This is a genomic window from Clostridia bacterium (assembly GCA_026414765.1).
In the GTDB taxonomy this organism is placed as follows: domain Bacteria; phylum Bacillota; class Clostridia; order Acetivibrionales; family DSM-27016; genus SKW86.
Genome location: JAOAIJ010000041.1, coordinates 57,672 through 115,342, shown reverse-complemented (window position 1 = coordinate 115,342; position 57,671 = coordinate 57,672). Strand labels below are relative to the sequence as shown.

The window sequence follows — 57,671 nt, the reverse complement described above, 5'->3', positions numbered from 1 at the left end:
CGTCGCCGTCCCGTCCAAAGCTTTCACATCTTCCCCTGCTTGACAAGAAATTCCCCTGGCCAAGCAGTAAGTATTTATTGGGATGGATGGAGACATTAACGCCGCCGGCAACAGCCAACTCGCACCCACCCTGTTGTAAGCTCTGACAGGCCAGATGTATTGCCGTCAGAGATGATGAACACATTGTATCTATTGCCATGCTGGGTCCGTGCAAATTGAAAAAATAGGATATCCTGTTTGCTATGGATGAAGGATTTCCAGGAAGGACAACCGGCTTTCCAAGAATTTGTTCCTGGGCTCCGTAAAGCTGGTATTCTTCATACATTACACCCACAAAAACTCCTACATTGCCTTCCATTCCAGACCCTTGACATTTATTGAGGGGTTCCCGGGTATAGCCTGCATCCTCCAATGTTTCATAAACACATTGTAAAAACAAGCGCTCCTGAGGATCCATTATTTCCGCTTCACGGGGGGAAATATTAAAGAAATACGGGTCAAACTTGTCTGCATCGTCCAAAAAACCTCCCCACTTGGAGTAAGTTTTATCCGTCTCATTTTTATTTTGGCCGGGATACAAGCTATAATCCCATCGCTCCCGTGGTATCTCAGTTATACAATCCCTGCCCCCGGACAGATTATTCCAAAATTCCTGCTGGTTTCTTGCCTGAGGATACCTTCCGGCAACACCGATTATGGCAATATCTAAAGCCCTGTCAGGTCTTTCCTCCTTACGGGTGTCGCTGAGGGATACAAAATTTGACCTTTGCCGTCTGCCGGCTACCGGCTTTAGCAGCCCCGTCAGGCTGTTTGGACCGTTCATTCCTGCCAGTAAATCCTTCTGTTTTATTCCCACCAGGCTAACCAGCTGCTGATGGTGATTTTCCAAAAAATAACCGGTTAGATCCCGGATATTTTGATATTCGAAAAATAGAGTTTTGGATAAAGAGCCGAAGCTCTCTTCGAGACGATTGGTCATGTGCATTACCATAACTGAATCTATCCCGTATTTTTCCATTGGGGCATCAGCCTCGATCTGGCTGGCTGGCAGCTTGATAATCGAGCTAAGGAGGCTCTTGAAATAATTTATAGCTTGTTCCTGAAGAAGGTCTTGGGCAATTTCTGTCCCCTCCTGCTCTTTTTTTGCATAAGGAGAAGTTACTGTAACTTCATCGCCGTACGATTGCCCCTTGAAAATCCTTCGTAGCCGCGATACATCCCCCTCTACCACCAGTACCTGGTCCGTGCCGGAATCAAAGCTCCGATAAAAGGCCTGAATGCCCGCTGAGGTTTTTATAGCGCTCATACCAAGGTTTTGCCACATCTTTTGGGTTGCTTCATCTACATACATTCCGCCGTCTTCCCAAAGAGGCCAATTTATAGTCAGAGTACGCCCGTGACGTTCATTTGCCCCTGCCAGTTCATTGCGGTATGCTGCATAAGCGTCCATAAAGCCGTTTGCACTGGCGTAGTCGGCCTGGCCAATATTACCCATAGCTCCGGCTCCTGATGAAAAGAGGATAAAGAAATCCAAAGACATGTCTTTGCTCCCCTTGTCCAGATTCACCAGTCCTTTAACCTTGGGAGCCAATACTTCTGAGAACTCTTTGCTGTTTTTCTTAATGATAAAATTGTCTTTAGTCACCCCAGCGCTGTGGATAATGCCATGAAGGCTGCCAAAGTCTTCACGGATATTTTGGAACAAAGCGTCTACAGCCTGTTTTTCAGCTATATCGACTTGCCTGTATATTACTCTGGCACCCTTAGCCTCCAGTTCTGCAAGTTTGTCCTGCTTTTCTTTGCTTAAAGGAGAACGCCCTGTGAGGATCAGAGTTGGGGTCCGGACCTGCCGCGCAATTTCTGCGGCAAAGATCATTCCCAGGTCACCGGAGCCTCCGGCGATCAAATATAAGCACCCATCTTTCCAGGGGATAGGCGGTAGATTTTGAGATGCTTCCGCTTCCCTCCAATCAAGTACCCACCGTTTACCCTCCTGATAGCGGATCCTGTGATCGTCGGGGCATAAGCTGCTATCCATTAATTTCCCTGCAATGACCTCAGAATTTTCCCAAGCTTCCACTTCAATTAACTGCCCGGTCAGCAGAGGATTCTCCAGTTGCGCGGTTCTTAAAAGTCCGGATAGACCTGATAAGAGTTGCTTATCCTTTTGTCCCGAAATAATAACCTGAATCAGTATTTTATCCTTGGGTTTGTTTTTAAGGATGCATTGAATTTCCTCAAACAACCGGACAGCATAAGTATTAAAGCGCTCTTCAATAGCTTCCTGCTCAGATTGGAGAATAATGCAATTCACTCCGCTCATTTGAGATTTAAAATTCTCCATATTAATTCCTTCGGGTTCACATAGCGCCACAAACCGCTGCATGCACTTGTTTACAGGGTTTTCTATAATATCTGCGCATTCTTTCCAATAAGGCTGGAACAACACTGTGCCCGTTTTAGCTGAAGAGTCTGAGGAATCAGTTCCATCATTCAGCAGCCTTGAAGTATATCCTTTCAGACGTAAACAAATCTCTCCGTCTTCATTGCATAAATCTATATCCAGCTTATGAAGATTCTCTCCTGCCTGCATATTTGTCTGATAACTTATCAGCGCCCACATTTCCGGTGTGCAGCTGCCAAAAATTTCGAGCTCCTCCAACGCAAAGGGCAGCGAAGGCCTTGAGGAACCAGAGCCCAGCACTAACCCGACTGATGCCTGCAGCGCTGAGTCAATTATGCTCGGATGCAGCACATACTGGTCTTTTGTGCCGCTGACAGAGGATGGGAGGAATATCTTCGCCAGTACCTGATTATTTCCCAGGTATATTTTATCGATCCCCCTATGCCCCGGACCATATTCAATCCCCATATTTTCCAATACCTGATAACAGCGGGAAGCATCGATACTCTCTGTAAACTGCCCCAGCAAAGCTTTGATATCCAAATTCGGTATTTCTACAGCTCCGCCAGGCATTCCGGTACCCTGACTGTGAACTATTGACTCCGCACCATTCTCTTCCGTAAAGGAATAGATATCAAATGCGATACCCCCGTCACTGTCAGGATAAAGTCCGATATGTAATTCAACCGGTTGTTCTTCCACAGTAACCGGCTGAACCCAAACCACATTTTTCATCCGAAGCCCTGCCCGGCCTTCCTTTCCTACCCCTGCACGTTCCAGTGCTTCTCGTGCCATTTCGAGATATGCTGCTCCTGGCAATACTTTCTTACCCCTTACTACGTGATCGGTCAGAAAGAATTCCTTTCCGGAAAAGCTTGAAGTAAACTTAAGCTCTGAGATGTCCGATGTGTTTTTATGAACCAGGGGATGAATTACAGATTCCTTGAGATTGTTTTCGGAGGATCGGGTCTGATGCACCCAATAGCGTTCTTTTGCAAAGGGATACGTCGGCAGGCTGAGCTTGTAAGGTTTAGTACTGCCATACAGCATGTCCCAATCAAAGGAAAGTCCCTTAACCCACAGGCTTAACAACTTTGTATACTTTCTTTTCTCAATCCATTTATTGACTGCTTCCTGTAAATCTTCATCTACAGTAAACAAGGAAACTGAATCATTATTTTTTTTGCTTTGGCCATGGTAAAGCATATCTATATTTCCCTTACCTTTTAAGAAATCAAGAAGTTTGTCTTCCAGTTCCTTAATGGAGGACACAATTAAAGCAAGGCGCTCTTCCATAGCCTCTCTGCCGGTCTGAAGGGTATATGCCAGGTCTGCAAGACTTGCATTGGTAAGCTTCTTCTCTTTGATAGCATGCAGCAAACGCTCTACCTGCTCCGTCAACCGTTCCCTGTTTCTGGCGGAAAGTACTATTGCCGCCGGGTTTTGTGCATTTATGGTAATATAGTCCTGAACACCCTCCGGTTGATATTCTTCAATAACCATGTGAGCATTTAGCCCACTTGCACCAAAGCTACTGATTCCTGCCCGGAGAGGTTGTTCCGTGCCTTCTACCGTTGGCCTTTTCCAATCCACCAATTTCTGGTTTACCATAAAAGGTGTAGCGTTAAAATCAATATTAGGGTTCAATATGCTGGAATGTAGCGAAGGAACGATTTTTCCGTGTTTCATTTGCAGCAGTACTTTTATAACACCCGCAACACCTGCTGCCGATTCGCAGTGTCCGATATTTGACTTTACTGACCCTATCATACAAAACTGCTTATCATCAGTAAAATTTCCGAAGGCCTCCGTTAAAGCCGATATTTCTATAGGATCACCCAATTTTGTTCCGGTCCCGTGGGCTTCGATATAGCTGATAGTCCTGGGATCAAACCCAGCTTCCTCTAACGCCTGAGTAATCACCATTCTCTGGGCTTTCGGATTAGGCACCGTATACCCGCTTGACTTTCCTCCATGATTGACGGCTATGCCTTTGATTACTCCATATATGTGATCCTTATCACGTTTGGCATCGCTCAATCTCTTTAGCATCAATACCCCGACGCCTTCACCCGGAATATACCCGTCTCCGCCGATACCAAAGCTCTCGCAGTGGCCTTTTGAGGATATAAACTGTCCCTGGCTGAGCATCAGATATTTATTTGGATGAATAGTAAGATTAACTCCGCCGGCTAAAGCAGCGTCGATTCTCTTATCCTTTAAAGCCTGGCAGGCTAAATAAATCGAGGTCAATGAACCGGAGCACATTGTGTCCAGTGCTATACTTGGACCATGAAAGTTACAGAAATAAGACACTCTGGTAGCTATAGACGATATTCCTGCTGCCAGACCCATGGGCTGCCCCTTCAGTGTAGCTTCTGCAGCGTATAACGGATACTCCTGGTACATGACTCCAGCATAAACGCCGACTGAACCCGGCATATCAGTTTCCTGCCCTTTTTGGAGCCCTTGTCTGGTATACCCCGCATCTTCCATTGCCATCCAGCAGTGTTCTAAGAACAACCTTTCCTGGGGATCCAAAAATTCTGCTTCCCTAGGTGAGATATTAAAAAATCCTGGGTCAAATTTATCCATATCATCAATAAACCCTCCCCATTTACTGTAAATATTTCCGGTACTCTTCCGGTCTTCAGAATAATATTCCTTCCAGTCCCAGCGGTCTTCCGGTATTTCTGTAATGCAGTCCTTTCCCTCCCTCAAATTATGCCAGAATTCATTGACATCATAAGCCTGAGGATAACGTCCTGATATGCCTACAATAGCTATATCCAGACCTTCTGCAATCCTTGGTCGGCCATCACTGCCACTTTCATCAGAACTAACTTTTTCAGCTAAAACATCACTGTCAAACACAGCATTATGCAACATTGAAGGATTCATTACTTCTCTTAAAGATGCATTTGATATCTCAGCAATGATTTCTCCCATATCTGTCAGCACCACAGCATCAATGGAAATGAAGCCGTCCCTTTTACTTCTGATTGTATTGATGACATAGGCATCTTCCGTCATCTCCCTGAAAACTGTCAATCTTTCTATCATCAGAGGAACCAGTATGTTATCTGTTTTTTTATTATCTTCATCAGCTATGCCGAGATAACAGCAGTTTAGTAGCAACGGGTCAAAAGTAAAGCGTGATATATCACCTTTTTTCAGCTTGTTGGCTAAGCCTATCTTTGAAATCAAGGTGTTTTCACCATATCTATAAGCTGCTTCAACATTTTGCAGCATTGGTCCTACTTTGAAATTTTTTACTATGTGATAGCTTTTATTTATGGTTTCGTCATCTACTGTCTTTGATTCTTTTATCATGGAATAAATATCTATGACTTTTCCGGGTACCTCTACAGGTTTGATACACTTACCGCTGCAACACGGTTTAGACTCTTTAGGGTGTGTGATATAGTATTCTGTGCTAAAAGTGGTTTGATTAGAGTCACCACAAAACCGTACCCTCACATGAACCTTTTCTTTTTTTTCCAGAGTTACAGGTCCCCCTATGAACTGAATGTTTTTCAGTCCTACAGGTAAAGCACCGGGATTTTGCCGCAAATAAGCTTCAAGTGCCAGACATGGATGGGTAACACCCATCAAGGCAGGTTTGCCGAATACTAAATGATCCCGCAGGTATGCCTCATCTTCATAAAATATGAATGTATCAGAAGCTAATGTACCATTATTATTAGCTGGTTTAAACACTTCCTTTTGATTTATTTCAGTTATTGGGGAACTAAACTCTTTCATGGCAATTTTTTGTTCAAGATACTTGATTAACTCCTGCAAATTGCTGTTCTCAAATAATAGAGTAGGATTTAGCGATAGCCCTAGTGCATTTTCGATGTCCTTTACTATAAATAATAGCTGGGCTGATTCCAGTCCCAATTCAAAAAAAACCGTATCCAAATCGATATCGGAGTCCTTTTTCTTAATATACCCGGCAAAGATTTTCCTTAAAATTTCTTCTATTGAATCAGATATGCGGGATTCCCCCATTCCCTTTCCTTGACTTGCTTGTCCCTTTGACCTGATTTGCTTTGTAGTGATTTCTTTTAATTCAGCCACCAATTCCCCCTCCAAATTAAAAAAATTAATATCCAGTTTCCTGATATCATTAGCTGTTTGTATGGATGATGTGTCCACCAATGCATAACAATGAGTCTGCAACAGTTCCCTTCCGGAAAACGACTCATAGTATAGCGGTATAAACAATTCACTATTATCCGAGCTGTTACTGTCTGCCAATACAGATGCCGCCATCGCCGCCCCATCAATCAGAGCAGGGTGGAAAAGGGTATCCATGGATTTATATTGATTCTCGTCTATACACAGCTCGACCAAACACCCTGAATCTATTACATAAATACAGCCCTTAGCCTTAATTACCCCTTGATGCTTCAATCCCCGTTTTCCGGCCTCACCATACACTGATTCAAGATCAATACACTCCTTGGCAGACCTCTTAAGACCTAGAATATCTATTTGCTGTTTTTTCAAAACAGCGTTTTCATGCAATTCTGCCGCCGCATATAACCTGCTTTCAGAAGGATCCTGCTGTGCCCCTGTTTCAGAGCCTTCTACGCTGATACTCCAAGCTTGTGATTTCTTTGTAAATGTAATCCTTATCTGAACCGGAGAGCCTTCTCTTACAATCAGCGGGCTATAAATCGTCATATGTTTTAGACATAACCCGGTAATCCCTGTCTCTAACCCCTGTTTAGCCAGTTGATAGAGCATGTCTATATAAGCCAGACCCGGTAATAAAGCTTCTCCATTTACCGTATGATTCTTAACAATAGGATTCTCTTTGGAAATGCTTAAACTAAATACTTTTTTCATGCGACCTCTCTCCAAACCGTTTTATTTTACTTCTCCCCAGAATGTCCCAACAGGTATATGGGATTCCTGTCCAGTTCCTTTAGCCGGCTCTATAACAAATTTTTGAATGATACTGTTAAGATCTGTTCCATTACAATACTCCGGCTCATGTTTCGGAGTAGGCAGAGCTTCCGGGGATGATGCCGCTGACAGTGGAAAACTTCTCTTTTGCAGTTCCGGACACTTTTGAGGATAATACCGCTGCATATAGTTTCCACCCGGCACAAACTCCTCTATAATGATATGGCAGTTTGTACCCCCATCTGGAAATGAACTTTGGGCAGCAATCCGCTTCTTGCCTGGTGCTGTCTCCCATTCTATCGTTTCCCGGTTAAAGCGGATCCGGGATGAAGTAAAATCATAATAATCAAAAGGCTCCAAAGCTGACAGAAATGGAGGAATCTGTTTATAATGAACACTGAGCAGACAGCGGATAAAACCTGCCATTCCGGATGCCAGCAGTAAATGTCCGACATTTGGTTTTATTGAACCTGCATAACATTCTGATAAAGAAAGATCATCCAAATGGTAAATATCTGATAGTGCTTTTATTTCTACTGAATCAACCACAGGTGAACCACCGCCGTTTACTTCAATATAACCAATATCCTCTGCATTCCTGCCACTGCACATCAGGGCATCCTGCAATACCTGCTTCTGAGCATTGATATTAGGTGAGCCGGGGCCAAGGGTGCGACCATCGTTATTAGTTGCAATTGCTTTTATTACGCCATATATATGATTTCCATCCTTAACGGCATCGCTGTACCGCTTCAGTATGACTACACCGCAGCCTTCACCTAAAACTTCTCCACCGGAGTTTTTATCAAAAATATTAACCTTCCCGTCCCTATTTAAAATGTTGCGGGCATCAAAAAGTTCATGGGAATAAGGGCTCAACAGTAGGCTTACCGCCCCCGCTACTGCAATGTCAATCCGGTGATTTTGCAGGGCATCCGAGGCAAACACCATGCTGGTGATTCCTGAAGAACAAGCAGTATCAACGATCAGACTGGGTCCCCTGAAATTAAAAAACCGTGAGATATTTGTTGCCATGTAGTTCTGACCTGTTCCCAAAATCGGATTGGGCGCATTCAAAACCGCATTAATTTTTGCATTGGACTGTGAACGTCCGCCGATATAAACTCCTACTTTTTCTCCTGACAGATCTTTATGCCGGTATCCTGCATCATAGATTGCTTTCAGACTCTCCTCGAGAATAATTCTTGCCTGTGGGTCCATTATTTCTGCATCTTTTTCGTTTATACTAAAAAAATCGGCGTCAAACAACTCAGCATCATCAAGCCATCCACCATAGTCAATCCGGTTATTCTTCGGCTGCCACCGTTTCTCCGGTACAGGCTTTATAGCCGATAATCCCCGGGTAAGGAGCTGCCAATAGTCTTCTTTTGCAGGTGCACCCGGAAACCTGCATGATAACCCTACAACAGCTATATCATCCGTAGTCCCGCCAAAACCTTTTTCTGCCAAACACCTCTTCTGTTCAGGTATTTTTACTGCCTGAACTTTTGTGTTAACTGCATACCTTTTCCTGAAACTTTCTCCGTGGTGTACAGTAAAGTAATCCACCAGCTCCGAGATTGTTCCGTATTCCAGAATTAATGATGGCTCCAGTTTCTTTTCTACTCCCGATTGCAGTGTTTGAACAAGTTGAGCAAGGATAATTGAATCAATACCGTATTCGCTAAACTGCTTGTTTTCATCTAATTGATCATCTGATAACTTTAGTTCCGACATGAACTGTTCCCTCAGCCACTGTCTGACATAGTACTGCAAATCTTTATGCAAACCGACATCTTTATTTGCGCCCGAGTCATTATGAGCAGTACCTTCGGTAATCTCTTTTATTCTTAGCAGACAGTCATCCCGGAATTTATCTCCATTCGTAACACAAGGCAGACACACATTATAGGATTCCTTCTTAATAAAACTCAAGAATGTTATCCCGTCTTCTGTGGAAAGAGGCTCCATACCGGTTTTAGTATATGAGGGAGTGACATTTTCTCCGGAGGCCATTCCTGTCTCACCCCATACAGGCCATTGAACAGCTTTGAAACAGCTGTTTCTCCGGCATGCTTGATTAGCTGCGTAAAAATCCATATAGGCATTTGCCATTGAGTAGTCGGCTTGGCCCACTGCCAGCCTGGGTATAGTACCCGATACAGAAGAGAATAGAATAAAAAAGGCTAACGGTTCATTTTCCATTGCCTTGTGCAATATACGAAGGCCTTTCATTTTAGGTTCACAAACCGACTCAATGTCTGACAGTTCCTTTTTAAAAAACGCCGGGCTTCTGCTCATCATTCCGGCACAATGATATACTCCGCTTATGGCACCCGCCTGCTGATGGATTTCATCTACCATAGTCCTTAAGCCATCCTCATCGGTAAGTGGCGTACTATAATATAAAACATTAACTCCTTGCTCTATATAGGACTGCATTTTTCCTATCTTTTCAGCAAAAACACTTTTGTTTTCATCCACCAGAATTTCTTTCCAGACCGATTTTTCCGGTAGTTTTTCACGTCCTATTATTACCAGATTCCGGCAGCCACAAGAAACAACATACTCGGCAATGGATGCTCCGATTCCCCGTGACCCGCCTGTAATCAGAATAACATCGCGGGAATTAAAGCTTTCTTTTTGAAGAGAATCTTTTAAAATGTCATTTTCTATTTGATTTTTTATTAGTTTCGGTTCATACCGCTTATCTATACGATAACAGCACTCTGCTGAATCAGCTGAGTAGCTGCCGTAAAATTCTGTTTCAATTTGCTTCTGCAGTTTTTCATAATCCTCAAGCGTACAGTCACTATCCACAGTTATGGAATATATTTGTTTATATTCCGCTCCCAGCACCCGGTATAATCCTGCCAGACGAGCCCCCTGCATTGTGGGGCTTGAAGTCTGGAAGTGCTGCAGTTTATGGGTGACTTGCAAAAAGACCAGATTTTCGTTCCTGTAGTGCTCGACTATCTTCTGCAACAATCCTATTTTCCCGGATTCGATAGTAACAGATTCTTCATATGCACTATCATAGGCTGTGATATCTATTACACCAAGAAGCTTATGAGCACTGCACCTGTCCTTTATTTCCTGATACATAACCTTGCCTGCTTCAGCGGAATAAAAATCGGCAATTATCCTTTCGTTCCTGCCTGGATCTGTATCAGCCTGCCCAGCACCATGAGTAACATGAATCACCTTTATTTCTTCCCGGTTCTCGAACAACCTGCAAGAAAGTTTTTGGGTTACTCCGGTTTCCAGTACTATAACAATCCCCGAAGCTATATCAAGACTAGTGGACTTGTTTTTTTCTTCCCAATCCTTTAACAGAATGTTTTTTTGCAAAACCTCTTTTTTCAACGTATTTTCCTTCTTAGACTTAATAAAGTCAGAGGTAGAATCCGCCAGTTTCGGAGCTTTTTCTGATATCCAATAGCGTTCTTTTGCAAACGGGTAGGTTGGCATACTCATTCTATGAGGCTTAATGCCGCTATACAGTTTATTCCAGTCAACCACCCTACCCTTTATCCATATTTGCGCTAACATTTCATAATTTCTCTGGGTTAACCAAATCTCAATAGATTTCTCAATATCCTCATCTTCTGAAATCACTCTGCCAGCTTCAACTCTGCCTGAATATACACCTTCAATGCCAGCCTTTCCTTCTATGACCTCCTTTAGCTTGACCTCAAATTCTTCGATTGACGAAACAACAAATGCCAGCCGCTCTTCCATAGCTTCCCGGCCAACCTGAAGTGTATATGCCAGATCTGTCAAAGCAATAGCAGTATTTGATTTTTTCTCTAAAGAATGCTCACGACACTTCTTAAGAAACTCATAAGTTTTTTGCACATAGGCCTTAAGCCTGTTTTTATTTCGCGCTGACAAGGTAATAATGGCCGGATTAATGTCACGAGAAGAATTCAGGCACTGTTCAGGCTTTGATGATAAATACTCTTCCACTATAATAAAAGCATTGCTGCCACTTGCCCCAAAGGAGCTTAATCCGGCACGTCTGGGATAACCGGCTTTTTCTCCTTGTGCTTCTTCAGGCAGTGTCCATTCTTTCAGACTATCCGCTAAATAAAACGGTGTTTCATGAAAAGGAATATAAGGGTTCACCTTTTCGGAGTGCAGAGATGGAAATAACTTTCGATACTTAAGTTGAAGCAGGACTTTAGTAAGTCCGGCAATTCCTGCTGCTGCTTCAAGATGTCCGATATTGGACTTCGATGATCCTATCGCACAATACTGCTTTCTTTTAGTCCATTTACTGAATGCCTTATTGAGTCCTTGGATTTCGATAGGATCCCCGAGGGATGTCCCTGTCCCATGGGCCTCGATATAGCTCAACGTAGCCGGGTCAACCCCGGCATTTTCCAGTGCATGGGCTATAACCTCAGACTGGGCAACAGGGTCTGGTACAGTCAATCCCGATGTCTTTCCCACATGGTTTAAAGCAGAACCTTTTATAACGCCGTAAATATGGTAACCCTGTTTTTCTGCTTCCTCAAGGCTGGTAAGCAATACAGCACCCACACCTTCCCCGGGCACATATCCGTCTCCGCCTTCGCCAAAGCTCCGGCACCTTCCGTCAGACGATAAAAAGTTTGCCTGTGATAGAAAGTTATATTTATGGGGATGGGTTACAACATTGACTCCTCCGGCTAAGGCATAGCCGCATTCGCCTCTGCGTATGCTTTCACAAGCTAGATGAATAGATGTCAGTGCTGAAGAACACATAGTGTCTACAGCCATTGATGGTCCATGAAAATTCAAACAATATGATACAATATTGGGGATGGCAGCCGGGCTTGAGCCTAGTGATACAGGCATTCCCCTCTGAGTTAGTTCGGCTGCAAACAACTCATAATGACTCCAGAAAACTCCGGCAAAAACACCTACACTTTTATTACCGGATGACGGGTAATTATGGGTAGCCCTGTCCTGATAAAATCCTGCGTCTTCACATGCCTCCCAGGCTACCTCCAAAAACAACCTGGCTTGTGGATCCATCCTTTCGGCCTGAACGGGGAGCATGTTGAAGAACAGCGGATCAAATTTATCTATATCATCAATAAACCCCCCATATTTATAGATCTCCTCAACATCATAGGAGAATTGATAATCCTTCCATCTGTCTTTTGGAAAACCCGTAATGCAATCCCTTCCCTGCTTCAGGTTTTCGTAATAACTTTCTATTGAATCAGCCATAGGATAACGGCCAGCCAGCCCTATAACAGCTATATCATCCACACTTCGGGATTTTCCCCGTTCTGTTTTGACAGTATCAGCCTTTGAAACCATAGCTGATTGCATTTGCTTGCCGATTTGGTTTTCATCCCCGTAAAGTATAACAATCTGAGACTTTTGGAGGCTTATTATGCTATCCAGCGCCTGCAAACCAAGCTCAGTCGGCAGCGGTTTTATTCCGGACGTTGTATATATCATATCTTCCAGTTCTTTGTCTATATGCATACCACCATCCTGCCATAACGGCCAGTTAAAAGTAATGGTTTTGCCATAACGCTTCTCATTGGCAGCTTTCTCTTGACGGGACATACCGAAGCAATCCATAAACCCGTTTGCACTTGCATAATCCCCCTGCCCTACATTTCCCAGAACAGCGGAAAGTGATGAAAAGATAACAAAGAAATCCAATCTGTCATTTTTAGTTACCTCATCCAGATGGTGTAGGCCACCCACTTTGGGAGCCAACACTTCACGGATCTCTGCGCTGTTTTTATGTATAATAAACTGATCTTTTAGTATGCCTGCACAATGGAAAACCCCGTTTATTGGCCCTAAGCTGCTCCTGATTTTATCAAAAGCTGCAGCCATCTCCGGGTAGCTGCTTACATCTGCTTTAAGATATATTACCTCTGCTCCATTCTGTGCCAGCTGCAGAATTTTTTGCTGATCCGGTTCAGAGCGGCCTAATAAAGCTAATTTGATTTTAGATTTTCTGGATATGTGGCAAGCCAGTAAAAATCCTAGGCCGCCCATTCCACCTGTAATTACGTAAACTCCGTTGTCCTTTATATACGACATTTCTTTCTTTACAGGCAGCAGTGTTTCCTGCAGTCCTTTTACAAACCTCTCCGGTGGATTTCCCCGGTACTGAATCTCTGCACACCCTGTATATTCAGAATCCGCTTCATTGATAAGGATTTGAGCGAGGGTGCTTACAGGGTATGCGTTTATTCCGGCAAAAGTGATTATCTGGCTCCTCATTCCGCTATTTTCCAAAAAGATAGTTTTAAACAACGCCCCTAATGCGTAAGCGTAACTCCCCGTACCATTTGAATCTGCAATAACCTGCACCAGCTGTTCGGAACCGGTGTTTTGATTTAATTGTTTTTGTATAAGCTCAAACAATTGCAGAAATTTGTCTTCAAAGCGGTCTGAAATACTTCCCTTGTCTGAATCCAGCCTGATAACATCTGCTGTAGTAAAACTGTTTTTGAGTGATGCGTAAAGTGAATCAGCAGTATCAAAAAGAACAATCAGGTGGTTATTTTTTCTGATTCCTGTTTTTTGCGGATAAATAACATCTTTTCTCTGCCACACAGGTTCATAAAAAAACAGTTTGTGCTTATTTGTCCTGCCGGAGCTATCAACGCATTGTGTACTCTCATCTTTTTGAAATTTAAAATCCAAAGCATCAGTATTGAAGTTTTCCAAAAGATACTCCGCCAAAACTTCAATAGTCGAATATTCAAACAAAAGTGTCGGATACAGCTCTTCCTTAAGTTCATTTTCCAGGGTTTTGACAAGCTTCAGCAGTTGGGTGGAATTCAGTCCTAAGTCGTAAAAACCTGCCTTTATACTGACATCACCCGGATTTATTTTTAGCATCTTTCCAATTTCTTTTTGCAGATAACCGATCAGAGCTTGCTTTGAACCTCTTTCACCTTCCTTGACACAGTTTACCGGGAAAGCGGGTGTGTATGCTCCCTGTTCTTCTTCCTGTATATCATTAGTTTTGTCCGTCAGATCAGTGATTGAATTTGCCTGTCTGACCCGTTTGTATACGAGCTTTTCAAACTCTACCATAACTTCACCGGACTCGTTGCATATAATGACATCAGTCGATAAAATATCCGGTTCCGCCGAGGAATCATTACTTTCCCGTCTACTTGAATAAACATATATTTTTTCCGGTAACTGCTGATAAATACAAAACCTTTTGATCATAAACGGAATAAAGGGTGTCTCTATTTTATGCGTTTCAAACTCCCTGCCATTTGCATAGAAGGCTAAGCCGGCAAAGGTTGATCCGTCCAGAAAAGCCGGATGAGCATAAAACCTGCTCCGATACTTTTCTGCCAATTCACTTAAGTGCAATTCCATTAATTCTTCATTATTACGCTGATATACAGTACCCAGTGTTTTCATAAATTCGTAATGACTTATGCCGTTTTGTCTTGCAGGGGCATATATACTGTCCATATCCAACTGATGATCTGCACTGTGTATCAGACCCGCTACATCTACTTTTTTTGAATAGTCAGAGTCCGGTTTTATATAAAGCATGCACTCCATGTTCTCATCCTGATCCGCTCCAACCGGGTTATCGTTTTTTTGCTTTTGACTGGTAATCTCCACCCTCCAGCAGGAATCCATCGCTTCAAATGAAACAAATACATCGGCATCAAATTCTTCTGATGTAACAACCGGTTTCTTGAATACAATATTCCTAAGCTCGATAGACTGGGTACCGACAGCAGCCTTTGACAATCTATAAACCATATCCAGCAGAGTAACACCGGGGAGAACACGAACGCCATGTACCCGATGGTCACGGACAATATAGTTGCTGTTTTTTATCTTTTGCAGAAACATCCTGCTTTGCTTCTCCTTATCGCTCATCTTCTCACCTCCACTATGTCAAAGATCTCATCAAATTCATCTATATTGCTGTCACCAGTTAAGTCTGGGTGCAACTTTTCAGGCCAATACCTTTTTCTGTTGAATACTGCTTTAGGACCTCTTGGGGTCAGGGATGCCTTGCATGAATCAGGTATTCCTTCATTGCTCAGAATGATATGTGCATTGTTTCCCCCTAACCCAAAAGCGCTGACCCCGGCCCGTAGTATATTATTATCACCCGTCCATCTGGTAACTTTCCCAGGCAGATAGAGAGGTGATTTATCAAAATTAAACCGGGGATTCGGCCTGTCACAGTATAACGTTGGAGGAATTTCTTCATGTGCTAAGGCCAACAGCACTTTAATAATACCGGCGGCTCCCGCAGCGCTTAGCAAATGACCTATATTGCCTTTGACGCTTCCTACACCGCAATACTGTTTTTTTGCAGAGTATTTGGACAAAACACTTGTTAAAGCTTTTAATTCAATTGGGTCTCCGATTAGTGTTCCCGTTCCGTGAGCCTCCACATAAGTGATGGTTTCCGGATTGATATTTGCATCGGCTATAGCTGCTTCAATAAGCTTTTGCTGAACTTCCGGGTTTGGTGTGGTGATGCCCATGGTATTTCCATCATTATTTATTGCTGTTCCTTCGATAACCCCATAGATTTTATTTTTATCTTCAAGAGCTCTTTTATAGGACTTCAAAACCAGCACGCCGCAGCCTTCACCGATACCGATTCCATTAGCTTCGTGATTAAAAGGTTTACAGCACCCGTCCGGAGACAGGATTTCTGCGGAGCTTAAAGCAAGAAACGGTGTTTCATCAAGTAAAATATCAACACCCCCGGCTAAAGCAATCTCCGATTCATTATTCCGGATGCTCTTTACCGCAAGGTGAATAGCGGTCAATGAACTCGAGCAGGCTGTATCGATAACCATATTCGGGCCTCTGAAATTGTAAATGTGGGATAAATGTGAGGCTATAAAATTTTGTCCGGTTCCCACAACTGCAATTTTCTCATCCTTGCCTATTTTACCTGCAAAAGATCCCACTCTGGAACCGGCAAAAACCCCTACCTGCTTACCCCATAAATCTTCCTTACTGTAGCCTGCATCAGCTAATGCCTCGCTGCTTACCTCCAGCCATTGTCTCTGAAGTGGGTCAATTTGAGGAGCTAAAGCTTCCGGTATTTTAAAGAATTTTGGGTCAAAATCTTCTATGCCGGATATAAAACCACCCCGGTTGGAAATACTTTTTCCTACTTTATAGCCTTGAGGCTCATAGTATTTTTCCCAATCCCAACGTGACTTTGGTACTTCGGTGATGCAATTCTTTGCTGATCTCAAATTTTCCCAATACTCACTGATATCCGCTGCCTGAGGAAAATGACAGGCTATTCCGATAACCGCAACCTTGCCATAGTCAGACTCCCTCGTTTCCCCCGGCATTTCTTCAGCTTTCATCCGGGTTAACGGTATCTGCATATCGAAAGTTTCCGGTGCCTTCCCCTCTTTTCTTAACGGAACATCAACTGAAGCTGTAAATGCTTCCGGGTAAGTTTTTGCAAAAAAACGGGCCAGTTCTCTGATAGTCGGAAATTCCAACAGGGCTGAGGGTTCTATCGCCTTATTATCCAGTTTTTGCTCCATTTTTCTGATAACCTGGGCTAACAGGATAGAATCCATACCGTATTCATGAAATGGCGTATCCAAATCCAAACTTGAAGGGTCAATGTGTAATTCCTGAGAAATCAGTAAAGCCAGCCATTTTTGCATTGCATTATCAGTAGATTCCTGATCGTTAAAGGAATCGGAGATACTGACCTGACAAGGTATATCAGCTCTTTTCGGGGAGATGTCAAAAGACTTTTCAAACTTGCCCTCTGTTATTCCCCGCCGTTCCCATAGCTCCTCAATTATCACAGCCGGTAAAACTGTAGGTCCAATCCTCCGGCTCAAGATATGGTCCAGCATGTGCAATCCCTCTGCATTGGTAAGACTCAGAAGTCCTGCCTGTTTATAAGGCTTGCTTTCAACGCCCTGCCCCATACCAGTCTCCTTCCATAGAGGCCACTGGATGCTTACAATATGGGGTTTACATTTTTTCTCCCCGGCAAAGTAATCCATATATGCGTTAGCCATTGCATAATCGCTCTGGCCCGCCGCCAGTGCCGGAATTACTGCTGATACGGACGAGAAGAGTGCAAAGAAATCAACAGGTTCCTCTTCCAGACAACTGTATAGTATATCCAGACCATCAACTTTTGGAGCCAGCACCTTTCTGATCCCATCAATGGGTTTGCGGATAAATGCCGGGTTCTCATTATCAATAATACCTGCACAGTGTATTACTCCACCGATTGGACCCATGGTCTTTTTTATGTCCTTTATGGATTGTTTTACAGCAGCTTCATCCGTTAAATCCAATGATAGTACCTGCACTTTGGCCCCAAGGGACTCAAGGGCTTTTATATCCCGGATTTTCCGGGCGGTTAATCCATGCTCGCAAATATATGAATCCCATTCCTGGCGGGGCGGAAGTTCTGTCTTCCCTGTCAGAACCAGTCGCCTGACTCCTTTGTGTTTTACAAAATATTCAGCACAGAGATAACCAACCCCACGGGTTCCGCCTGTTACAAGCAGCACATGGTTTTCAGGCATGGTATCAGTCCGGTTAATCCCTTGAACCTCTTCATTTTCGTGATATTCCTTAAGACACGCCTTATACCGTTTCCCCATACGGTAGCAAATTTCCGCTTCATCAGTATTTACCGACAGCTCATCTGTAATAAGTTTTGCCAGGTCCATATCGTCAATAGTGCTTTCCGCATCAATATGCCTTGATTGCAGCCTGGAATATTCCTTTGACAGCATGCGGTACAAACCTGTCCTTAACGCACCTGCCAAGTTGACATCTGTATTTTCAAAAGCTTCTAACCCCTTTGTTATGCATAAAAGCTTTAGACCGTTGCCATTTCTATGCTCTATCAGCTGCTGAAGCCATAAAATCCAGTCGTTGAATTCCAGTTCCTTATTTTTGCCGCAGCCTGTCAGGTCAATAACAGCGCCGCATTTGTCCCATTTTACATAAGTTTGGTTAAGCTGTAATCCAAGATCGCATACATCTAAAACACGGGCATCTGAAAAAAGCTTCGCAAGCCGGTCTGCCAAACCCCTGCTTTCCTGGGATGAAAGTATTATAATAGAACCGTCAAAATCATCCTTTTTTTCTGATATGCAGGGTTCCCACTGCTTTGTAAAATAACATATCTTCCGTTTTATGTCTGCAGCTGCAGATATGGCATTTGCAGCGGTTTTATTATCTCTTGACTGCAGCCAGTAGACTTTCCTTTCAAAAGGATAAGTAGGCAAACTGATCCGTTTTGGCTTAATCTCACCGTAGATACGGTTCCAGTCGAAGTTAATCCCCTTCACCCACAGTTCTGCCAGTTTGCTATACTTCCTGTCTGTAATCCAATAGTCTACAATTTTCACCAGTGCATCATCTCCTGCAAAAACCGACAGGGTCTCCTTGCTCTTTCTGGCATTATCATAGAATAAATCATCAATACAATCCCTATTTTCAATAAATCCTGCCAGTTTTCCGGCAAGTTCTGTTATTGAAACCGCTATTACAGCCAAACGTACCTCCATGGCTTCACGCCCCACCTGGAGGGTGTAGGCGATATCGGACAGTTGAGCATCTGAAAGCTGCTGCTCCCCTATAGCCGCCAGCAACCGCCGTACCTGTTCTTTTAGACGGTCCTCGTTCCTTGCCGACAGTACAATAACAGCTGGATTTTCCGGAGTAATCCTATGTAGAGACTGTCCGGAATCATGCGGGATATATTCTTCTATTACCAGGTGGGCATTTGCCCCTCCAGCGCCAAATGATGATATACCGGCAACTCTCGGATATTCCCTTTTTCCCTGGTTAGTATCAATTACCGGCCGCTTCCACTCGGTGAGTTCGTGTTGGAGTACAAACGGAGTTTTGGTGAAATTAATGTTAGGATTAAGCTCTCTTGCATGCAAGCTCGGCACCAGCTTCTGATGTTTCATTTGCAGTACGACTTTTATCAATCCGGCAATTCCTGCCGCAGCTTCAAGATGACCGATGTTTGATTTTACCGAACCGATGCTGCAATACCCCGTGTCATCTGTATCCTTGCGGAAAGCCTGGCTTAATCCGGTTATTTCTATGGGGTCTCCAAGTTCAGTACCTGTGCCGTGAGCTTCAATGTAACTGACTGTCCGGGCATTTACCCCTGATTTCTCCAATGCCCTTGATATCAGCTCAGCTTGTGCATTAGGATTGGGAACTGTATAGCCGTTGGTTTTACCCCCATGATTAATATTTGAACCTTTGATAACTGCATATATATGATCCCGGTCTTTTACTGCCTGAGACAGCCGCTTCAGTAATACGCAGCCTACCCCCTCACCCGGAACAAATCCGTCGCCGCCCTTTCCAAAACTCTTGCACGCTCCGCTGGCGGACAGCATCTGCGCCCCACAAAGTTTTATATAGCTTGAAGGATGAAGATACAGGTTTACACCCCCGGCAATGGCTAAATCGCATTCTCCCAGCAGAATATGCTCACAGGCTTCATGGATTGCAGTTAACGACGAGGAACACATGGTGTCAACCGGCATGCTTGGTCCCTTTAAATCCAGCAGGTAAGAAATACGGTTTGCCACAGAGCTGAATGAGGTATGAGGGAGCATATTTTCTCCCTGTTTGCATAAATCAGCGCCGTATAAATCAAAGCCCGTTTTGGTTATCCCTGCAAAGACTCCTACCCTGCCGTTATACTGTTTTGATAGTTGCTCCCTGGTATAGCCGGCATCCTCCAGCACTTCCCAGCAGGATTCAATGAATAACCGCTCTTGTGGGTCTATAATCTGTGTTTCACGAGGTGAAATATTGAAAAAGAGCGGGTCAAACTCCGCGAAACCTTCTACAAAGCCACCCCATTTGCTATAACTAAGGCCTTGAGCTACTGCTTCCTTAACATCAGGCTGGTAAAACCCTTCCATCGGCCAGCGTTTTGCCGGAATTTCCGTAATGCAGCTCCTGCCCCTTTGCAGGTTCTGCCAGTATTCCTGCATATTATTTGCCTGAGGGAAATGCCCGCTGACTCCCACTATAGCTATCGGTTCCCTGTCTGAACGACTATCGGATGTACCATATTTTTTCACTTGCTGCTTTCCGGTTCTTAGAGATTTCAGCACCGGAAGTCCGGTGTAAACCTGATTTTCTGCTGAAGCTGCTGCCTCAACTGCCGGAGCTTGTTTGTCCAGCCCGGTCCACTTCAGACAAGCTTCAGAAAACTCTGCTGAAAGATAAGCAGCCAGCTCGGCTAATGTCCGGTATTCATAAAACAAAGTCTTTGATAACTCTCCAAAGACACTCTCAAGCTTCTGATTGAGCCTGATGATCATAACGGAATCTATACCGTAGCTTTCCAATGGCTCATTGCTGTCTATCCTGCTGACGGGAAGCTTAATAATATCTCCCAGAATCACCTTCAGCTGCTGGACGGTCTTTTCGTTAACCCTGCCCAGTTCTGCAAAGGATAAGGATTTTTGAGCCTGGTACAGCTGCTCTTTAGCCTGGGCTCTGAAAAGCCGTTTTCTGATTTCTGACAAATAACCTTCCAGGATTATGACCTGAGACCTATCGGAAGACAATGCTTCATAGAAAGCCTGGATACCTGTTGCAGTCCGCATTGGAATTATTCCGCTCTGCAGCATTACCTTTTGGTTTTCCTTGTCAACCTTCATTCCCCCGGCTTTCCAAAGCGGCCAGTTAACGGACAATGTACGGCCATAACGCTGCTTCAGCGCCACCAGATTATTACGGTACCTTGCGTAACTATCCATAAAAGCGTTAGCTGTGGAATAGTCTGCCTGGCCGGGATTACCCATTGCTGCGGCTCCTGAGGAAAAGAGAACGAACAGATCCATATTATGATCCTTAGTGGCCTCATCCAGATTAACAAGACCGGCAACCTTGGGCATCAGGACTTCCAAAAACTCCTCCCTTGCCTTTTTGATAATGAAGTTATCCTTGATTATACCTGCACTATGTACGACGCCGTTAAGATACCCGAACTCTTCTCGTATGCTCCTGATTAAGCTATCAACTTCCTCACGGTCTGTAACATCCACTTGCTTGTAGATTACCCGGGCACCCCTGGCAGTCAATGCTTTTATACGGACCTGCTTTGCATCGCTAAGCTGCGAGCGGCCTGTAAGAACCAAAGTTACTTCCTTGGCCTTTTCAGCAATTTCTTCCGCAAATATCAGCCCCAAGCCACCTGCACCACCGGTTATCAGATATATACCCCCATCTTTCCAAGGTAAATATGCCTCTTCCCGGGAAGTTTCGATTTCACTCCACCCTGCAACCTTCCGTTTGCCCTGATGATACCGTATATGATCCTCCATCGGATACAAACTGTTCTCTTTAAGCTTGGCTATAGTTTCTCCGGCAGCTTCTCCCGGTTCAATTTCTATCAACTGTCCGACAATTTTGGGATTTTCAAGCTGTGCTGTTTTGAGCAAGCCTGATAGACCATAAAAGACTTGTGACTGTTCTGATGAAGAAATCACTATCTGTATTAGCACTTTACCTACAGGTTTTCCTTTAAGAATATTTTGTATCTCCTCAAACACTTTGACAGCACAGGCCTGGAATATTCGGTGCGGTTCGTGCTGCACAGTCTGTATTCGTATACACCTGCTTACTGCTGCCAAACCCTTGATTTCAATTTCACTGGCCTGGTCGCATAGAATAACCAGATGCTGTTCATATTCCTGAGGCGTCCCTACTTTTGCAGTACTTTCTTTCCAGTCAGGCTCCAGCATTAGTGTTCCAATTCCTGTAGAATCTTCTGAAGGAGCTTCCGCCAATATGGTTTCGCTTTCCAATGGTGTTAATGAGCATCCTTTTATCCGTATACAGGGGTTTCCAACTTCATCAAAAATATCAATATCCAACCGCTGCTTGGCTGTTTTGCCTGCTTCACCAGTCCTGAGCAATGCCCACATCGATGATGAGCATAGACCCATTACTTCAATTTCCTCCAATTCAAAGGAAAATGCCGGGTTAAGTCTGGAAGAGATTGGTTCTCCGGAACCTATGGCAAAACCAATAGACGCTTGTAGCGCTGCATCTATTATGCAGGGATGAATAACAAGCCGGTTTCCGGGCAGAGAAAGAGACTCAGACAGGGATAACTTAGCCAGGAGCTGGCTCCCGCCGACATGTATCTCTTTTATAGCCCTGTAACACTCGCCATACTCACTTCCCAGCCCCGACAAGACCTCATATATTTCTGCAGACCCTAGTGTTTTAGAGCTGTAATCTGCCCGGATAGCTTTAATGTCCAAAGGTAAAAAATCTTCAATCTGAGTCAGTAATGCATTGCCCTGGCTATATATTACTGGTTCACGGTTATCCGTCCCTTCAACGTATATTTCATAGGCTATCTCTCCATCATTTCCCGGATAAAGCCCAATATGTATATCTGCCGGTTGCTGCCCGAGTATGACAGGTTGTGAGCAAACCACGTTTTTCAAGGTAATACCCCTCTTTGCTTCTTCCAGCCTTCCTGTCAACTGTTCCAGTGCTGCCCTGGCCATTTCCAGATAAGCAACCGCAGACAAAACCTTCCGTCCTTTCAAGCTATAATCCTTTAAGAAAAACTCTTCTCCTGTAAAAGTTGAACTGAAACGGTATTCCAGCAGGTCAGAGGTATTTTTATGCAGCAAAGGGTGCAGTACTGTTATTGCAGAATCTTCTCTTAGAATACCGGAATTGTTTTTTAGCTCAGGTACCCAGTAACGTTCTCTGGCAAAGGGGTATGTCGGCATACTGATACGGTTGGGCTTTATGCTGCCGTAAATCTGGTTCCAGTCAAAAGACAACCCTTTGACCCATAAATCAAGGAGCTTTGCATATTTACGGTTCTGAATCCATTTTCTCAGGGCTTCCTGCAGCTCTTCATCCATAGCAAATACATTCAAAGCCTCTTTATTGCGCTTGACCTGCCCACGATACAGGTCATCTATACCATCCTGGCCCTCTGAAAACCTCTTGAGCTTTTCTTCAAGTTCATTAACCGATTCCACGACTAAACCCAGGCGTTCTTCCATAGCTTCCCGCCCTACCTGAAGAGTGTAAGCAAAATCTGCAAGTCTGTCATCAGGCAGTCTTTTCTTCCTGATCATTTCCAGCAACTGCTTCACCTGATCTTGAAGCCTCTCTTCATTTTTTGCCGATATCACAATAATAGCAGGGTTTTGGGCGCTGATGACAACATGGGAACGTTCTGAGTCCCATGAATCATATTCTTCGATTATTACGTGGGCATTTGCCCCTCCTGCACCAAAGGATGAAATACCGGCAATTCGCGGATATTCCTTTGTTTCACCGTTTATTTCAACAAGTGGGCGTTTCCATTCAGCCAATTTCTGTTGAACAACAAAAGGTGTGTTGATGAAATCTATGTTTGGATTTAGTACCTTGGAATGTAAGGAAGGTACTAATTGCTTGTGTTTGAACTGCAATAACACTTTGGTTATGCCGGCAATTCCGGCTGCACTCTCACAATGCCCGATATTGGATTTTGCTGATCCAATCGCACAAAACCCTTTGTCGCCAGTGTGTTCATTAAAGGCTTTAGCCAAACCGGCAATTTCTATTGGATCACCCAGTGAAGTTCCTGTCCCGTGAGCTTCAATATAGCTGACAGTTCTTGGATGAATCCCTGCTTCCCTTAAGGCACTGCCGATCACTTCACTTTGAGCTTTGGGATTGGGAACAGTATAACCATTGGTCTTTCCACCATGGTTTATAGCAGTCCCCTTGATAACACCATAAATCTGATCTCCGTCAGCAACAGCCTTTTTTAGCGGCTTGAGCAAAACTGCCCCGATACCTTCCCCTGGTACATAACCGTCGCCACCCTGACCAAAGCTTTGACACCGTCCCCTGCTTGACGCAAAATTCCCCTGTGACAGCATAAAGAATTTATTGGGATGAACCGAGACATTAACGCCACCTGCTACAACAAGCTCGCATTCCCCCCGTTGTAGACTCTTACAGGCTAGATGGATTGCAGTCAGAGAGGAGGAACACATAGTATCCACTGCCATACTGGGTCCATGGAAATTGAAAAAATACGATACACGGTTGGCAATGGATGCCGGACTTCCGGCTAAGGTTATGTGCCTGCCCCGAAGCTGCTCCTGGGCTCCATAAAGCTGGTATTCCTCATACCAGACCCCTACATAAACACCGACATTACCCTCTAATCCAAAACCATTTTGTGTGCTGTTGGATTCACGTACATATCCTGCGTCCTCCAGAGTCTCATAGACACATTGCATGAATAAGCGCTCCTGTGGGTCCATTATTTCTGCTTCCCTGGGAGATATGTTGAAAAACAGGGGATCAAACTCATCTACACCGTCTAAAAAGCCTCCCCACTTGCTGTAGATTTTGCCGGATTTGTTTCTGTCTTCGTCATAATACAAATCACAATCCCAGCGGTCTATAGGAATTTCTGTAATACAGTCTTTACCACCCTGCAAATTTTCCCAGAATTCGTGTATGTTTCTCGCTTTCGGATATCGTCCGGCAACCCCTATAATTGCGATTTCCGTATTATCAGTGCTATTTTCTTTAAGCGATTCCGTTTGTTTTGCAGCAAACCTGGAACGCCTGCGGCTTTTTATGGCAGAGATTTCATGTTCTTTCACCACTGCAAGTGCCTGAGGCTTCTCATCAGCTGCATTTGCTTTTTCTTCAAGCCCCAGCAGCTGTATAAGACGATCCTTATAAGAATCGACGAAATATAGAGTTAACTCATATATATTCTGATATTCAAAAAACAGTGTTTTAGGTAATGAGCCGAATATTTCTTCCAATTGATTAGTAATCTGCATAATCATAATAGAATCAATACCATAGTCCTCCATCGGATCATCTGCCTCAATCCGGTTGAGCGGTATTCCGGTAGTAGATGAAAGCATCTTTTTAAAATAATTGACTGCCTTTTCCTGAAGGAAATCCTGCTTAACAGCTGATTCCGTTTTTTCTTTAGCCTTTTCAGCAGGTTTCTTTACAGTTTCCATTCCCGTCAGTTGCCCCATGATTATCTGGCGAAGCCTTCCCAAATTTCCTTCTGCCACCATCACCTGGTTATTGCCTGAAGCTAAGGCTTGGTACAAAGCATTGATTCCTTTTTCCGCAGGCATGGGTACAATACCCATACTAAGCCAGTTTTTCTCGGTTTCTTCATCGACCCGCATACCTCCGTCTTTCCACAGGGGCCAATTAATGGATAAGGTTTGCCCTTGCCGCAGTTTTAGCCCAGTCAGGGTACTGCGGTATCTGGCATAGTTATCCATAAATGCATTTGCGGAAGCATAATCAGCTTGTCCAGGGTTACCCATAATTCCTGCCCCGGCAGAAAATATTATGAAAAAGTCAAGATCTATATCCTGGCTTGCCTGATCCAGATTCACAAGTCCTGCAACTTTGGGATTCATTACTTCCCTAAGTTCCTCCCTGGATTTTCTGATAATAAAATTATCACGTATTACGCCGGCGCTGTGAATAATTCCGTTCAGATTTCCGAATTCAGCCTTGATTCCCTGAATCAATCCGACTACGGCCTGCATATCGGCTACATCAACCGCCCTGTAAACAACCCTGGCCCCCTTGATCTCAAGCTCCTTAAGCTTAGCCTGCTTATTCCTGTCAAGCTCAGATCGTCCAACCAGAATTACGGTCAGATCCTTTATCTGTCTGACCATCTCTTCAGCAAAAATTAATCCAAGGCCGCCAGCGCCTCCGGTAATCAAATAGACTCCCTGCTCTTTCCACGGGAGCTTCCTTATTTCCTTATTATTTGCCAGCTCACTCCAGCCGGCGACATAGCGCACACTATCCTGATAGCGAATGTGGCTTTCGGTGGGAATACGGCTGTTTTCCCACAATATTCCGATAATTTTTTCTGAAGCCTCATCCGGGTTTATTTCAATCAGCTGTCCTATCAGCTTTGGATTCTCTAAATGGGCAGTTTTCAACAACCCGTTCAGGCCTGAAAAAATCTGCTGTTTATCTTCTGCAGAAACGACAATTTGAACCAGTATCTGCCCAACCGGCTTACTTTTCAGAATTGTTTTAATTTCATCAAATACCCGGGCAGCATATGTCTGAAACTGCACATCCATATCCTCCGATTCAGCTTCTAAGAGAATACAATGTACTCCTGTCATGCCGGCTTTGATATTATCCTGAGCCATAGCCAAGGCTTTGCAAATCATCACGATATGTTTTTCATAGTCAGGAGCATGTACTTCTCCGCTTATGGGTTGTACTTTCCAGCAAGGACTCATCATCAGGGTACCTGCGGACGTCTCCGCTGAACCGGCTCCTCCCTCAAGCACACGGGTTGAAAATCCTTTCATCCGTACACAAACTCTACCCTCATCATCGCATAAATCAATATCCAGCTTCCGCACCTTATCTCCTGCTGAACTGCTTTCGCTGGATTTAATCAGGGCCCACATACTGGCCGTGCTACCTCCGAATATTTCAACCTCCTGCAGTGCAAAGGGCAAATACGGTTTGGTAAAGGCAATATTTCCGGACAACAGATCCCCCGTATCCATCATCAAGCCCAGTGTTGCCTGTAAAGCTGAATCCATCAGACTGGGATGCAGGACAAATAATTCACTGGTCCCGGCCACTGAGGACGGCAGAGACAACTTTGCCAATAACTGTCCCTGTCCCATATAAAGCTGTTCAATACCCTGGTGCCCGGGACCATAATCAAAGCCCATAGCTTCAAATACCTTGTAGCATTGGCTGGCAGGTACAGTATTCAGATTGCAGCAAGCTTTTATGGCATTCAGATCAAGTCTTGCCTCTTCTGTATTGGGAGTAATAACCGCAGTACCCTGACTGTGTACTAAAGGCTCAGTGTTGTCTCCTCCCTGCTGGCTATAAATCTCATAACTGATGTCACCGTTATCATCAGGAAATAATCCGATATGTACATTTGCCGGCTGCTCACCTACTATGACAGGCCGTGCCCAAACTACATTTTTCAGCCTGACTGAAATTCTGTTGCCTGCTGAAGTCCCGGCAGCCTGACTTACAGCAGCCCGGGCCATCTCCAGATAAGCAACCCCCGGCAGTATCCTTTGACCGTTAACCCTATGGTTTGCCAGGAAAAACTCCTCACCGTTAAAGGTTGAGCTGAAACGCTGTTCTGAAAGATCAGACGTGTTTTGGTGCAGCAAAGGATGGATAGCTGCTGCCTTCCGGGTTTCTTCCATAACCCGGGCAGACCTGTTATCACTTGCAGACACCCAATAGCTCTCAACCGCAAACGGATATGTAGGTAAAGAAATTCTCGAATACTGATTTTCGGCAAATAACTGCCTGAATTCCAGATTATATCCTTGAGCATATAACTCGGCAACTGTAGACAACTGTTCCAAATATTCATTAGTGTTACTTGTTTCCCGGCATTTTTGAAGCAATTGATTGCCATATTGCTTCAGGGTAAGTTGCTCCCTATGCTCCTTCTCGTGAAATTCTGAAGAATAGACTTGAGATACTTTGCCCTTTTCCAGCCATTTTTTCAGGAATTTCACAAGTTCCTGCGTGTTACGCACAACACAAGCCAAACGGTGGTTCATGTGTTTCCTACCCTGCAGCAGTGTAAAGCTCATATTCCCGCAATCAACGGAAGGCCGCTGACTGCAATAACCGGCTAATTTCTCCGCCTGCTGCTGCAGTTGTTTTAAGGAATTAGCAGATAATGCAATCAAATAACCTGGTTTTTCCGGATGTGTCCGTTTTACTTCCGGAGCCTCTTCTATAGCCAAATGAGCATTAGTTCCGCTATATCCGAAAGAGCTGATTACAGCACAGCGCTTTGTTTGATTCGGACTTCCTTCGCTTTCAACCTCCCAGTCTCTGAGAGTTGTATTAACATAAAAAGGGCTATCGCTAAAATTGATATTAGAGTTCCCTGAGTGAAAATTAATTGAGGGCGGAATTTTTTTGTAGTAAAGAGACAGCAGAATTTTTATTAGTCCCCCAACCCCAGCCGCAGCTGATGAATGCCCGATATTTGTCTTGATTGATCCAAGGGCACAGTATTGTTTTTTATCTGTATAGTTCCGGAATGCACGAGTCAGGGCATCAAATTCAATTGGATCTCCTAACTTGGTACCTGTCCCGTGAGCTTCAACCATCTGGATTCCTGCCGGGTTTATGCCAAAGGTATCGTACACATAGCGCTCCAAACGTTCCTGTGAATTGGCACTGGGTGCTGTAATTCCATTGGTCTTTCCATCCTGGTTGATTCCAGAACCCCGGATCACTCCGTAAATATGATCGCCATCAGCAATGGCATCTTTAAGCCTCTTCAGTACAACGGCACCAACGCCTTCGCCGGGAACAAACCCGTCAGCCCTGTCATCAAAGGTATAGCATCTTCCTGACGGGGATAGCATTGAAGCCCGGTTAGCATATATGTAGAAACCTGGAGTACTTAGAATAAATACACCTCCGGCTAGAGCCATCTCTGTTTCGTTAGTCCACAGCCCCTGACAGGCAAGATGAATGGCAACTAATGAACTGGAACAAGCTGTATCGACTGCTACGGTAGGTCCGTGCAGATCCAGGTAATATGCGATACGCGCAGGAACTATGTTGCCTGAGTTACCCCACATAGCCTGAGGTGGCGGATTAGGATTATCAGCAAACAACTGCTGGTAATCTCCACCGTTGTACCCCACATAAACGCCGCACTGCTTTCCACCTAATTCTGACCCTGCATAGCCTGCATCTTCCAGAGCTTTCCATGATTCTTCCAGAAAAAATCTTTGCTGCGGATCCATATAAGTAGCTTCAATCCCTGAAATATTGAAAAAGAGCGGATCAAATTTATCGATATCATCCAGTAATCCGCCATGATTACAGTATGACTGTCCTTCCGGATGATATTTCCCAAGCTCCCACCTGGTAATTTCCCCTACCAGGTCAGTACCGTTTTCAAGGCAATCCCATAATTCCTCCAACGATTTGGCTTTGGCATACCGCCCACTCATTCCGATAATTGCTATTGGCTCTTTTGATATTTGTTGGCTTCCACTTCCTGTCTCTGCCTTGATACCTAGAATCTCAAGAGATTCTTCCTGACTATCGGTATCCTGTTCTTCATCCACTTCAGTCTGGTTGGTATTAAGTCCGTAGATCCCTGCAATTGCTTCTTTGTTCCCGGACAAAATATATGCTGCCAGCTGATTTACAGAGCTATAGTCAAACAGGGTCGTAACCTTCAAATCGATTTCCAGCGCCTGATTAATGATGAATACTAAATTGACACCGGTTATAGAATCCAGGCCATAATCCGCAAATGGTTCGTCCACGCCGATTTCGTCAATATCAATCTTTAAAGATTCCGAAATCTTTTCTTTTATCAATTCCTTAACAAAATCCTCCAGAACTAGATCGTTGGCGGCATTACCTTTATTAGGCGACACCGGCCGGCTCGTTTCAGGACCAGCTTTTTTTGAAGCATTGCCGGGTGAGCTTGACTGGTTTCCTTGCAGGCTCTTTTTCTCCTTAGCTGTACTCACATCCGTTTTTATTTTTTGCTGCTGTCTTATAACACCATCACTTTCGGCTATTATGATCTGCTGCCCGAATTCATGGGCTTCTCTGACCGGGAAGAGTACGGAATTAAACCCTTCTGTTTCCAAAACACTTTTCCAGGTCTCCGGATACAATCCGGGACAGCCCGGAATGCGGAGGGCTGAATCTTCATACATCCACCATCCTTCCAGCAGCCCGAATGTCAGGTGAAAAAACATAGTATTATGTGACATCTCATTTAGCATTATCAACCCGTTTTTCTGTAAAGCAGCTTTTGCATTACGCAAAGTTGTACGTATATTTTTGGTTGCATGCAATACATTGGTAGCAATTGCAATATCGTATCCCCCGGCATTGACACCTTGCCCGGCAACCGGAGCTTCAGCATTAAAAATCCGGTAGGTCAGATAGGGATTCTCAGGTCCGTATTCTTTTTCTGCAAAAAGCAAAAAAGCTTTTGATATGTCTGTATAGCAATATTCCTGAATATGTTGCTGATAAGGCTTTAGTTTTTGAAACACCATTTTGCTGCTTCCGCCTGTACCTGCTCCAATCTCTAAAATTCTGACTTTAGCGGATGTATCCTGCTTAAGGCGTTCGTGTATATATGCAACCACAGAGTCTGCCAGTACTTCATTGAAGTAATCAGCAAGCATATTGTTTTTGTAAACTCCTTCTATCAGTTCCATAGAGGAATTGGGAAACATTATCTCTGTCGCGAGGGTTTTTCCGGTGAGTATTTCCGGTAATGCTCTAAGTGTTGTATCAACTAAAACCACCAATGACTTCATGTTTGAATTTTCCATCCATATACTTTTTTTCTGATTCCACTCTTCCCATAAATCATTCATATCTGATGGAATTACATTGGTTACCGCAAATAAGCGTTCCTTATGCTGGAGATATTTATTCCGCTCCAAAGCAGCAATACTCTCTTCCATCCATCGGTCATACAGCCCGGATAGACCAGTTTTGTTCTTATAATCACCTATTATTGAATTATCTGGTGCAAACATTCCAATGGACTGCAATTGACCCAAAAGCAGTTTGCAGAGAAGCCCCTCCATCTCCTTAAGATGAAGGCTTACTTCCGATTTCAAGTGATTAATCCGTAAAAACTGCTCAGGCAAATAGCTCTCTATATTTTGAATACCTGAATGCAGGTTTTCAGAGTAGACAGCGACCACTTCCTGAGGATTTATTTCTTCCATTTCCAGAGGTTTAGTAGTTTTCATCAGAGCAAGCTGATCCATCGGCCCGGCAAGTAGTGTCTCCAGAGCCTCCATCGCTTCCGGGGGTTCAATAGAGCCAATACCAGCCAATGCCATCCGGTCCTGATAATCCTTCGACGCAACAATACCGACACTGCCCCAGTATCCCCAGTCCATAACCTTTACTTTACAAGGCCATTCCCTTGAAAGCTGCTGGGCATAAGCGTCTTTAAAGGTGCAGCCGGAAGCATAGTTGCTCTGTCCGGGAAATTTTGAAAAAGCAATCATGGAAGAGAAAAACATTACAAAATCCAGGGGTTCTTTCTGAAACACCTGTGCCATACGTACACTCACATCGATCTTTGCAGAAAGCCCCGTTTTGAAACGCTCCTCATCCATATTGGCCAGACTTTGGTCGAGCAGCACAATGGCTGAATGAATGACTCCATTAATATTTGTATATTTCTGCTTAATTTTTTCATAAGCTTTACGCAACATTTTTTCATCAGTTGCATCCGCTGAAATGTATTCGGGCACAGGCCCCATAGTTGCAAGCCTGTCCAATTTTGCCTGAATTGCTTCGCTTGTTTGGCGTCTGCCAATCCAGATGATTTGAGCTTTGAAGCTGCGGATCATGTATTCACTCCACACTTCCCCAATGCCTCCTGCGCCGCCAATAACTACATAAACTCCGCCGGTCCGGTATAGTTGCGGTTCCGGCAATGAAGGACGATTAAAAGGAACCAGCTGCTGCCGGTACCACTCTCCGTCTCTGTATGCTAAAATATTCCCTTGAGGATCCGGAGGTAAAGAAAAAACTTCTGTTGTAAGCCTGGAGGTATCAGCAAACGAATCTTCCTCCATATCAACCAACCGTACCTTCCAGTTGCGGTATTCCTTGGCCATAGAACCGATCAGCCCATGAAGTGAAGCATGAGTGGGGTTTGCTTTTTCATGCTTTCTGACAGTTTGAGTCTGAACAGTTATTATAGTCCACCCCAGGTTCCTGGTTCCATAACCCAACTGAAGCAAAGCTTTAATCATTCGGAAAATCTGAAGGACACCTTGATTCTGCCCTTCGATCAGCCCATCCTCCACCAGGGACGTCAAGGAGTTATCAGGGGCAATCCATATAATATGATCTATGTATTCATAAGTTTTCAGTTTTTCTGCTATCGCATCAATATTATCAACGGGCTGAATATCCGGCATATGGGCATTTGGATACTTCTTCCGGATACTGCTTCTTTTATCGTCGGCCCCTCCTATAATTAAAATCTGCTCAGCAGAGGATGGATACTCTTGTACCCTCTGTACATTAAAAGCATCCCAAACGGGAACCAGCATGACCGTTCCGACCATCGACTCACCGGAAGTTTCAGGAGATACCCTGCTGCTGAAAGTGTCCGGGGATTTTATCACAGCTGCGGAGGAGTTCGGTTCAATCTTCGGCACCCAATAAGATTTACCCGCAAACGGATAAGTCGGTAGACTCATTCGTCGCGGTTTGCTTTCATCATAGAGCAAATTCCAGTCAACAGGCTGTCCTTTAATCCATAAGTCCAAGAGTTCATTATATCTTTTATCATAAATCAATTTAGAAACCGTTGAATCTGCATCTGTCGTTAAGGGAAACAAGGCTTCCTGGCGATTTTGAGCCTGTCCATGATATAGACCGGCAAGATTTTTTTGACCTTTCAAAAATGCCTGCAACTTTTCAGCCAGTTCTCCCAAGGAGCTTACTACTACAGCCAGCCGTTCTCCAAGTGCCTCACGTCCTACCTGAAGTGTATAGGCCATTTGCTTTAACTCATCTTCAACAATTCTTTTATCAAGAATAGCGTCTAATAATTGTTTTACCTGTGCTACGAGTCCTTCCTGGTTCCGTGCCGACAGCAGGATAATCGCCGGATGTTCGGGGTTTTGGACTTTATGAGTAGATTCACGGTGCTCAGGAATATATTCTTCTATCACCAGATGGACATTTACTCCTCCTGCCCCGAAGGATGAAAGGCCTGCCCGTTTTGGATATTCTTTTGTTTGTCCGTTTATTTCTATTTTCGGCCTTTTCCATTCGGCAAGCTCCTGCTGAACGAAAAAGGGTGAATCATCAAAGTCTATCTCAGGGTTAAGAACCCTGGAATGCAAGGAAGGGACCAATTTTCTGTATTTGAGCTGCAGCAGTACTTTCGTCAGGCCAGCAATCCCCGCTGCGCTTTCACAGTGCCCGATATTGGATTTCACCGATCCTATGGAGCAAAAACCCTTATCCCGGGTATACTCCCGGAAAGCTTTATTCAAACCGGCAATTTCAATGGGATCACCCAGGGAAGTACCTGTCCCGTGAGCCTCGATATAGCTGATAGTTCTGGGATCTATACCGGCCTTCTCCAATGCCTCAGTTATTACTTCCGCCTGGGCATTGGGGTTGGGAACTGAAAACCCGTTGGTTTTCCCTCCATGGTTGGCAGCAGATGCTTTGATGACACCGTAAATATGATCTCCATCTGTAATAGCCCGGGACAGGGGCTTGAGAAGCACGGCCCCTACACCCTCACCTGGGACATAGCCGTTTCCTCCCTCGCCAAAGCTTACACACCTTCCATCACTGGAAGCAAACTGATGCTTTGACAGCAGTAAATATTTGTTGGGATGAAGAGTAAGATTTACGCCCCCGGCAATCGCTATGCTGTTTGTACCCTGTAGCAAACTGTCACAAGCCAGATGGATTGCCATAAGAGACGAAGAGCATGCTGTATCGACAGTGAGGCTGTAACCTTTGAAATCAAAGAAGTAGGAGACTCTGTTGGCAATACTGCAGGCGTTTGTGGATACAACAGTTTTGTAACAGTCATCGACACTGCTGGAATAAAGCTGGTATTCCTGCCATGTAGCACCAACAAAAACACCTATTTTGTTATTCTCTCCATTGTCCTTTTGAGTACTTAATGTGGATTTGTTATACCCGGCATCCTCCAATACTTCCCAAACCACCTTCAGAAATAAACGCTCCTGCGGGTCCATCAGTTCAGCTTCACTGGGAGCAACATTAAAAAATAACGGATCGAATTTATCTACATCCTCTATGAATCCACCCCATTTACTGTAGCTTTTCCCCAGTGCGGCTGCAGATTGCCTGTCCGGAAGGAAATAATCCTGCCACCGCCAGCGGTTGGATGGTATTTCTGAGATGCAGTCTTTGCCGCCGGTTAAGTTTTTCCAGAAATCATAGATATTTCTGGCTTGAGGATAACAGCCCGCCAAACCAATAATTGCAATATCAGCGGGACGATTTATCTGTGCTCCTGTACCTTCATTCATATTTTTGATCTCATAGCATAGGTCTACCCCGACTTCTTTTGACAGGGATCCCGTTTTTATTTTTTTCAATATAGAACTTATAATAGCTTCCTTCAACTTTATCACCCTCATCTATGGTAATTTATTAATAAGTATTTCCGCGGAAATGCCATCGGACAGTATTGCTTTGGTCAGTGACTCTATTGAATCATCCTCAGGAACAGTCTTAAGAGATTCGGCAGTATATCTTTGCCCGAGGTGATTAATGACATCATTAATAGTCTGGCATTCGAAAAATAGTGTTTTAGGCACAGTACCGTAATACTTTCCCAAGCCATCTGCAACTTTTGCAACCATTATCGAGTCAAAACCATATTCATCAAGTTGTGATGCCAAATTAACCTGGTGAACAGGAATACTTAAAGCCTTGGCGAATATTTCCCTGACAATTTGTCTTAAATCAGTCCCATTTTCCCTATTTTGCAGTTTCTCTACAACCGGCCCGGGATTCACACCGGTTTTGGGACTAGAAGTATACTTAACCGGTTTCGGAATTGAAGGAACAGGAAAGTGTTTTTTTTCAAAAGCCGATACAGGTAATGAAACCCTCTTTACGTCATATTGTTTAAAAAACCCGTCCCAGGAAATCTTTCCGCCACAAACCCAAACCCGGGCTAAATCATAAAGTGAATGATTCTTAAGGTAATTTGCTGCATCTATATTATCAGCTGCCGGAGCAGCGGTACTCCCACTGCCTTCTGTAATAATATTGGAGTTATGATTTCCGCCTAAAAACTGGCGGATCTGAGTTACCAAACTTTCCAACCTGTCGGCGACAAAAACTACGCGCTCCTGAAATGACACTCTTCCGGCACAGAGAGTAAACATCATGTTCAACAGAGTATAGTTCGATTGCCACTCTGCATCAATGACAAGATACTCTTCAAAAAAATCAAGGTAATTTTCCAGGTTCAGTCTGAGTAAATCCACAGATCTGGCAGACACTGGAATAATATAATAATCCAAGGTTTGCTTTTCTGATTCCTTGGTAGAATATTCTTCAAGGATAAGATGCCCGATATTGCCACCTGCACCAAAAGATGATATTGTAGCCCGCCTGGGCAGCGAAAACTGCTCTTCGTTAAGTCTTACTACCGGAGGCTCCCATCTTTGAGACTCTTTCAGCAAATAAAAGGGTGACTGCTCCATGTTTATGTTAGGATTGATTTCTGTAATGTTAACCAGAGGAAGAAGGGTTTTTGACTTAAACTGCAGTAAAACCTTTGTCAACTGCAGAAGTGTCGATACTGCTTCTCCATGGCCGGTATTGGACTTAACTGAACCAATGGGGCAATAATGGGTTTTATCGGTAAAGTTTTTAAATGCAGCATTCAAACCCTCTATTTCGATAGCATCGCCCAAATCCGAGCCGTTAGCCGCCGCTTCCACATAGCCGATGGTTTGCGGGTCTATACCTGATTTGATGAAATTTTCCTGAATAAGTTTAGCCTGCTGTTTAGGGTTGAATGCTGTAAACCAGGAGGTCTTCCCATCCTGTAAAATATGACTGGATTTAATAATTCCATAAATGTTATCTTTGTCTGCTACAGCTTTTTTTAGAGGTTTCAGCAAAACGGCAACAATCCCCTCGGCAGGAATCCAGCCATCATCGATACCAAAAGGGCTGGATAAGGGAATCTGTTTTGAGCTTAGCATCTGTGACGCTGTTGTATAATGTTCCGGATGCAATATCAGATTTGCCCCAACCACTATTGCCGTCCGGCATTCCCCTCTGATTAAGCTTTGACAAGCTAAATGAATTGCATTCAGAGAAGAACAGCAGCCGGCATCTGTTGTAACTGACATTGCTTTAAAATCAAAAAAATAAGCTATTCTGCTACCTAATACATAGGAATGAGTTGTCATGGGAATCAACTTCTGAAACTCGCTATAGGTCAGCCCTGTAAAAACCCCCGTTTCCCTGCTAAGCATGGAGGGTTCATAACCTGCATCTTCAATACAGGACCATGTAGTTTCCAGAGCCAGGCGCTCTTGCGGGTCCATTAGTGCCGCTTCCCTTGAATGTATATTAAAAAATTCAGCATCAAATTTATCATGCTCATTTATAAAAGCTCCATATTTGCAGCGGGTCTTATTTCGGGAGTCATCCCTGGAATCCGGCTCATAGTATTCGTTGTGATCCCAACGATTCCGGGGAACTTCTTCTATAAAATTAAAGCCCTGCTGAAGCTTATGCCAAAATTCAAGATGATTTCCGGCTTGGGGATATCGGCCGCTTAAGCCGATTATTGCAATGTCGTACTGTCGAGGCATATTTATATTTTGTGGCTCTCTACTATTGTCCACCCTGGCAACTCTATCATACAATAATTGCCTCTGGTCTTCAGAAAGCTGGTTTACCAGTTCTTTTAAATTCTTATCAGACATGACAAACAGCTACCTCCTTATCTGATTCAGGCACTTGCCTGGCCGCGAAAAAATGCTTTAGCTTATCAAATATAATCCTTCTATTTTCACTCGCTAAACCCAATGGCAGAGCCAGACGAATACATTGATCCAGAAGGGTATTCTTCTGTTTGCCAACCTGGTGGATACCTCCTCGAATCCCCGTTTCGATAAACAGTTCTTTAAGGAATGTTTCTTTTTTCTGAGTATTACTTTCTCCATAAACCAGCTGTGAAACATTTATTACTATTGCATGGCCACAAGCCGGCTGCAAAATCGGTGCTTTTGCCTGAATCAGCATATCTTGCAGGCTCCTGGCAAATGTAAGCTGCTCCTCAATAAGCCCCGTTATCTTTTCCTGATCCGATAATGCGTTGATAATCATGCGCTCCTCCTCAGGAGTAATCAAAAGGCTTTGACTCGCTTGAGCCCTCTTAATATCTTCAGCCAGCCGGTCATCATTGGTTGCAATGAGACCGCCAACCGGTACTGCAAAATCTTTGGTCAAGCTGGTTACAATATAGTCAGCTTGCTTTGAAGTCTGTCTTACAATATCCCAAATGTTGCTTTGCCGGCAATTCTCTTCATATTGCTTTATCAGGAACGCATTCCTGACTATCCTCGAAGCATCCAGAACCATCGGGATTTTAAATTGATTAAGGATCTGTTTCAACTCGCCGATGTGCGACAAGCTGACCGGATTCCCTCCGCTGGCATTACTAAGTACTTCCAGGCCAACCATAGCAATATTTCGGCTATCTTTCCGTAATTGTTCCATTAATGCCTCTATATCCAGCTCCCCTTTAAATAAATAAGCTGAATCAGGTTCCTGTACAGAAGGATGGGGCAGCTCAATCACTTCAAACCCGTTATTTAGTTGATGCATAAGGGTGGAAGCCCAGGGTATGGCGCTCAGTATTTTTTTCCCGGTCTTCTGGAATACCTTGTAAAAAAGCTCTTCTGCACTCCGTCCTCTGTCTGTTAAGATTATGTGCTTAAAAGGAAATATGGTTTTGATTATTTCGGAACCCCCTACTGGACTTTTAGCCTTCAAATGGACAGTGCGTTCCTTTACGGCATCGGATCGGACCATATACCATGAGTCCGTGGCTAAATCCAGTGGATTGTCATGGTAGTCAATTTGATCCAGTTTTGTCGTGCTTGATATCAGTAATTGGCGACCCTGCCTGTCAGTCAAGTCATACTTTGTCTGACTGCTTTCCCTGCCTGTATATCCGCTTTCCAGGTCTGACAACGGTATACGGCTGATTTGCTCACTGAGTTGATCGGCAGTAAGGGAATTTTGATAGAAAATCGGCCAGTATTTGAATAATAATGAAAAAGGCTCTTCTTTGGGCAAATACGCCAAAACAGGCTCTCCCGATATCCCAAACTTCTTTTTGAATTGATAGTTGGTTTCACCTTGGTGAAATATTCTGCTTAACAGAGTTTGTTTACTGTATTGCTCTTTTAGCCATGCCCATCCTTCCGGGTCCTTCTGTGGATAGTCTTCAAAGGCAAAGGGATACCATGTCAGTCCAAGGGAAAAAATATTCGCCTTTTCTTTTTTCAAAAATCCGATAATCTCAGTAATAGAATACTCCATATGACCCAGTGGAGCGTTCTTAGGATCATAGAACTCCTGATCCATAACGTACATTCCATTGGTGCCATGTTCGATTACTATAACCGTACATAATTTATCATTGTGATAGGTTAAGAATGCCCTGTATCCGGAAGGCAGAGTCCTTTTCAACAGTTCCTGCATACAGACAAAAGTATGCTTTATGATGTTTTTCTTTCCTTCACACCACTTCATCATTAAGCCGCGCATCTCATTCAGAGATAGCTTTAACCCGGGAGTAAACTCGATAATTTTTACATCGCCGGAGTTTCTGAATTTTTCTACCAGATACCGTAATTTTCTCATTTTGTTTCCGGCCAGGGTAAACTGATTTATATCTATATCCTGCCATACTCCTAACGGAATAAGCCTTGTTTGCTCTGAGCTGATCCAATCATGATAAGAATCTACTACAAGCAGTTTTTTATTATTCTTTTTGCAAAAGACCCGCAACTCCTTATAACTGACCGGATCTATTGGCATAAAGGGAACAATAAGTTGATCGGGCTCATCAACCATCAGCCTTAAGTATTTCTTTTGCTTAGCGGATATGAAAAAGTGCTGGTAGAGTAAACGTTCATATCCCACCGGCGGATTGTCCCTGTCGATTTCTTCAACCAGGCTGGTGAGCACAGGTTTATTCTGCAACTCCTTCTCATGAATTAACACATAATCCGATGAATCACCACAGGGTTCAGGTTCACCGGTTTTCCTGCAATCATCTTTTTTAATGGATTTATCTTTTGTAGTGATAATATCGCAGCATGGTAATGCAATAATATCATCAAGAGTTAAGTTATCATTTTCAATTTGTCTTATAAGGAAGTCAGTAATACTGGATTCTTGCGGTACCTGCAGTGTATTGCTGCCCGACTGGCCGGAATAATTTGCTTTTACGCAATTGTAATCATTGGCCTGCTTCGCAAGATATTCCACTCGTTTTGGCTTGGGGACAGCTTGTGGGAGCTTCCCGCTTGACGAAGGTATCAGTCCTGAACTATCTCCAGGTACAGTAGTTTCTTCTGCTGTAAAAAGCCTTAACAAAACTTCCTTATGAGTTTTCACAAAATAATCAGCTAATTCATCTATGGTACTATATTCGAAAAATAGTGTTTTTGATAGATTGCCAAAATCTTTTTCCAGCTTATTATTTATTTCAACGACAATAATTGAGTCTAATCCGTATTTATCAAAGCTTTCATTGTTATTTAGACTTCCGGGAGAGATTTTCAGCGTATCGGCAACCATCTCCCTCAAGTAACCGGCTATATTGTCTTTTAGACTTGCTTCATCAGGAAGCTCTGCAGAGGTTTTGGGCCTTGTGACGAGTTTCGGCTCCGGCTTCATTGATTGTGATGAAAGTGAAGACAATAGTTTCTGCCTCATTTGGCTGAGATTTCCCTCCGCCACCATTATGCAGTCATTTCCGGAGGATAAGCCTTTATATAGAGCCTGAATCCCGTTTGTTGTGGAAAGAGGTGTAATCCCCAAATTTTTAGCCATATTTTTTTCTGTTAGGTCATCTACCCGCATTCCGCCTTCTTTCCATAACGGCCAAAGGATTGACAAAGTTTTCCCACTACGCCTTTTCAATGACATCAGGCTGTTCCTGTAACCTGCATAAGCATTCATAAAGGCATTGGCTGCAGAGTAATCTGCCTGACCGATGTTCCCCATGTCTGCCGCTCCGGAAGAAAACAGAATAAAGTGATCTAGGGACATATCCCTGGTTGCCTGGTCGAGATTCCACAGCCCGGAAACCTTGGGTGCCATCACCTCAGAAATTTCGTCCATGGTTTTCTTAATAATAAAGTTGTCGCGGATTACGCCTGCACAATGGATTATGCCATTAAGTCCTCCAAAGTCCCTTATGATGCTTCCGACCAGTATTTCAACCTCTTCTTTTGAAGAAATATCCGCTTGTTTGTATTGAATCCGGTCACCATACCGTAGTAATTCCTCTAATTTGTTTTGCACGCCCTCCTTTAGCGGAGACCGTCCGGTAATTATTATTTTCGCATTTCTTGCTTTACCCGCTATTTCCTTTGCCATAAGCTGCCCAAGTCCTCCGGCACCACCGGTAATAAGGTAAACTCCCTTATCACGCCAGGGCATTTCAATTGCAGCTGAGGAGGTTTCGATTTCACTCCAGACAGGAATCATCCTTTTACCACCCTGATACCGTATTCTTTTTTCCATAAGTCTCAGACCGCTTTCTTTCAGCTTGGTTACAATTCCTGGCGCATCTTCAACTGAATCCACTTCTATAAGCTGGCCCATAATTTTCGGGTCTTCCAAGGAAGCTGTTTTCAATAAACCTGACAATCCTGTAAGGAGCTGCCCTTCATTCTGAACCGGGACTACAATCTGTATTAGGGTTTTACCTGGCGATTTACCACCAAGAATACTCTGTATCTCCCCAAACACTTGAGTTGTATAGTTCTTATATCGTTGATCAAGGTCCTGTTCATTGGAATGTAAAACATGGCATTGCAATCCTGCCATCTGTCCTGCAATACTTTTCTCCAGACCCTGTTTCATCTCACCGAGAAATACAATATGCCTTGTATATTCCTTTACCCTCTCCTCATAAGTATCTGAAAATACATTACCCATGGCTGCTTCTTGCCAGCAAGGCTTCAGTACAAGCATTCCTTTTCTGCCGTCTGCTTCTTCAATACCTTTTTCAACTTCCAGGGTTCTGAACGAAAGGCTTTTGAAGCTAACTAAAATTACCCCATTTTCATCAGCTATATCAATATCGAAGGTTTGAACTTTGTCCGTAGAGGCACTACCGTCACTAAAGCGGGCAATAGCCCACTTGGCATAAGCTGTTGTTCCGAATATTTCAAGCTCCCGGAGCGCAAAAGGCAGTCTGAGCTTACTGTTTTCCAGGTTATCTGTAAATTCTGCTGCACCTGCCATCAATCCCAGACATGTTTGTAAAGCAGCGTCCATTATGCCGGGATGTAAAACGAATCGTTCCCTGGTCTCTAAAACCCGGGAAGGCAAGACAAGTTCAGCCACTACCTGTTCCATACCCAGATACAGTCTTTCAATCCCCCGATGGGACGGACCATATTCTATCCCTCTGGTTTCAAAGACTTTGTAACACTGGCCGGATGAAAGAATGCTGATATTGCACTCGTCTCGCAATTTATGGATATCAACTGCCGGTCCTTTGGAAGCCTTTTCAATTACTGCAATACCCCGGCTGTTTACTATTTTTTCTGCATCAGGTATTTCAGGTTTGCTATAAATTTCATAAGAGAATTCGCCGTTACTCCCGGGATATAAACCGATGCTGACTTTTAGCGGCTGCTTTCCTACAATAACAGGACGGGCCCATACTACGTCCTTCAGCCGTATTCCCATCTCACTGTCTGTAAAATCTTCTACTGCCAGTTCTATCGCAGCCCGCGCCATTTCTAAATATGTTACACCGGGCAAAACCCTTTGACCCTTGACGACATGATCCGAGAGAAAAAATTCTTCACCGGTAAAAACAGAGCTGAATCTCTGCTCCGAGAAGTTAGAGGTATTTTGATGTACTAACGGATGAATATCGTTTATGTTTATGTGGCTTGCTGCACTTGTACCTATGCTGGTTTTCACCACAGGTATCCAGTATTTATCTTTTGCAAAGGGGTAAGTCGGCAAACTGATACGGTAAGGCCTGGCATCCTTATACAGGTTGTTCCAATCAAAGTTAAGACCTTTTACCCATAGGTCAAGTAATTTTAAATACTTCCTGTTTTCCAGCCATTTATTAACAACTTGCTGCAAATCCTCATCAGCTGCAAAAACAGCCAGCACTTCTCTATTTGGCTTTACCTGACCGTGATACAAATCTTCTATATCACTCCGGCCTTCCATAAACCCATTTAGTTTTTCTTTAAGTTCTTTTATAGAAATTGCAATAACCGCCAGACGTACTTCCATGTGCTCCCGCCCTACCTGAAGCGTATAAGCCAGGTTTGCCAGGCTGCTGTCAGTAAAATTCTGTTCCTCCATGACAGTAAGCAGCTGCTGCACCTGAACCTGAAGCTGTCCTTCAGTCTTTGCCGATAATACTATAATTGCCGGATTTTGAGCAGAAACTGTTATGCCACTCTCTTCCATATGTTGAGGAATATATTCTTCTATTACAATATGTGCATTGGACCCTCCCGCACCGAAACTTGAGATTCCAGCGATTCTTGGATATTCCCCGGCTTCACCGTTTATTTCAATAAAAGGCCTGTTCCATGGGGCAAGATCTTGCTGGACTACGAATGGTGTTTTAGAGAAATCTATATTTGGATTCAATTCTTTTGAATTAATGCTTGGGGCCAATTGCCCGTTTTTCATTTGCAGTATGATTTTTGTTACACCCGCTATTCCTGCCGCGGATTCCAAATGGCCAATGTTGGATTTTACTGACCCAATGGAACAAAATCCCGTATCTGCCGTATCCTTTTCAAAGGCCTGAGTAAGCCCTTTTATTTCTATTGGGTCACCAAGCTCTGTTCCTGTTCCGTGAGCTTCTATATAGGTGATGGCCCGTGAGTGTATGTCCGCCTTGCCTATAGCCTCTTTAATGAGTTCTGCCTGAGCAGTAGGGCTGGGTACAGTATAGCCGTTTGTTTTACCGCCGTGGTTTATTTTAGTACCCCGGATTACGGCATAAATATTGTCATGGTCTGCGACAGCTTTTGACAACGGCTTCAAGAGTATAGTCCCCACCCCTTCACCGGGTACAAAACCGTTTCCACCCCTACCGAAGCTTTTACATTGTCCGTCTTCCGAAAGCATTTGATGTGCGCAAAGCTCTACATAGCTTAAAGGGTGAAGATATAAATTGACACCCCCTGCGATTGCCAGATCACATTCTCCCCGGTGGATATTTTCACAGGCTTCATGAATAGCCGTAAGGGAGGAGGAGCACATTGTATCTATTGGCATACTGGGGCCTCTGAAATTAAACAAATATGAAACCCTGTTTGCCACTGAACTGAATGAAGAGCGAGGGTGAATCTTTTCTCCCTGTTTCCATAATTCAGAGCTATACAGGCTGACATCGGCCTTTGTTATTCCCGCAAAAACTCCTATACGATTATGATACTGTTTGCTAAGCTGTACTCTTGTATATCCCGCATCCTCCAGTACCTTCCAGCATTCTTCCAGGAACAGGCGCTCCTGAGGGTCCATATTTAAAGTCTCTCTAGGCGAAATATTGAAAAAGAGCGGATCAAATTCCGCAAATCCTTCGATGAAGCCACCCCATTTACTGTAGCTTTTGCCTTGAGCGACAGCTTCCTTAGGGTCCGGGTGATAAAAATCTTCCAGTGGCCACCGATCTTCCGGAATTTCGGTTATACAATTCCTTCCCGCACCTAAATTCCCCCAAAATTCTTTCAAATTATTTGCCAGCGGATACCGGCCGCTCATCCCAATTACAGCAATTGGCTCCTTAAATGGCTCCGGTGACAGTTTTACGGTTTCCGACGAGGGAGAGTATTTTAAGAATCTTGGCTTTTTTCCTGTTACTGCAGGGGTTACCGATGGTACAACAGACTGCATTTGGTTTTCCTTTTCAAGAGGCTGTTGTTCCTCCAGCCCTAACAGCTTTATCAACGAATCCCTTTGGGTTTTTACAAAATGCTCTGATAGAGCATCAATTGTCTGACACTCAAATAATAAGGTACTGCTTATATTATCAAAACTTTTTCTTAGAGCACTTGTTATCTGAACGACTAAAATGGAATCGATCCCATAACTCTCCAAAGGCTCCGATGAATCAATCTTTTGACGTGGAATTTTTAGTACTTCAGCTACCATTTTCACTAAATAGGCCTTACTTTTGTCCCGTAGCAAATTGTCTTTTACACCGCTGCCCTGCTCTATGTGGAGCCTGGGTTTCATTGACTGTTCTTTGAAAATCTGATCCTTTGCAGCCTGCTTTAGAGGTGTAATGCCAGGTTTTATTTGCTGCTTTTGCCGTACAACCCCATCACTCTCAGCAACAATAATCTGCTGACCAAGATCGTGAATCTTCCATGCTGGATGGAAGACAGATTGGAAACCCTCACCTTCCAGAACCCTTTGCCATGTTGCTTGAGACAACAGCGGGCTTCCAGGAATGCGTAATACCGGATCATCGTACAGCCACCATCCCTCCAAAAGCCCAAAGGTCAAGTGGGCAAACAGGGAATTGTCACTTAGCTCATTTATAAGCAACAACCCTTGTTTTCGCAAGGTTGCTTTGGCATTCCGTATGGTTTGCCGGATATTTTTAGTGGCATGCAAAACATTGGCAGCTATGACAATGTCATATTCACCTGCTTTTATTCCTTGCCCCGCAACGGGAGCTTCTACGTTAAACAATTTACAGCTAAGGAAAGGATTTTGTTCGCCATACTCTCTTTCGGCATGCAATAAAAATGCCCTGGAGATATCCGTATAGCAATATTCCTGGATCTGGTCCCGGAAAGGCTTTATTTTACGGAGAACCATAGCACTGGTTCCTCCCGTACCGGCACCCACTTCCAGAATTCGGATCCTGCCCGCCGGATTTTGCTTCAACTGTTCCTTAATATAGTAAACTACGGCATCGGCAAGCACCTCATTAAAACAATCTGCAACTTTATTGTTTTTATATACCCCTTCCACCAGTGCCATAGAGGAATCCGGAAAAATAATATCTGTCGCCGGAACTTTTCCTGTTAGTATATCAGGCAAAGCCCTTAGTGTTGACTCCAATAGTGTGACCCGGGCTGACATATCAGAGTTTTTCAGCCACGCCTCTTTTTTCTGCTTCCATTCCTGCCAGACGGCATCGATATCTACAGACTTACTGTTTAGTAAGGTGTATGACTCGCCATCGCAAGTGACATATTTTTTTTCAGTTAAGAAACTGATGCTTGCTTCCAACCACTTATCATATAAATTATCTAACCCTATCCGGGAACCCGGTTTATTAACCAATACTTTCCCTTGTCTAAACATTCCCATAGAGCATAATTGACCCCTGAGCAACCTGCAAAGCAGGTCATTTAATTGAGTCATGTGTGAGTTAAATTCAGATTTCATGCCTTCAATATAAGCTGGTATATCTATTGATACCTGTTCCATCTACCGAACACCCCCATAGTTGGCTATTCTCTCCAGTCCTTCTCGAATGTCCTTCTGCAATGATTGCTTATCAGCAGGAAGACTTTGCGGATAAACTGTAATCAATTCACCCATATCAGTCCCTTGTAAGGCCTGAGGCCCTGTAATTTTCATTAAGGCAATTTGATCAACAGGCCCGGCCAGGAGGTTTTCCAGGGCTTGCATAGCTGCCGGTGATTCAATAAAGCCGATCCCCGTATGATTCAAGCGGTTTTTAAATGCAGCAGGGACTGCACTGCCGATGCCGACGTTGCCCCAGTATCCCCAATTCATTACCTTCACCGCATAGGGCCATTCATATTTCAGTTGATGAGCAAATGCATCCTCAAAAGTACACCCTGCTGCATAACTGCTCTGTCCAAGAGCTTTTCCGAATGCACCTATGGAAGAAAAAAACAAGGCAAAGTCTAAAGGCTCCTCTTTAAACACTTGAGCTATCCGTACACTGATATCAATTTTTGCCTCAAGTCCCGCCCTGAACAGACCCTCTTCCATATTCGCCAGGCTTTGATCCAAAACGCCGACAGCAGAATGAATTACCCCGTTTATCCCGGAGTGTTTTTTCTTTATCTCCCGGTAAGCTTGTTCCATGGACGACAGGTCGGCAGCATCTGCCGAAATATAATGTGGAACAGGCCCCAGGGCTGCCAGTCTGTCCAGCTTACGCTGTATATCTTCATCCTTTGGCCGTCTGCCAATCCAAATAATGTAGGCCTGATAAGTGCTAATCATATATTCGCTCCAGATTTCCCCGATTCCACCGGCGCCTCCGATTACGACATACACTCCTCCCTGTCTGTATAAAGTTTCAGCAGGCCCGCTGAAGCGTACCGTAAGTATATTTTGCCGATACCACTCCTGTTGCCGGTAAGCCCAGGCATCCCCCTGCAGGTCCGGAGGCAGAGTAAACACCTCTGCCGGCAGGTTTTCACATCCCAGTTCCAGGTCAATGACTCTTACCTGCCAGTTGGGATATTCCTTAGCCATTGAGCCCATTAATCCATGAATACCTGCATGGGTTGGATTCACCATATCTTTTTTATGTACAGGCAAGGCCTGATTGGTCATCACAGACCAGCCCAATTCTTTATCTCCATAACCTAAGCTGAGTAATGCTTTTATCACTCTGAAAACTAGGAGCAACCCTGAATCCTGTTCTTTAATCACTGTCTCATCAGCCAGAGATGTCAAGGGTTGTTGATAAGGTGCAATACAGATAATATGCTGAATAGCACCACAAGCTTCAAGTAGTTTGACAATGGCATTTATATCATCATCTTTCGATATACTTAATATTTGACTTTGCGGATAGATTTGACCTATTTTACTTTTCTGACCTTCCGTTCCCCCGATAAGTACAACTTTATCGCCAATTCGCGGACTTTGTGGACCTTTCTCTATCGGAACAACATTCCAGACCGGAATCAGCGTGACGTTACCTACAAGCGGAGCCACAGAGTCTGTGGTGCTTACTCCCCTTGATATGCTTCCGTGTTGGATATCTCCATCCATCTCACGGGAGGCAAAACCTTTCATCCGCACACAAACAACACCTTCATGGTCGCATAACTCGACATCTATTTTCTCTACCTTATCCCCTGCTGCACTACCGCTACTATAACGGATCAGAGCCCACATGGAAGATGTGCAACTGCCGTAAATCTCAAGTTCACTAAGGGCAAAGGCCAGGCTCTGCTTATGAGCAACAAATCCCCCAGCGTCTATCTTTAAACCAATGGAGGCCTGTATGGCAGAGTCCATCAAACTGGGGTGCAGGATAAACTGATCTACCGTAGCCATCACAGAAGCAGGCAGGAATAATTTCGCCAGCACCTGACCCGGACCGCTATAGACTCTCTCAATACCCTGATAAGCAGGCCCGTAATCTATCCCCATAATCTTAAAAGCCTGGTAGAATTTGTCTGGAGCAAGGATGTTCTGACTTAGCTCAGCCTGTAGTGCCAAAATATTTATGGCAGGAGCTTCGCTGACCACATCCAGCACAGCAGTACCCTGACTGTAGGTTACGGTTTCCCGGCCGTTATCTTCTGATTTGCTGTAGATTTCATAGCTGATTTCTCCATTTAGCTCAGCAGTCAGTCCTATATGGACCTTAAGGGGCTGATCGCCGGCAACTATGGGCCGGGTCCAGACCACGTTTTTAAGCCTTATCCCGGTATGACCTTCTGCAAACGGTACTGCCGCACGTTCTACTGCCGCACGGGCCATTTCCAGACACGCTACTCCCGGCATAATGCGCCTGCCATTTACAACATGGTCTGCCAGAAAAAATTCTTGGCCGGTAAAGCTTGAACTAAACCGTTGTTCAGAGAGATCTGAGGTGTTTTCATGCATCAAAGGATGGATATGAGCTGCCATCACTGATTTTGGCATTATACTTCCAGACTCAGTTCTACCCTCGGGTACCCAGTACCTTTCTCTGGCAAACGGATAGGTTGGCAAACTGATCCGTCGGGGTTTGGCATCTCCGTAAAGCTTGTTCCAGTCAAACACCAGACCCTTAACCCAAAGTTCCACCAGCTTGGAGTATTTTTTACGCTGAATCCATTTTTCCAACGCTTCCTGCATTTCTTCGTCCCGGGCAAAAATAGCCAGGGTTTCTTTATTTCCCTTAACCTGTCCAATATACAAATCTTCTATATTTTCCTGGCCTGCTGCAAATTTCTCCAGTTTTTCTTCCAGTTCCTTGAGCGATCCTGCTATCACAGCCAGGCGCTCTTCCATAGCTTCGCGTCCTACCTGCAGCGTGTAAGCCAGATCGGCCAGCCTACTGCCTGAAATTTGCTGTTCCCGGATAGCTGTCAGTAGTTGCATCGCCTGTTCCAAGAGGCGTTCCTTATTTTTAGCAGATAACACTATAATGGCCGGGTTTTGCGGATCAATTACAATTTCTGATGTTTCCCGGTTTTGGGGAAGATATTCCTCAATTACAATGTGAGCATTTACGCCTCCGAACCCAAAAGAACTTACACCAGCCCGCCTTGGTAAATCCTTACCGTCAGTATCCTTCATGGCCTCCCATCTCTTAGTCTCCCGGACTATATAGAATGGACTGTCCTTAAGCTGAATATATGGGTTTATCTCATCGCAATGCAAAGATTTGACCAGCGTCTTGTGCTTAATCTGAAGAATCACCTTGATGATCCCTGCAATTCCCGCAGCCAATTCCAAATGACCTATATTGGTTTTTACCGAACCTATTCCGCAATGGGCAGCAGTAACATGAGCTTCTCCCGTTTGTTGATACATATCTTTGAAAGCCATCTGCAGGCCGTTTATTTCGATTGGGTCACCCAATTCAGTGCCCGTTCCGTGAGCCTCGATATAGCTGACAGTTCTTGGGTCAATCCCAGCTTTCATGTATGCAGTTTTCAGCAATTCAGCCTGTGCATTCGGGTTTGGAGCCGTCAGGGAATTTGCACGCCCTCCATGATTTTCAGCCGTACTCCGGATTACTCCATAAATATGATCTCCGTCACGTTCTGCAGCCTTCAGCTTTTTCAGGATAATCATACCTACACCCTCGCCTCTCACATAACCGTCAGCTTTATCCGAAAAAGTTTTGCATCGTCCGTCTTCACTGAGCATACCCGCCTTGCTGAAACTTATATGCAGCTCCGGTGTCAGAATTGTATTTACACCTCCGGCAATTGCCATTTCGCAGTTTCCATCTGCTATAGCATTCACTGCTCGGTGAATGGCTATCAGTGAACTTGAACAAGCTGTTTCAACGGGTTCGCTTGGCCCGTGAATATTCAATAAATAACTCATCCGGTTCGGTCCTACAGAAGCTACTATTCCGGTGGACGAATAACCTTCAATTGCTATATTGGCTTTTGATAACAATTCACCATAACCACTGGCCATAGTCCCCACAAATATCGCTGTATTTGATCCTGAAAGGCTGTTGGCTGAGTATCCTGCATCTTCAATAGCCTTCCATACATAAGTCATCAACAAGCGCTGCTGTGGATCCATTACTTCCGCTTCTCTGGGGGATATTCCGAAAAACAGAGGATCAAACTCCTCTACTCCTTCTATAAATCCACCCCATTTAATATTAGTCTTGTTTGCTTCATTTTCAGGGTCTCCGTAGTACTTCCGCCAATCCCAACGTTCTTTGGGAATTTCCGAAATACAATCCCTGCCTTCAACGAGGTTTTGCCAAAACACATTAATATCGCCGGCCATTGGAAACCTGCCGCTCACCCCGATAATGGCAACAGCTTCGGGAACCGATGATTCCGGTTTTGAAACCGGATATGCAGCTACTGGTGCAAATCGGAATTTATCTCTTTTTTTGAAGGAAATCTTCTCATATACTTCCTTCGCTTTTTCATCTATGACTTTTGGCTTTGGAGCTTCAACCCTGGATGTGACCGGGAACTTATCTGCAAATACGGCCTGATATTCTTTTACCAGATATTCTGCTAAGCTTTGAAGGGTTGGGTGGTTGAAGAATATTGTAGGGCTTAGTTCCAGCTTGTATTCCTGATTCAGCTTATTATTAAAGCGTATCAGCGATAATGACTCAAATCCGTATTCACTTAATTCTGTACAAACATCTATATCATTACTGTTAATTCTTAGAATTTGCGATACAATCTGCTTCAGTGATACCTGGACTTTATCCAGCAGGCTTCCTGTATCTATCCCCTCTGATGAGGAGAATGCCGTATTGGTTTCAATAACCTGAGGCCTGGTAACAGCCGGCTCCGCAAGAAACTTCTCTTTCATTCGTGCCAGGTCGCCTTCTATTACCATCACCTGGCCTTCACCACTGGCCAGACTATGATAAAATGCCCTGATACCCTTTGAAGTTTCCATTGCGGTCATACCGATATTTAGCCTCATCATTTCCTGGACTTCTGAATCTACCTGCATCCCGCCATCTTTCCACAATGGCCAGTTTATGGATATGGTTTTGCCCTGACGTTGCTTTGACTGAACCAGCTTGTTACGATAACCGGCATATATATCCATAAAGCTATTGGCAGTTGAATAGTCTATCTGCCCCGGGTTTCCCTGACTTCCTGCTATTGAAGAAAAGAGTATGAAGCAATCCAGACTCATGTTTTTACTTGCCTGATCCAGATATACTGTTCCATAGACCTTTGGTGCTAATACCTGAACAAACTCTTCCTTATTCTTTTTAGGAATATAGTTGTCGCGGATAATACCTGCACTGTGGACGATGCCGTTAAGGCGCCCAAATTCCCTCTCAATATTTTGAATCAAGTCAGTAACTGCCTTCTTTTGGGTTACATCGACTACTTTATATATAACTTGAGCACCTGACTCTTCCAATTGCTTAATGCGGGCTTGTCTGCCTTTATCGAGGACAGAGCGTCCTGTTAAGATTAATTTGGGGTTATTAACCCGCTGAGCAATTTCCTGAGCGAAAATCAATCCCAGGCCGCCCGCTCCACCGGTAATAAGGTATACACCCTGATCCTTCCAGGGAATTGCACCTGTCTGTTCAGAAATTTCAACTTCCTTCCATCCGGTAACGAAACGTTTGCCTTCCTGATATCTGATACGGTTATCACCTGGACAACTTCTGTTCTCCTTCAATATTTCAATGACCCTCTCAAGGTTTTCGTCAGGACTGACTTCAATTATTTGCCCATGAAGATTGGAGTTTTCAAGATGTGCAGTTTTCAACATTCCGGAGAGTCCTGCAAAGAGCTGATGCTCATTCTTATCTGCAACCATTATCTGGACTAACACCTTATGATCGGGATTGTCTGCCGTAATGCCTTGTATTTCCTCAAAAATCCGTAGTGCAAGCTTCAGGAACCTTTCCTCTGTTTCATTTTGTCCCATAGGCAAGCTAATGCAGCGAGCCTCTTTTACTCCTGATTCTATAGCCTCTTTAGATACATTTATAGGTTCACAAACAACTACAAGATTTTTATCATAGTCAGGAACAGTTGCTTTCTGTATAACGCTTTGTTCTTTCCAGTAAGTTCGAAGCAATAGAGTTCCAAAAGCCTGAGAGGGCTCTACAGGCTCTATTTCATTTTCCAACACCCTTGTTGCAAGCCCCTTTATCCTTACACAAATATTGCCTGAATCATCACATATATCAATATCCAGAATCAATACTTTGTCTCCTGCACTAAATTCTTCACTTAGCCGTAGGTATGCCCACATATTGGAAGTACACCCGCTTAATATCTCAACTTCCTTTACGGTAAACGGCAGAAAAGGTTTGGTTGCTGTACTGTTTTCGCAAGGTTCAGTTTCACTCATCAGTAAACCGATTGATGCTTGCATTGCCGAATCCATGAGACTTGGATGGAGAACAAATTCATCTTTAGTGTTTTCAACAGAGGAAGGTAAGGACAACTTTGCTAACACTTGGCCTGTTCCCACGTGTATCTTCTCAATCCCCTGGTGTCCCGGGCCGAAAGTAATACCCATAGACCTATATGTCCCGTAGCATTGGCTTGCCATAATAGTATTTCTTACACACTCCGACTGTAATGCCGGAATATTCAAATTCCTGCTTTCCAAGCCGGCCTTAAGGACAGCTCTGCCCTGACAGTGTAATACAGGCTCCGAGCCGTCCTCTTCTGTTTCTGTATATATTTCAAATGCAATTTCTCCATTTTCTGCAGGATAAAGTCCTATATGGACCTGAACTGAATCATTATTTACAACGATGGGTTGATTCCAAAGGATGTTTTTCAGTTGAAGACCTGTTTGATCTTTCTTCAGTGCTGAAGCATAACTTATTGCTTCACGGGCCATCTCAAGGTAAGCTACTCCCGGCAAGATATGTCGTCCTTTCACTACATGGTCCGCCAAGAAAAACTCCTGCCCTGTAAAGACCGAACTGAAGCGTTGTTCTGAGAATACAGAGGTATTCTGCTGTACCAGCGGGTGGATCACTGATGCAGTTTCCGAAGCAGTACCAGCCGATCCGCCATTCAGCATTATCTTGTTTTTGGGGACCCAATACCGCTCTTTGGCAAAAGGATATGTAGGAAGACTTATTCTGAATGGCTTTTTACCATCATAGAGTCTATGCCAGTCTATTGCTATACCCTTAACCCAAAGATTAAGCAATTTCCCGTATTTTCTCTTATCGAGCCAAATACCGATTGTTTTTGCCATATCTTCATCCGATGCAAAAACATTCAAAAAATCCCTGTTACCCTTTACATGTCCCCTATATAAATCAATTATCCCTTCATGTCCGTCAAGATAGTTCTGCAGTTTTTCTTCAAGTTCCTTTATTGATGCCGCCAATAAAGCCAGTCGCTCATCCATCGCCTCACGGCCAACCTGTAGAGTATAAGCTATATCAGCCATATTACTGTCGGAAAAATTCTGTTCCTTAACAGCATTCAGCAATTGTTTCACCCGTTCTCTCAGACGTTCCTCGTTCCTTGCGGACAATAAGATGACCGCCGGGTTTTCTGAGACTATTCTGATTTGCGGGTCTGCTATATTATCAGGTATGTATTCCTGAATAACAACATGGGCGTTTGCTCCTCCTGCCCCAAAGGATGAGATTCCTGCTATCCGCGGATATTCTAAAGTATTTCCGTTCAATGAAACCTTCGGCCGTTCCCATTCCCGAAGCTCTTGTTGGACAACAAAGGGTGAACTGCTAAAATCAATATGCGGGTTTAATACCTTAGAGTTTAGAGAAGGCACGATTTGACCATGTTTTAGCTGTAAGAGCACTTTGGTTATGCCGGCTATACCAGAAGTACTTTCACTATGTCCGATATTCGATTTGACTGAACCTATTGCACAAAACTGCTTTTCATTTGTATCAACCTCAAAGGCACGGGTTAAGCCTGTAATTTCAATAGGATCACCCAAAGCCGTACCTGTTCCGTGTGCTTCTACATAACTGACTGCCCTCGCACTAATCCCAGCCCTTTTATAGCAATCTGCTATCAACCGGAATTGAGCGTTAGGATTGGGAACCATATATCCGTTAGTTTTTCCCCCTGCGTTTATCATACTCCCCTTTATAATTCCATATATATGATCACCATCTGCAACCGCCTTCGACAGTGGCTTTAATACAATAGCCCCCATTCCTTCAGCAGCTATGATTCCATCAGCCTGATCTCCAAAGGGTTTGCACTTATCTCCCGCAGACAACATAGAAAAAGCAGATAAACGTTCGAAGTGGGAAGGATCATTAATTAAAGCCACACCACCTGCAATTACGCAGTCACTGATGCCGCTGTAAAGGCTCTCCAAGGCTAAATGAACTGCCGTTAGCGAAGAAGAGCACGCAGAATCCACCGCCATGCTCGGACCTTGAAAATTGAAAAGATAGGAAACCCGGTTTGCAATAGACCAGTAGCTTGGCACGGTCGGATAATCACCATGCATCACTCCGACAAATACACCGATTTTCCTGCTGTCCGAAAGATTTGCCGGTGTATATCCTGCATCCTCTATACTGGCGTAAGCTATTTCCAGGAATAACCGCTCTTGCGGGTCCATTCTGTCTGCCTCGGCAGGTGAGATTTGAAAAAAGAACGGATCAAATTTATCAGAGTCATTAACAAACGCCCCCCATTTTGAATAGATTGATCCCCACTTTCCCTTTTCCTTGTCATAATACTTCTTCCAATCCCATCGTTCTTTAGAAATCTCTGTAACGCTGATCTTTCCCTGTATCAGGTTATTCCAGAACTCCTCCATGCGGTTAGCCCCGGGATAACGGCCTGCCAAACCTATTATTGCAACATCGTGAACATGATAGTCACGTAATTCCGATTCCATGTCCCTCACGGGACTTGATTGAGCAGGGACAACCGGTGCCTTTTCCGGCAACGCACCTGTCAACTCTTTAGTAACAGCTACTTCTTCCTGTCTTGGCTGTTCGACTATCCCTATCAGCTTTGACAGAGACTCTTTCTGATTATTCAGGAAATACCCGACCAAAGCGTCAATGGTCTGGTATTCAAAGAACAAGGTGCTGCTTATGTTTTCAAATACTTCTCTTAACTTATTGGTCAAACGTACAACCAATATTGAATCTATTCCATATCTTTCAAGAGATACTGAAGAATCAATCCTCTGGAAAGGAATTTTCAGGGTATCACTTACTAACTGTTTTATGTAGGTTGTAGCTTTTTCCCGTAACAGTTCCGGTGCCGCTACCGGTATAGCTTCCGTCGGCTTCAGTTTATTGTCTGGAAGCACTTCCACCACTGGCTGTTCATCTATTCCTACCAGCTTTGACAGAGACTCTTTCTGATTATTCAGGAAATACCCGACCAAAGCGTCAATGGTCTGGTATTCAAAGAACAAGGTGCTGCTTATATTTTCAAATGCTTCTCTTAGCTTATTGGTCAAACGTACAACCAATATTGAATCTATTCCGTATTTCTCAAGAGATGCTGAAGAATCAATCCTCTGGAAAGGAATTTTCAGGGTATCACTTACTAACTGCTTAATATATATAGTTGCCTTCTCCCGTAGTAGTTCCACTGCTGCTGTCGGTCTTGCTTCCTGTAGCATCCGTTCATTTACAGGAATTTCTTCATGCGCTGAATCATTTCTTATTCCTACAAGCTTCAACAAAGACTCCTTATGGCTGTTCAGGAAGTATTCTACCAAAGCATCAATGGTCTGGTATTCAAAAAACAGGGTACTGCTTATGTTCTCAAATACTTCTCTCAGTTTGTTAGTCAAGCGGACAACCAATATTGAATCTATTCCGTATTTCTCAAGAGATACTGAAGGTTCAATCCTTTGATAAGGAATTTTCAGTGTCTCACTAACCATTTGCTTAATATAGTTTGTACTTTTTTCCCTCAACAAGTCTGGCGCTATCCTTACAGAAAAAGCTGCCGGCAGTTCTGGTTCAGCAGCCGGGCCTTGTGTCAGAGATGCATACACTGTCTTCTTCCCAATTCCGGCTCCCGAATCTTCAGACTGTTTTTGCCTGACAACTCCATCACTTTCAGCTATAATGATTTGTTGTCCCAAACCATGGGCTTTTTGTGCCGGAAAGAAAATTGCCCGAAATCCCTCACGATCAAGTATTTTTTCCCAAACTTCAGGATATAGTCCCGGACAACCAGGAATACGCAGTCCGGGGTCTTCATATAACCACCATCCTTCTAAAAGGCCGAAAGTAAGATGGGAAAACAGGGAATTGCTGTTTATCTCATTTAGGTATAAGAGTCCATTCTTACGTAACACTGCTTTTACATTCCGCAGAGTCTCACGTATATTGGGGGTTGCATGCAATACATTGGTAGCGATTACCACATCATATCCACCCGGCTTAATACTTTGCACAGAAAGCGGTTTAGCAGCATTAAATATTTCACAGGTCAAATACGGATTTTCCTGTCCGAATTGCTCTTCTGCATGGATTAAGAATGCCTTGGATATATCTGTATAGCAATATTCGTGAACATGCTCCTGGTAAGGCTTAAGTTTCCGGAACACCATTGTACTGGTTCCTCCGGTACCTGCACCAACTTCCAGAATCCGTATGCCAGCCTTCGGATCCTCTTTAATCCTCTGCTCCAGATAGGCAACTACGGTATCTGCCACCACTTCGTTGTAATAGTCGGCTATAAGGTTGTTTTTATATACTCCTTCAACAAGTTCTATGGAAGAATTCGGGAACATAACATCAGTAGCCGGTAATTTACCGGTAAGCACTTCAGGTAATGCAAGTAGTGTAGTTTCTACTAACACTGCCCTTGCTTTCAGGTCAGGATTCTTCATCCACAACGCCTTTTGTTTATTCCATTCTTTCCATGCTGTCTCAAGGTCTTCAGTGCCAATATCAGTCACAGTACACAAGGAACCGTCAACAGTCAGATAATTATTGCCGGCCAGCACATCAATACTTTCTGCCAGCCATCTGTCATATAAATCCGGAATTTTGCCCTTCGTCTTAAGGTCTGCAAGTGAATTATCCCGTTCTTTAAATAATCCTGCTGATTTCAGCTGACTCCATAATAACTTGCAGAGAAGCTTTTCCATCAGGCTTGTCTGAAGAACTGTATCAGATTTGTCGATCTCTTCCGGTTTATACAGGTCTGTGTTGATTAAAATCATCCTCTGCAAGTCTTCTGCATTTGATGGCATATATTCAGGATAAGCAGTTATGCTTTCTTCTATAAGCGGACGCGGGCTTGTCTCCTCCAACTTCGCTGTCTTAGTTGTTTTCAGCAATCCAAGCTGTCTTACAGGCTCAGCAAGGAGTATCTCCAATGCCTCCATGGCCTCAGCAGGCTCTATGGACCCTATTCCCGCCTGCGCCATCCTTTTTTGATAATCACTGGAGGCAACAACTCCTACACTACCCCAATATCCCCAGTTAATGACCTTCACAGGACATGCCAATTCCTTTGCCAGCCGGAAAGCAAAAGCATCCTTAAATGTGCAGCCGGAAGCATAATTACATTGTCCCGGGTCTTTTGTAAAAGACATCATTGAAGAGAAAAACAGTATAAAATCTAAAGCTTCATTATCAAAGACCTGAGCTATACGTACGCTGACATCAACCTTTGCTGATAATGCAGCTTGAAACCGTTCTTCATCCATCCGCGCAAGGCTTTGATCCAGTAATACTATAGCAGAATGAATTACACCATTAATCTCAGTATAGAGCTGTTTTATCTCCATATAGGCTTGCTGCAAGGCCTTCAAGTCCGTAGCATCTGCGGAAACGTAGTAGGGGGCAGGACCTAGAGCTGCTAATCTGTTTATTTTGTTTTGAATGGCAGCATCCTTTCTGCTCCTGCCAATCCATATGATGTGAGCCTGATAAGTTCGTATCATATACTCACTCCAAGCTTCCCCTATTCCGCCGGCACCACCTATCACCACGTATACTCCGCCAGACCGGTATAGAGACCTGTCGACCGGAGTGTTTCTAAAGGGAACCAGGTGCTGTCGGTGCCATTCCCCTCCCCTGTAAACCCAGGCATCCCCCGATGGACTTGGAATTATGGAGAGTATTTCTGCCAAAGGCCACTCACATTCTGCTTCAAGGTCA

The 57,671-nt window shown here is 44.0% G+C and carries 6 protein-coding genes (2 of these 6 cut by a window edge); all 6 read right to left on the bottom strand.

Going from position 1 to position 57,671, the window contains the following annotated elements; genetic code table 11:
• Tightly spaced (at most 21 nt apart), the 6 genes in view from N3I35_15285 to N3I35_15260 form a layout consistent with a single transcriptional unit that may run on beyond the window.
• Window positions 1–7,261, bottom strand: the 5' portion of a protein-coding gene (locus tag N3I35_15285; GenBank protein ID MCX8131442.1) for an SDR family NAD(P)-dependent oxidoreductase. Its footprint begins 3,566 nt before the window's first position; the window shows 7,261 of its 10,827 coding nt (coding positions 1–7,261); the start codon lies at window positions 7,259–7,261; the stop codon falls past the left edge of the window.
• Between the two features lie 21 nt (window positions 7,262–7,282).
• Window positions 7,283–15,199 carry an SDR family NAD(P)-dependent oxidoreductase gene (locus N3I35_15280; protein ID MCX8131441.1) on the bottom strand — a complete coding sequence of 2,639 codons (7,917 nt, stop codon included), beginning with the start codon at window positions 15,197–15,199 and terminating at the stop codon, window positions 7,283–7,285.
• Window positions 15,196–34,521, bottom strand: coding sequence for an SDR family NAD(P)-dependent oxidoreductase (locus N3I35_15275; GenBank protein MCX8131440.1), 19,326 nt, complete (start codon window positions 34,519–34,521; stop codon window positions 15,196–15,198). Before N3I35_15275 ends, N3I35_15280 begins: the two co-directional genes overlap by 4 nt.
• A gap of 15 nt (window positions 34,522–34,536) precedes the next feature.
• A complete protein-coding gene (locus N3I35_15270) occupies window positions 34,537–36,852 on the bottom strand; it encodes a phosphopantetheine-binding protein (GenBank protein ID MCX8131439.1) in 2,316 nt (771 codons plus the stop codon).
• Window positions 36,845–45,607, bottom strand: a complete 8,763-nt coding sequence (locus N3I35_15265) for an SDR family NAD(P)-dependent oxidoreductase (GenBank protein MCX8131438.1) — start codon at window positions 45,605–45,607, stop codon at window positions 36,845–36,847. The genes N3I35_15270 and N3I35_15265 overlap by 8 nt, the downstream gene beginning before the upstream one ends.
• On the bottom strand, window positions 45,608–57,671 hold the 3' portion of the coding sequence (locus N3I35_15260; protein ID MCX8131437.1) for an SDR family NAD(P)-dependent oxidoreductase. It continues 3,611 nt past the right edge of the window; only the last 12,064 of its 15,675 coding nucleotides appear in the window; the start codon falls outside the window, past its right edge; its stop codon occupies window positions 45,608–45,610. It abuts the gene before it with no gap.

Excerpts from the sequence above, each read along its gene's own strand:
- N3I35_15270 (MCX8131439.1), bottom strand. The coding sequence starts at position 36,852 with ATGTCTGATAAGAATTTAAAAGAACTGGTAAACCAGCTTTCTGAAGAC.
- N3I35_15265 (MCX8131438.1), bottom strand. The coding sequence starts at position 45,607 with ATGGAACAGGTATCAATAGATATACCAGCTTATATTGAAGGCATGAAA.
- N3I35_15280 (MCX8131441.1), bottom strand. The coding sequence starts at position 15,199 with ATGAGCGATAAGGAGAAGCAAAGCAGGATGTTTCTGCAAAAGATAAAA.